This window comes from Lacticaseibacillus brantae DSM 23927, assembly GCF_001436115.1.
GTDB classification, from domain to species: domain Bacteria; phylum Bacillota; class Bacilli; order Lactobacillales; family Lactobacillaceae; genus Lacticaseibacillus; species Lacticaseibacillus brantae.
On sequence record NZ_AYZQ01000005.1, the window covers coordinates 57672 to 115342 of the forward strand.

51 protein-coding genes and 1 tRNA gene (2 of these 52 cut by a window edge) are annotated in these 57671 nt (G+C 48.4%); 17 read left to right on the forward strand and 35 right to left on the reverse strand.

All coding sequences use genetic code 11. The features are described 5' to 3' along the window. A protein-coding gene (gene purR, locus FC34_RS08680; RefSeq protein WP_057895039.1) for a pur operon repressor crosses the window boundary here: on the reverse strand, positions 1–110 show its start. It extends 742 nt beyond the left edge of the window; 110 of the gene's 852 nt are visible here — the first part of the coding sequence; the start codon lies at positions 108–110; the stop codon falls past the left edge of the window. A gap of 213 nt (positions 111–323) precedes the next feature. Here purR and FC34_RS08685 point away from each other — a divergent pair, with 213 nt between their 5' ends. Then, entirely contained in the window at positions 324–974 is a 651-nt protein-coding gene (locus FC34_RS08685; RefSeq protein WP_057895040.1) for an ABC transporter ATP-binding protein, read from the forward strand. Beyond that, entirely contained in the window at positions 971–1732 is a 762-nt protein-coding gene (locus FC34_RS08690; protein ID WP_057895041.1) for an ABC transporter permease, read from the forward strand. The genes FC34_RS08685 and FC34_RS08690 overlap by 4 nt, the downstream gene beginning before the upstream one ends. A gap of 64 nt (positions 1733–1796) precedes the next feature. Here the strand turns inward: FC34_RS08690 and FC34_RS08695 are convergent, their stop codons facing one another. Continuing rightward, a complete protein-coding gene (locus FC34_RS08695; protein ID WP_057895042.1) occupies positions 1797–2675 on the reverse strand; it encodes a cation diffusion facilitator family transporter in 879 nt (292 codons plus the stop codon). 109 nt (positions 2676–2784) lie between these two features. On the opposite strand from FC34_RS08695, the gene FC34_RS08700 reads away from it, so the two are divergent. Further along, positions 2785–4323 carry a multicopper oxidase family protein gene (locus tag FC34_RS08700; RefSeq protein WP_057895043.1) on the forward strand — a complete coding sequence of 513 codons (1539 nt, stop codon included), beginning with the start codon at positions 2785–2787 and terminating at the stop codon, positions 4321–4323. Between the two features lie 465 nt (positions 4324–4788). Here the strand turns inward: FC34_RS08700 and FC34_RS08705 are convergent, their stop codons facing one another. Next, positions 4789–6522: an ABC transporter ATP-binding protein gene (locus tag FC34_RS08705; RefSeq protein WP_057895044.1), complete on the reverse strand. Its 1734-nt coding sequence runs from the start codon at positions 6520–6522 to the stop codon at positions 4789–4791. 96 nt (positions 6523–6618) lie between these two features. Beyond that, positions 6619–7497 (reverse strand): 4-(cytidine 5'-diphospho)-2-C-methyl-D-erythritol kinase, encoded by an 879-nt coding sequence (ispE, locus tag FC34_RS08710; RefSeq protein WP_057895045.1) that lies wholly within the window; start codon positions 7495–7497, stop codon positions 6619–6621. Positions 7498–7676: 179 nt separating this feature from the next. Between ispE and FC34_RS08715 the strand changes: the two genes are divergently transcribed. Together FC34_RS08715 and FC34_RS08720 are read left to right on the forward strand one after the other, a co-directional pair. Beyond that, entirely contained in the window at positions 7677–8492 is an 816-nt protein-coding gene (locus FC34_RS08715) for an SDR family NAD(P)-dependent oxidoreductase (RefSeq protein WP_057895046.1), read from the forward strand. Between the two features lie 76 nt (positions 8493–8568). After that, positions 8569–9372, forward strand: coding sequence for a class I SAM-dependent methyltransferase (locus tag FC34_RS08720; RefSeq protein WP_057895047.1), 804 nt, complete (start codon positions 8569–8571; stop codon positions 9370–9372). Positions 9373–9412: 40 nt separating this feature from the next. Here FC34_RS08720 and FC34_RS08725 read toward each other — a convergent pair whose 3' ends face one another. From FC34_RS08725 to FC34_RS08760, 8 genes are all read right to left on the reverse strand, one after another. Beyond that, the gene (locus tag FC34_RS08725) at positions 9413–11524 is read right to left on the reverse strand and encodes a cation:proton antiporter (protein ID WP_057895048.1); all 2112 of its coding nucleotides are present in this window, start codon (positions 11522–11524) and stop codon (positions 9413–9415) included. A 148-nt stretch (positions 11525–11672) separates the two neighbouring features. Beyond that, the gene (locus FC34_RS08730) at positions 11673–11924 is read right to left on the reverse strand and encodes a Veg family protein (protein WP_057895049.1); all 252 of its coding nucleotides are present in this window, start codon (positions 11922–11924) and stop codon (positions 11673–11675) included. Positions 11925–12058: 134 nt separating this feature from the next. After that, positions 12059–12940 carry a 16S rRNA (adenine(1518)-N(6)/adenine(1519)-N(6))-dimethyltransferase RsmA gene (gene rsmA / locus FC34_RS08735; protein WP_057895050.1) on the reverse strand — a complete coding sequence of 294 codons (882 nt, stop codon included), beginning with the start codon at positions 12938–12940 and terminating at the stop codon, positions 12059–12061. After that, positions 12933–13499 (reverse strand): ribonuclease M5, encoded by a 567-nt coding sequence (gene rnmV, locus FC34_RS08740; protein ID WP_057895124.1) that lies wholly within the window; start codon positions 13497–13499, stop codon positions 12933–12935. The genes rsmA and rnmV overlap by 8 nt, the downstream gene beginning before the upstream one ends. Further along, on the reverse strand, positions 13486–14271 hold the full coding sequence (locus FC34_RS08745) for a TatD family hydrolase (RefSeq protein WP_057895051.1): 786 nt from the start codon (positions 14269–14271) through the stop codon (positions 13486–13488). Before FC34_RS08745 ends, rnmV begins: the two co-directional genes overlap by 14 nt. Before the next feature lie 100 nt (positions 14272–14371). After that, positions 14372–16381, reverse strand: a complete 2010-nt coding sequence (metG, locus tag FC34_RS08750) for a methionine--tRNA ligase (RefSeq protein WP_268872382.1) — start codon at positions 16379–16381, stop codon at positions 14372–14374. 82 nt (positions 16382–16463) lie between these two features. Next, complete coding sequence (locus tag FC34_RS08755) at positions 16464–17288, reverse strand: DUF72 domain-containing protein (protein ID WP_057895053.1); 825 nt, start codon at positions 17286–17288, stop codon at positions 16464–16466. Further along, positions 17281–17751 carry an NUDIX domain-containing protein gene (locus tag FC34_RS08760; protein ID WP_057895054.1) on the reverse strand — a complete coding sequence of 157 codons (471 nt, stop codon included), beginning with the start codon at positions 17749–17751 and terminating at the stop codon, positions 17281–17283. The genes FC34_RS08755 and FC34_RS08760 overlap by 8 nt, the downstream gene beginning before the upstream one ends. A 165-nt stretch (positions 17752–17916) precedes the next feature. On the opposite strand from FC34_RS08760, the gene FC34_RS08765 reads away from it, so the two are divergent. Continuing rightward, positions 17917–19065 carry an ABC transporter ATP-binding protein gene (locus FC34_RS08765; protein WP_057895055.1) on the forward strand — a complete coding sequence of 383 codons (1149 nt, stop codon included), beginning with the start codon at positions 17917–17919 and terminating at the stop codon, positions 19063–19065. A 156-nt stretch (positions 19066–19221) separates the two neighbouring features. On the opposite strand, the gene FC34_RS08770 is transcribed toward FC34_RS08765, so the two are convergent. Together FC34_RS08770 and FC34_RS08775 are read right to left on the reverse strand one after the other, a co-directional pair. Then, a complete protein-coding gene (locus tag FC34_RS08770; protein ID WP_057895056.1) occupies positions 19222–19809 on the reverse strand; it encodes a TMEM175 family protein in 588 nt (195 codons plus the stop codon). Then, positions 19806–20504: an NAD-dependent protein deacylase gene (locus FC34_RS08775; RefSeq protein ID WP_057895057.1), complete on the reverse strand. Its 699-nt coding sequence runs from the start codon at positions 20502–20504 to the stop codon at positions 19806–19808. The genes FC34_RS08770 and FC34_RS08775 overlap by 4 nt, the downstream gene beginning before the upstream one ends. An 81-nt stretch (positions 20505–20585) precedes the next feature. Here FC34_RS08775 and FC34_RS09715 point away from each other — a divergent pair, with 81 nt between their 5' ends. Continuing rightward, the gene (locus tag FC34_RS09715; protein WP_157052281.1) at positions 20586–20732 is read left to right on the forward strand and encodes a hypothetical protein; all 147 of its coding nucleotides are present in this window, start codon (positions 20586–20588) and stop codon (positions 20730–20732) included. Between the two features lie 86 nt (positions 20733–20818). Here the strand turns inward: FC34_RS09715 and FC34_RS08780 are convergent, their stop codons facing one another. After that, positions 20819–21769 (reverse strand): hypothetical protein, encoded by a 951-nt coding sequence (locus FC34_RS08780; protein ID WP_057895058.1) that lies wholly within the window; start codon positions 21767–21769, stop codon positions 20819–20821. A gap of 12 nt (positions 21770–21781) precedes the next feature. Further along, complete coding sequence (locus tag FC34_RS08785) at positions 21782–22561, reverse strand: PHP domain-containing protein (RefSeq protein WP_057895059.1); 780 nt, start codon at positions 22559–22561, stop codon at positions 21782–21784. 66 nt (positions 22562–22627) lie between these two features. Between FC34_RS08785 and FC34_RS08790 the strand changes: the two genes are divergently transcribed. The 3 genes from FC34_RS08790 to FC34_RS08800 all read left to right on the forward strand — a co-directional run bounded on the left by FC34_RS08790 (position 22628) and on the right by FC34_RS08800 (position 25458). Then, positions 22628–23134 (forward strand): YbhB/YbcL family Raf kinase inhibitor-like protein, encoded by a 507-nt coding sequence (locus FC34_RS08790; protein ID WP_057895060.1) that lies wholly within the window; start codon positions 22628–22630, stop codon positions 23132–23134. A 60-nt stretch (positions 23135–23194) separates the two neighbouring features. Beyond that, positions 23195–23722 (forward strand): dihydrofolate reductase family protein, encoded by a 528-nt coding sequence (locus FC34_RS08795; RefSeq protein ID WP_057895061.1) that lies wholly within the window; start codon positions 23195–23197, stop codon positions 23720–23722. Positions 23723–23856: 134 nt separating this feature from the next. Beyond that, positions 23857–25458 carry an ATP-binding cassette domain-containing protein gene (locus tag FC34_RS08800; protein ID WP_057895062.1) on the forward strand — a complete coding sequence of 534 codons (1602 nt, stop codon included), beginning with the start codon at positions 23857–23859 and terminating at the stop codon, positions 25456–25458. 40 nt (positions 25459–25498) lie between these two features. Here the strand turns inward: FC34_RS08800 and FC34_RS08805 are convergent, their stop codons facing one another. The 5 genes from FC34_RS08805 to FC34_RS08825 all read right to left on the reverse strand — a co-directional run bounded on the left by FC34_RS08805 (position 25499) and on the right by FC34_RS08825 (position 34148). Then, the gene (locus tag FC34_RS08805) at positions 25499–28165 is read right to left on the reverse strand and encodes an HAD-IC family P-type ATPase (protein WP_057895125.1); all 2667 of its coding nucleotides are present in this window, start codon (positions 28163–28165) and stop codon (positions 25499–25501) included. A 246-nt stretch (positions 28166–28411) separates the two neighbouring features. Continuing rightward, entirely contained in the window at positions 28412–29392 is a 981-nt protein-coding gene (locus FC34_RS08810; RefSeq protein WP_057895063.1) for a DUF1002 domain-containing protein, read from the reverse strand. 103 nt (positions 29393–29495) lie between these two features. Continuing rightward, positions 29496–30431 (reverse strand): exopolyphosphatase, encoded by a 936-nt coding sequence (gene ppx / locus FC34_RS08815; RefSeq protein WP_057895064.1) that lies wholly within the window; start codon positions 30429–30431, stop codon positions 29496–29498. A 28-nt stretch (positions 30432–30459) separates the two neighbouring features. Beyond that, on the reverse strand, positions 30460–32622 hold the full coding sequence (locus FC34_RS08820) for an RNA degradosome polyphosphate kinase (protein ID WP_057895065.1): 2163 nt from the start codon (positions 32620–32622) through the stop codon (positions 30460–30462). Positions 32623–32624: 2 nt separating this feature from the next. After that, positions 32625–34148, reverse strand: coding sequence for a Ppx/GppA phosphatase family protein (locus tag FC34_RS08825; RefSeq protein WP_057895126.1), 1524 nt, complete (start codon positions 34146–34148; stop codon positions 32625–32627). A gap of 178 nt (positions 34149–34326) precedes the next feature. Here FC34_RS08825 and FC34_RS08830 point away from each other — a divergent pair, with 178 nt between their 5' ends. Continuing rightward, on the forward strand, positions 34327–35244 hold the full coding sequence (locus FC34_RS08830) for an aldo/keto reductase (RefSeq protein WP_057895066.1): 918 nt from the start codon (positions 34327–34329) through the stop codon (positions 35242–35244). Between the two features lie 160 nt (positions 35245–35404). Beyond that, positions 35405–36589 carry an SAM-dependent methyltransferase gene (locus FC34_RS08835; protein WP_057895067.1) on the forward strand — a complete coding sequence of 395 codons (1185 nt, stop codon included), beginning with the start codon at positions 35405–35407 and terminating at the stop codon, positions 36587–36589. Between the two features lie 83 nt (positions 36590–36672). Here FC34_RS08835 and FC34_RS08840 read toward each other — a convergent pair whose 3' ends face one another. The 8 genes from FC34_RS08840 to FC34_RS08875 form a co-directional block, all read right to left on the reverse strand. Beyond that, positions 36673–37206 carry a GNAT family N-acetyltransferase gene (locus tag FC34_RS08840; RefSeq protein ID WP_057895068.1) on the reverse strand — a complete coding sequence of 178 codons (534 nt, stop codon included), beginning with the start codon at positions 37204–37206 and terminating at the stop codon, positions 36673–36675. An 11-nt stretch (positions 37207–37217) separates the two neighbouring features. Beyond that, the gene (locus FC34_RS08845; protein ID WP_157052284.1) at positions 37218–38573 is read right to left on the reverse strand and encodes an MATE family efflux transporter; all 1356 of its coding nucleotides are present in this window, start codon (positions 38571–38573) and stop codon (positions 37218–37220) included. Positions 38574–38729: 156 nt separating this feature from the next. Then, positions 38730–39599, reverse strand: a complete 870-nt coding sequence (locus FC34_RS09885; RefSeq protein ID WP_057895069.1) for a TPM domain-containing protein — start codon at positions 39597–39599, stop codon at positions 38730–38732. 26 nt (positions 39600–39625) lie between these two features. Continuing rightward, positions 39626–40210, reverse strand: a complete 585-nt coding sequence (locus FC34_RS08855; protein ID WP_057895070.1) for a LemA family protein — start codon at positions 40208–40210, stop codon at positions 39626–39628. A gap of 79 nt (positions 40211–40289) precedes the next feature. Beyond that, positions 40290–41303 carry a tryptophan--tRNA ligase gene (gene trpS, locus FC34_RS08860; protein WP_057895071.1) on the reverse strand — a complete coding sequence of 338 codons (1014 nt, stop codon included), beginning with the start codon at positions 41301–41303 and terminating at the stop codon, positions 40290–40292. A gap of 318 nt (positions 41304–41621) precedes the next feature. Further along, on the reverse strand, positions 41622–42950 hold the full coding sequence (locus tag FC34_RS08865) for a dihydrolipoyl dehydrogenase family protein (RefSeq protein ID WP_057895072.1): 1329 nt from the start codon (positions 42948–42950) through the stop codon (positions 41622–41624). 3 nt (positions 42951–42953) lie between these two features. Then, positions 42954–43892, reverse strand: a complete 939-nt coding sequence (locus FC34_RS08870; RefSeq protein WP_057895073.1) for an ABC transporter ATP-binding protein — start codon at positions 43890–43892, stop codon at positions 42954–42956. Beyond that, positions 43889–45418, reverse strand: a complete 1530-nt coding sequence (locus FC34_RS08875) for an ABC transporter permease/substrate-binding protein (RefSeq protein ID WP_057895074.1) — start codon at positions 45416–45418, stop codon at positions 43889–43891. The genes FC34_RS08870 and FC34_RS08875 overlap by 4 nt, the downstream gene beginning before the upstream one ends. Positions 45419–45611: 193 nt before the next feature. Between FC34_RS08875 and helD the strand changes: the two genes are divergently transcribed. Beyond that, positions 45612–47900 carry an RNA polymerase recycling motor HelD gene (gene helD / locus FC34_RS08880; RefSeq protein ID WP_057895075.1) on the forward strand — a complete coding sequence of 763 codons (2289 nt, stop codon included), beginning with the start codon at positions 45612–45614 and terminating at the stop codon, positions 47898–47900. 64 nt (positions 47901–47964) lie between these two features. On the opposite strand, the gene FC34_RS08885 is transcribed toward helD, so the two are convergent. The 4 genes from FC34_RS08885 to FC34_RS08900 all read right to left on the reverse strand — a co-directional run bounded on the left by FC34_RS08885 (position 47965) and on the right by FC34_RS08900 (position 50464). Beyond that, positions 47965–48627 carry a CPBP family intramembrane glutamic endopeptidase gene (locus FC34_RS08885; RefSeq protein ID WP_057895076.1) on the reverse strand — a complete coding sequence of 221 codons (663 nt, stop codon included), beginning with the start codon at positions 48625–48627 and terminating at the stop codon, positions 47965–47967. A 111-nt stretch (positions 48628–48738) separates the two neighbouring features. Next, positions 48739–48811: transfer RNA gene (locus tag FC34_RS08890), tRNA-Thr, on the reverse strand. A gap of 91 nt (positions 48812–48902) precedes the next feature. Beyond that, positions 48903–49553, reverse strand: a complete 651-nt coding sequence (locus FC34_RS08895; protein WP_057895077.1) for an HD domain-containing protein — start codon at positions 49551–49553, stop codon at positions 48903–48905. Continuing rightward, on the reverse strand, positions 49553–50464 hold the full coding sequence (locus FC34_RS08900) for an aldo/keto reductase (RefSeq protein ID WP_057895078.1): 912 nt from the start codon (positions 50462–50464) through the stop codon (positions 49553–49555). The genes FC34_RS08895 and FC34_RS08900 overlap by 1 nt, the downstream gene beginning before the upstream one ends. Before the next feature lie 129 nt (positions 50465–50593). Here FC34_RS08900 and FC34_RS08905 point away from each other — a divergent pair, with 129 nt between their 5' ends. The 4 genes from FC34_RS08905 to FC34_RS08920 all read left to right on the forward strand — a co-directional run bounded on the left by FC34_RS08905 (position 50594) and on the right by FC34_RS08920 (position 56322). After that, on the forward strand, positions 50594–53119 hold the full coding sequence (locus FC34_RS08905) for an excinuclease ABC subunit UvrA (protein WP_057895079.1): 2526 nt from the start codon (positions 50594–50596) through the stop codon (positions 53117–53119). A gap of 144 nt (positions 53120–53263) precedes the next feature. Next, complete coding sequence (locus FC34_RS08910) at positions 53264–54052, forward strand: ABC transporter ATP-binding protein (RefSeq protein ID WP_057895080.1); 789 nt, start codon at positions 53264–53266, stop codon at positions 54050–54052. Continuing rightward, on the forward strand, positions 54039–55715 hold the full coding sequence (locus tag FC34_RS08915) for a hypothetical protein (RefSeq protein ID WP_057895081.1): 1677 nt from the start codon (positions 54039–54041) through the stop codon (positions 55713–55715). The genes FC34_RS08910 and FC34_RS08915 overlap by 14 nt, the downstream gene beginning before the upstream one ends. A gap of 67 nt (positions 55716–55782) precedes the next feature. Continuing rightward, on the forward strand, positions 55783–56322 hold the full coding sequence (locus FC34_RS08920) for a hypothetical protein (protein ID WP_057895082.1): 540 nt from the start codon (positions 55783–55785) through the stop codon (positions 56320–56322). Between the two features lie 42 nt (positions 56323–56364). On the opposite strand, the gene FC34_RS08925 is transcribed toward FC34_RS08920, so the two are convergent. Together FC34_RS08925 and FC34_RS08930 are read right to left on the reverse strand one after the other, a co-directional pair. Then, a complete protein-coding gene (locus FC34_RS08925) occupies positions 56365–57354 on the reverse strand; it encodes an aldo/keto reductase (RefSeq protein WP_057895083.1) in 990 nt (329 codons plus the stop codon). Between the two features lie 40 nt (positions 57355–57394). Then, a protein-coding gene (locus FC34_RS08930; protein WP_057895084.1) for a Cof-type HAD-IIB family hydrolase crosses the window boundary here: on the reverse strand, positions 57395–57671 show its 3' end. 533 nt of this gene lie beyond the right edge of the window; only the last 277 of its 810 coding nucleotides appear in the window; its start codon lies off the right edge, out of view — the gene reads right to left on this strand; it ends in the stop codon at positions 57395–57397.

Consider the following 57671-nt stretch of genomic DNA (forward strand, 5'->3'; position numbering starts at 1 on the left):
GCAGATTCATAGCGTTTAGAGAAATAGGTCAGCGGCACCAAAGTGTGCGGGCGTTCCAATAAATAGCGCGTCATGTCAATCAGACGATCACTGCGTCGAACTTTTGTCATTAAAAAAACTCCTATCTCCGAATATTTGGATTGTCATCATCTTTGAGCTTCAATCTTCACAATTATAGAAGAAAGACCCGCAAAAACATAGGAAAAGTTTCTTCTGCATGGCAAACGTTCGCATTCTCTCAATATTCGATAAAAATAATTAAAAAAGTCGCATTCCCAGCGGTGTTAGTTTAGAATAGTTCTAAACAAAAAAGGAGGGTCACCATGACTGCTTTGTTCACATTAACTGACATTGACTTCGCTACCACCGAACGTCAAATACTTCATCACATTAACCTGACCGTCGACGCTGGCGACTCACTAACCATCACCGGCCCGTCCGGAAGCGGGAAAAGCACTTTGCTGCGCATTATGGCGACGCTGCTGACTGCCACCAATGGTCAAATTGCGTACAACGGACGGCCACTCAGCGAGTATGATCCATTCGCCTACCGCAAGGAGGTTTCATACTGTTTTCAACAAGCAAGCCTTTTTGGAGACACAGTGTATGACAATTTAAGTTTCCCATATGTGATTCGCAACCAAGCCTTTGACGAAACTCATGCGCTCGAGGCACTAAGCCAAGTCGAGCTCGGTCCTGACAACTTACATAAACCGATTACTGAGTTATCCGGTGGCGAGAAGCAACGGGTCGCCTTAGTCCGCAATGTCCTCTTCACCCCGAAAGTTTTGCTACTCGATGAAGTGACCACGGGGTTGGACGCTGACACCAAGACCATTGTCCATCATTTTATCGACCACTTGAATCAGCATCATGATGTGACACTGATTGCAGTGACTCACGATGAAACAGAAATCAATACGGCTAACCATCTCATCACATTAGCCGATGGCCAATTGGAGGTAACAGCATGACTCAGAATTTAATTGTCACTCCGTCTGCATTGTTTTTTGCGGTTGCCTTAGTCGCTATCGCCTTGCTGCTGAATTTCAAAGAAAAAATCGGCCTTGAAAAGGACATGATTGTTGGGGTCGTTCGCGCCGTGATTCAGCTAACCGTGGTCGGCTACGTGCTCACCTATATCATTAAAGTTAATTCCATCTTCCTGACCTTATTGATGGTCCTGATTATTATTTTCAATGCCGCCTGGAACGCTAAGAAGCGCGCTGCGGGAATGAATAACGCTTTCTGGATTAGTCTACTGGCCGTGACTGTTAGCACTGGGACGACGCTTGTCTTATTAGTGCTGGCCCGTGCGATTAAGTTCACCCCGTCGCAAGTCGTGCCTGTCTCCGGGATGATTGCCAGCAATGCCATGGTGGCCATTGGCCTGTGCTATCGAAATATGAACACCAGTTTCCATGATTTACGGCAACCCATTCTCGAACGGTTGGCTCTAGGCGCTAACTTGAAGCAAGCCTCAAGTGGCATTGTTCGTGATGCGATTAAAACCGGGATGGCACCAACCATTGATTCCGCTAAAACTGTCGGTTTAGTCAGTCTGCCGGGGATGATGTCTGGCTTGATTTTTGCTGGCGTTGATCCGACCAAGGCAATCATGTATCAGATTATGGTCACCTTCATGCTGATGGCAGCAACTAGTATCGCTTCAGTCATTGCCTGCTACCTGGCTTACCCTAATTTCTATAATGCTGACGACCAACTGATTTAAAGTTCAGCGCCCAACAAAAAGGGATTGTTGCTCACTTGATGTGAGGAACAATCCCTTTTTGGTTTTAGTAAGTATTGTCAGTCGCCTGCAGGGCCTGATAATCACCATATTCAACTTGAATCGTGACGTGCGTGACGCCAAACTCTTGGCGCAATTTCTGACTTAATTCTTCTAAGAATCGGTCGTTGTTGGCTGAGGTGGCTCGGGTTAAATGTACGGTCAAGGCAACGTCCGTCGTACTCAATGCCCAAATATGTAAGTCATGGCACTTCTCAACCGTCGGATAATGTTCGATCACTTCTTCGACCGCCGATGTACTAATACCATTTGGAACGGCAGCCATTGCGAGGTTCAACGCATCCCGCAACAAGCTCCAAGTCGAAATCACCACAATTAACGCCACGAGAATTGACACCAGTGGATCGAGCCATTCCCAGTGGGTTAACGTAATCAGCCCACCAGCAATGACCACACCCAGTGAAACGCCGGCATCGGCAGCCATGTGGAGGAAAGCCCCACGAATGTTGAGGTCTTTTTGCTGGCCACGATGGAACAACCACGCCGTGACGCCATTGACGACAATCCCAACGCCCGCCACAATCATGACCGTTACGCCTTGGACTGGCTGTTCGTTACCAAACCTGGTAATCGCCTCAACGATGATAGCGCCCATGGCAATCAGTAGAAAGACGGCATTAATCAATGCCGCAAGGATGGAACTACTTTTAAATCCGTATGTCCGCTTCAGAGTTGGCCGTAATTTGCCCAACCAATCGGCGCCCCAAGCAATCCCCAGACCGAGGACATCACTTAAATTATGTAAGGCGTCAGCGACCAGCGCCATTGACCCAATCAACAGCCCGAAGCCGACTTCTGCGATGATATAGACGATATTAAGACAAATGCCCCATTTGAATGCTTGATTCGGTTGAATTTTTTCCACAAAAACCACCTCTTCCTCTGCATTCATACTGCCGAATTCATAAACAAATGTCAATAATAACATATAAGGCAGTGGTATACTGAGTTTAGATCGAAAAAGGGGGAGTTATATGAATAAGAACGTGTACACTGACTATTTCTTCGACGAACCTGCTTTCAACACACATGACGGTGGTTATGTTGCGTTGGAAACACCGACAACGCCACAACAGCCGCTGGCGATTCCGCCATTAGCTGTGCCAGATACTGAGACCTCACACGAAGTCTCGTATACCATTACCGCACAAGAAGGTGAAGCACAGCTGTTACCAGGTGAGAAGACCAAGACCTGGGGATATAACGCTGACATTCTAGGCCGAACGATTATTTTAAATGATGGTCAAGACGTACATATCACTCTGAAGAACAACCTACCAGAACTGACAACTTTTCACTGGCACGGGCTCAATGTGAGTGGCCCCATCATTGATGGTGGTTGTCACGCCCCCGTCTATCCTGGCAAAGCCAATAAAATCGACTTTACTCTGCATCAAGAAGCCGCAACCACATGGCTGCACCCGCATCCATGTCCATCAACAGCTGAACAAGTGTGGCACGGTCTTGCCGCAGCTGTGATCGTGAAGGATAAACACGAAGCCTCTTTACACTTACCTCGTAACTATGGTGTTGATGATATCCCGGTGGTGCTTCAAGATCGGCGGTTCCATGACCATAATCAATTTGATTACCGCGCAGACTATGATCCCGACGGTGTTCAAGGCCCAACGGCTTTGATTAACGGCACCGTTAACCCCTACTTTGATGTAACTTCTCAACGGCTACGCTTGCGGCTGCTGGATGGCGCAAATCGTCGTGAGTGGCGCCTGCATTTCTCAGATGACTTGAAGTTCACCCAAATTGCCGGGGATGGCGGCTTGCTGCCAGATGCCGTTGATCTTACCCATCTGATGCTTACCTGTGCCGAACGAGCTGAAGTCGTGGTTGATTTCAGTGGCTATCATGCCGGAGACGAAGTAGTTTTGTACAGCGACGACACCCCAATCGTGCATTTCCGAATCCACGATTTCAATGCCGACCCTGAACCACTGCCAACCCATCTGCTCGATATCAAGCCACCTGTCGTCGATCCAGCCACTCCAATTCGTAAAGTCGTCATGTCTGGGATGGATGAAAGTGTCATGCTCGACGGTAAAAAGTTCAACATGCAACGCATTGATGCTGAGCAACCGGTTGGCCAAGCGCAATACTGGGACGTCACCAACACCAACGATATGACAGGTGGCATGGTCCACCCATTCCATATTCATGGCACGCAATTCCTGATTATCAGTCGCAATGGGCACGCGTCTTATCCAAATGAACATGGTTATAAAGACACCGTTGGGGTTAACCCTGGTGAGACCGTCCGGATCCTCGTTCGTTTCGATTTACCGGGCGTTTACATGTATCACTGCCACATCATCGAGCACGAAGATGGTGGCATGATGGCCCAGATTGAAAGTTATGAAGCAGGCAAGCCACGGCCAAAGTATAAACTCATGGATATGGAGACCCTAACGAAGGCCTTTGCTGCCGAACGCGGTATCCCTATCTCCGAAATGTGGATGGCCGGCATGGACTCCTACGAAAAAATGGGCATGAAAATGTAGAGCGTGAAAACTCACAGGTAACAACTGAGCACTAGCAGGCTTTCGATAATGGGAGCGTCATCCCCATTGAGAAAGCACGCTAGGCGGAAGTTGTTGTGAGTTTGAACGCGTTTAGAGCGTGAGCAATGCCGAATAAACGCCGGACGGCTAAGTAAACCTACGACGGTGGGTGCTTTTTGCCCAGTGGCGTAGGTGCTTAGACTGAGGCGTTTGGCATTGCGAGCGCGTTTAGAGCGTGAGGTCTCACGGGAATCATCGAGTACCAACACAGCTTCGACCAAACCAGTGGTCTGTGCTGGTGGCGAAGCAAGTTGGACGGAGATGATTGTGAGATCGAACGCGTTTAGAGTGCGAAACGCTCACGGTTAACAACTGACCGCGTTTCTGACATGAACGCGAATCCACACAAAAACGCGAGGCAACCTACAATTGGTTGCCCCGCGTTTTTTCTGTGCAGAAAAAGAACTAGCTCTCAAACTGAAGATTATAGAGTTCTGCGTACCGACCATTCTTAGCCAATAATTCCGCATGTGTACCCCGTTCCACAATTTCGCCATGTTCCACCACGAGAATCTCATCCGCATTTTGAATCGTAGACAGCCGGTGTGCAATCACAAGACTGGTCCGTGATTGCATGAGATCATCAAATGAGCGTTGAATGTGACGCTCAGATTCATTATCCAGCGCGGCGGTAGCTTCATCGAGAATCAGCAGTGGTGCATCCTTGAGGAAAACTCGGGCGATAGCAATCCGCTGCTTCTGGCCGCCTGACAAACGAATTCCGCGCTCACCAATTTGGGTTTCTAGGCCGTCAGGCAATCCGCGGATGAAGTCAGCAATGCTAGCACCTTCGGCAGCTTGCCAAATTTCGGCTTCTGATGCTGTCATCCCGTAGCTGATATTGTCCCGAATCGTGCCATCCAATAAGACCACATCTTGAGAGACAACCCCAATTTGGCTGCGCAAGTCGTGCAAGCGTACATCCCTAATATCAGTGCCATCAAACGTAATCGCCCCAGCAGTCACATCATAGAAACGATCAAGTAACTTGGTAATGGTTGTTTTACCTGCCCCTGACGAGCCGACTAAAGCTGTCACCTTGCCGTGTGGGATGTCGAAATTAATATCCTTGAGGACTGGCGCTTCCTCCCCGTAAGCAAAGCTAACCTGATCAAATTGTACCCGATCATGAAACGGTGCCAGTGGAACCGGGTTTTCAGGGTCAACAATCTGTGGCTTTGACGCCATCAGATTCTCAATTCGTTCATACGAAACCGAAGCTTGTTGCAGGCGCTGAATTAACCCGGTTAATTGCCGAATTGGCGCTTGCAGTATTGCCAAATACGAGAGGTATGCGACAATCATCCCGACTGTGAATGTGCCTTGAATAACTTGATAAGCCCCGACTCCCAGAATAATGACGGTACCTAGATAGTTAATATCATCAATGACAGGCGAGAAAATCGCGCTGAGTTTGGTCGCTTGAATTTGATTGTCACGATTATCTGCATTCATCTGTTGAAAACGATCGCCTGTCAGGGTCTCTGTGGCGAAACTTTTGATGAGATCAATACTGGTTAATGATTCTTGAATTTGGTTATTCATTTTCCCGGCACTGGTCCGCACTCGCCGATAAGCCGCACGAATCCGAGTGGTGTACAAGTAATTGGCCCAGAAAAGCAATGGGAAGGTGATCAGAATCAAGACCGTGAGCACCCAATCGTTCGCTAGCATGATGACTAAGACAACTACAAACGTCAGCATGCTGCCCAGTAACCCAAGTGAACTCGTAGAAATCAAGTTCTGGAGCATATTGATATCACTGGTAAGAACAACCATTAAATCTCCCGTCTTACTGGTTTCAAAATAAGCCATGTCCTGATCTAGGGTGTGTGCGAACAACTCATCGCGCAGATGTGAAATCGCTTGTTGACTCACTTGACCAATGAAATAGGTCGAAATGGTATTGAACAGCCCCATGACAATTGTCAGGACTAAAGCTGCCACGATGAGCTGTAATAATTGACCCACGTTTTTTTGTGGAATGGCGTGGTCAATGATGAACTGCGTGATCCGGGGCAAAACATATTGAATCCCTGAAACCCCGACCAGTGTGATAACGACAAGTAATAATTTGCCTTTTGCGACCGCCAATTGGCGCCCAAAAAATTTAAGCATTCGCCATAATGTTGACTGCATTTTTCTCACCTCGACTGTTAATTCAAACCTATCATTCAAGGCCGTAGCTGACAAACAAAGTGTTTCATTACCAACCAAATCAAAAAAAGAGCAGCCTTAGTGGCTGCTCTTCTCAATATGATAAGTGTGGCCAATGGCACGGAGTAAGTAGACTTCGTGACAAAAGCCTTTCATGCTGTTGTACACCCGTGTGGCCCGCGATTGCTTCTCACAAAGGCCAAAAACAGTCGGGCCACTGCCGGACATCTGCGCGACCTGGGCACCGTACTTCAGAAGCCGCGTTTTGATAGCGGTAATTTCAGGGTGCCGAGCTGCGGTGACTGATTCAAGGCTATTAGCCATACCGCTGGCCATCATCCCGAAATCTCGTTCTCGGATGCCATCAAGGACTGTCTGGGTATCCGGACGGTACTTGATTTCGCTGTAGTCGAGCCGATTCAGAATTGATGGTGTGGAAACAGAGACTTTGGGCTTGGCCAATACCACCCAAAAGTTGGGTAATTCGCCGAGCGGCTTAATTTGCTCACCGCGCCCAGTCACCAAAGCGGTCTCTGAATACACACAGTAAGGCACGTCTGAATCGACTTGCAAGCCAATCTTAGCCAGTTGCTCGCGAGAATAATTGAGTCCCCAAAGACGATTAAGGCCTCTCAAGACAGCGGCGGCATCTGAGGATCCCCCACCGAGGCCTGCTGCGACCGGAATGTGCTTCTCAATATGAATACGTGCGCCCAAACGTGTACCGCTCACTCGTTGTAAGGCTAGCGCGGCTTGATAGGCCAGATTGCGCGGGTCTTCGGGTAAGAACCCACTATCGGTGGTGACATGGAGCGTCTTGCTTGGCTGAATATGCACGTAATCTGCCAAATCAACCGAAGTCATCACCATTTCCCACTCATGCTCACCATCAGGATGTCGAAATCGAGCATCCAAACTGAGATTAATCTTGGCCGGGGCTTTCTGGATGATTTCCATACCTACCACCAGTCTGCTTTCTCTAGAATTATTACAATAAGTATACTGTTTTTCCTTGAATAATACATTAAGAAGTCTGCAAAAAGTCTCAGACCAATCACGGGCACTTAAAGGTGCGTACTATCGTCATCAGCTAATATGGCCTATAGTATGACCAGCAACTTCAAGGAGGAAAACACATGGACTTACATCTCAACCATAAACGCGCCCTCGTGACTGGCTCAACCAAGGGCATCGGCAAAGCAATCGCACTGGAATTGGCCCGGGAAGGCGCAGATGTGATTGTTAATGGTCGCAAGCAAGACGTCGTCAATGCTACTGTGGCCGAAATTGCCGGTCAGTTGTCGCAAACCAAGCCACAAACTGCTGTGGGTGATATTCAAGCAGCCGTGGGTGATATTAACGACGAAGCGGTCCGAGAACAAATTTTCACCCAATTTCCAACGGTTGATATTCTCATCAACAATGTCGGCATCTTTGAGCCCATGGCATACGACGCGATTGATGATGCGACCTGGCGGCACTTCTTTGACGTTAACGTCCTAGCCGGCAATGCGCTGGCTCGCCACTATCTGCCACGAATGTTAGCGCAAGATTTCGGGCGCATTATTTTTATTGCCAGCGAAGAAGCCATTATGCCCTCAGGTGAAATGCCCCAGTATAGTATGACCAAAACGATGAACCTATCGCTGGCCAAAAGCCTTTCCAAGCTGACGGTTGCCAGCCACGTGACCGTGAATACGATTATGCCTGGCTCCACCTTAACTGAAGGTGTCCAGACCATGCTCAATCGAATGTATGCCGGCAGTGGTCTGCCTGAAAGTGAATGGGAAGCGGATTTCATGCGCAACCATCGGCCTAATTCCCAAATTCAACGCCTGATTCGCCCCGAAGAAGTCGGCCGCTTTGCCGCGTTTGTCGCCAGCCCTGATGCGTCTTCATTTTCCGGTGAGGCTCTGCGCGTCGATGGCGGTTTAGTGCCAACCATCTTCTAACATAGGTTTTGCTTGTTCACGGCCGAGGCACCTTGATACAATCAAAAGTAGCCTAAAGACTGAGTGAGGAAATGCCATGGACTATATGACTGAGAACAAAGCTGCTTGGGAAGAAGCCTTTGCCCATCGACAACCACACTGGGGCGAAAACGTTGCTGAACGCCTGTCACATGAACGTTTACCTTTTCTGGACGCCGCCGTGGTCAACCAGATCCAAACGCTCGATTTCAAAGGTAAAGTCATTGCCCAATTTTGTTGTAATAATGGTCGCGAGCTGCTTTCGCTGATGCAACTTGGCCCCGCCAAGGGTATTGGCTTTGATATTGCAACCAACATCATCGACCAAGCTCGGCAACAGGCACAAACCGCAAAGATGACGAACTGTGAATTCGTTGCCGTGAACATCTTGGACATTCCTGATAGCTATCACCAACAATTTGACTTCATTATTTTCACGATTGGGGCCATCACTTGGTTTAAAGACTTAGAACCGCTGTTTGCTAAAGTCGCAGCCTGCCTCAAACCTGGCGGCCAGCTCTTACTGCATGACTTTCATCCTTTTATGAATATGCTGCCACTGCCTGATGAACCGGACTTTAACGCCCAAGACTTACAACACCTTAGCTACCCTTATTTCAACCCCGATCCGTTCATCGAAGGCAATGGGATGAGCTATCTGTCTGAGCCTTACCAAGCCAAGAATCGGTTTATCAGCTTCGCCCACCCGACTGCTGCCATCATTAATCATGTGTTAGACGCCGGATTGGCTTTGACGCGCTTTGATGAATACGATTATGACGTCGGTCTCAGTGACGTCTATGATGGCCGTGGGTACCCGCTGTCTTTCTTGCTCATGGCCCAAAAAACACTGCCAACCTAAAAACGTATGCCACCTTTCAAAACTGGTGGCATACGTTTTTTTAGTTATTGCTCTGCTCAATCGCCAATGCTGCTGGTTCTGGCTCAAGCTCTTCAAGTTGCTCCAGTTGTTGCAGCTGCAAGGTCTGGGCTTGATTGATTTCGGTATAGAGTGTGCTGACCAGACTATGTGGCACGCGGCCGGTGGCACTGGCCTGTTGGACAAAGTTATATTCCAACTGAAAGGCCTGAATATACCACTCACTATCCACTTTAACGGTGATCCGCCGATATTCGTGGTCGATCCGCTGCAGATATTCATTCACATCTTGACGGACGGCATAAACGAAAGAATTCTCGCTATGATAGGTCGACAACCGATTCTTTAAGACTTCATCTAAGTACCCATCAACATGATCCATCACTTCTCGATTCAGCATCGTAATTGACGTCCGGGTGTCTTTCCACTGGGCCCATTCCGCGGCGGATTTACTGGCCTTAAATTCTTCTCGGGAACGTTGCCGCTGACGTGGCGTAATGACGCCGTGTGTGAAATGCCATTTGGCGTGTTTATACTGCTTCTTCATTTCATGCAATTCGTGTTGAACCGTGTGCCGGTTCTTCAGCTGCGCCTTCCACCGATCAAGAATCTTGTCGTAAATATCGATTGTCACTGTGCCATAGCGATCGGTCATTTCATTTTCATGGACGTAAGCCCGAATGTAGTCTTTGGTGTCATCCATCAGTAATTGGAAATTATTATCCATCACCTTGCGATCCACCCAACCCTTTTGTGTCTGCAATTGGGTGGTGATAGCTTCACGTACATCATGATCGTCAATGCGGGCCCGCACTTGAACTGTCGCATAATCGACCATCTTGTTGCGCAGATGGGCTAAGTCTTCTTGGGTAAAACCATCCGTTTTTTCAGGCATCAACAGTGGCAGAATAATCGCACTGACGACCATGCTAATCACAATCACCATCGTGGCCACAATAATCAGCTCTTCTCGATGGGGGAAGGCCTTACCGCCGATGACCCGCGGCAGTGAGAAGGCCATCGCTAACGTCATCGTCCCATGAATCCCACCGAAGGCAAAAATCAGCGCATGTTGGCGATGGACCATGGTATCGTTTGAACCCAGTAAGGTTTTGACAGTCGGATTCTCTTCCCGTAAAGCCCAAATAAAACGCACAGCTAACATCGCGGCATAAATGAGACCCGCTAAGCCGATAAGTTGCAAGGATTCCAGGCCGCCCATATCGAGAAAGTCACGCCAGACAGTTGGCAAGGTGAGGCCTAACGTTAAGAAAACCACACTGTTTAGGATATTAGAAATCGTATTCCAAATCGTCGTCGAGGTCAGCTGGACCGACGTCGAGCTCAGGCGTAACCGTACCGACTCCCAGTTGTGGACGATGCCCGTCGCGACCACAGCTAAAATCCCAGAAACCCCGAAGTATTCTGCGATTAAATACACCAGAAATGGCGTCAATAAACTAATCGGGATTACGGTCGTTTCAGCATTTGTCGCATGTAAATTCAGCCAAACACGCAAAGCCACCACGGCTAATCCCAACCCAATCCCAGCGACGACACCACCCACGGCGACGAATAAGAAGTGGCCTAACCCGGCGGCAAAGGAGAAACTCCCCTTTTCCATCACGGACAAGGCCAAGTCAAGCATAACCAAGCCAGTCGCATCATTAAATAAGGACTCCAGTTCCAGTGCGTCTCCCACCCCTGTTGGCATGGCGCCGGTGGAACCGCCCGTTATCGACTTCACCGCCACTGCATCAGTCGGCGTAACAATCGCGACTAAGGCAATCGCTAGCGGCAGGGTCCATTCGACCTCAACAAAGTTGGTCAATAAGCCCACAATCAGGACAGTCGCCACGATCAAGCCGACAGATAATTGAAAAATGGCTGAAAACTTTTGCCTGATTTTGTTGAATGATTGCCGCTGGCCATCAACGAACATCAATGGGGCAATGATGACTAGCATGAAGAACTCTGGCTCCAACTCAAAGTCCTTGAAAGCCGGGGTGAACGAAAGAAGCAAGCCGACTGCGACAAAAATAAACGCATCCGGAATTTTGGGAATGAACTGTTTTAAGATATTGGCCGCGATCACACCCAAAAGCATGAGCCCGACTAGAAATAATGTTTGCATAACTGTACCTTCCTGACTGACGAAACTGAAACAGAACAACGATTTGATTGCTGGTGTTATATTATAACACTAGAATTTAGACAGCATCCGTCGCTGGGCCTGTTTTGGCCACAAAAAAACGTCCAGCGGATTAGGCTAGACGTTGATTTTATGAAGCGACTTCTTCGTCATCAAATGTAATTTCAATGGATTTGGTGAGGAGATCTGCGTAACTGTAAGAAACTCGTTCGAAGGCATTCTCGTCTTGATCAAGATCAACCACGAAAATAGCTGGATAGGTTTCTTTCAAAGTTCCCTTGCGGCGGGTAACTTTCTTTCTGCCCGCTTGTGCGACAACCGTCAAATTCTCGCCGATTTTACCGTCGAGTTGTTGCTTGATGCTTGCTAAAGTAATTGGCATGCACTTCACCCCTTGTGAAAACAATTATAGCATGTTTCACAAGAATTTGCAATTATACCACGAGGCTTTTATTTGTGCAAGCAAAGAAAGTTGATAATGACGCGGTTTTAACGGACTTTTTAATTTAGGCAGCCTTAACTTAGGCCTTGATGAGAAAGGTTAGTCGTCAAAGTAGCAAAATCACTGATACTCAGCTGCTCCGCCCGGGAACTGGCGGGAATTTCACTGGCATCAAGGGCGGCTTGAATCAATGGTTTTTGGTCTTTGCCATAGAGGTTGACCAAATTGTTCCACAAGGTCTTGCGCCGAGACACAAAACTGCCTCGGACCAGCCTATCAAAGGCAGCCTGATCCGTCACCTCAGCGCGTGGCGTCTGCCGCCGGGACAACTTGATAATGGCGGAATCAACATTGGGCGCCGGGACGAAGGCGTTGCGATTCACTTCAAACGCAATTTCAACGTCCATGGTTTGTTGAATCGCAATACTCAAGCTACCGTAATCTTTTGAGTTTGGCTGGGCCACTAACCGAGCAGCCACTTCCTTTTGCATCATAACCACGAGCCGTTCAAAGGCCACACCAGTCTGCATGAGATGCATCAAAATTGGCGTCGTAATGTAATATGGCAAATTAGCCACCACTTTAAGTTGATGGTGACCATCAAAATGATCCGCAATCAATGTCGGCAAATCAGCTTTCAAGACATCTGCCTCAACCACTGTAGTATTCGGGTACCCAGCTAAGGTATCTGCCAAAACAGGAATCAATCGGGGGTCAATTTCAAGGGCCAATACCTGATGTGCTGCCTCGGCCAGGTATTGGGTCAAGGCGCCAATCCCCGGTCCAATTTCAATTACATCATCGTCTGGACCCACATCGCCAGCCGCAACAATTCGGGTCAGGATTTGGGGATTAGTCAGAAAGTTCTGACCCAGACTCTTCTTAAAGCGAAAACCATGGCGCTTTAAAATGGCACTTGTTTCTGATGGGGTGGCAATTCTAGGTTGTTCAGCCATTGGCTTCCTCCGCATTCATTCGTAATATTGCTTCACCAAACATGGCGCGTGAAATTTGAAACTGCGCCAGGCGCTTGTACAGTTGTTTCCCATTCGCATAGCCAATATGGAGTAATTCACCCAAGCGTTCACGGCGTTGCCGGGCATGGGGGCCGCCGATTAAACCCGCCGCTAATAAGTCTTCCTGACTGATGAGTGGCTGAGCATTTGGCACTTCAGTGAATAGATGCTGGAGCGCGGCTTTGAGGGCTGCCGGGCTGGCATGTTCAACTCCCAGTGAGCCTTGATGGTCTGGCACAGCTTCGTCTCGAGGTAGAAACGCATGAGTCACACCAGGCACCGCCCGCGAGATCGTTTTGCGAATTTTCTCCCCAGGAAAATCAGGGTCAGTCAAAACGATGACACCGCGAGTGGCCTGTGCAAGTTTGATCTTGTCCAAGGTGGCCACGTCAATGGCACTGCCGTTGGTTTCAATGGTATCGATCTCCCCAAACGCCTCTTGTAGCCGTTTGGTATCATCGCGCCCCTCGACCACGAGCATTTGCTTAATTGTCATGATTTGCTCCCAGGCCAAAAATTCGATGCGCATTGTCATGGGTAATTTGGGCGATATGTTCAGCGTTACTCTCACGGTACTTAGCAACAGCGTCCACCACATAACGGGTGTACCCTGGTTGATTTGGCTTGCCGCGATAAGGTTCAGGCGTCAGATAAGGGGCATCGGTTTCAACTAACAGCCGGTCTTCTGGAATGACGACCACCGACTCATGTTCTTCAGGGGCATTCTTGAAGCTAACAATCCCGGAGTAGGAAATATACATACCCAGGTCTAAAAACTTTTTTGCCCATTCGGCATCCCCGGTGAAGCTGTGCATAATCCCACCAAAGTCTTCTAAGTGCGCGGCTTTTAACAAATTATATGAATCTTCGAAGGCTTCACGACTGTGGATCGACACAGGAATGTGTTGTTCGCGGGCGATGGCAAGTTGGCGTTCAAACACGCGCTTTTGCACATCGCGCGGTGACGAATCCCAGTGATAGTCCAGGCCAATTTCGCCTAAAGCCACCACCTTGTCATCTTGTAATTGTTGCTCCAAAATCGCTTCTGTGGCTGGTGTATAATCCTTTGCTGATTCCGGATGCCAGCCGACGATGGCATACAAGTTATCAAACTCGTGGGCTAAAGTAAGTGCCCCATCATTTAAGCCGGTATCTGAACCGACAATTGCCATCTCAGTGACGCCAAGTTGCTTTGCGTCAGCAACATATTCCGCTTCATGTCCAGCGTATGGCGTGTCGTTCAAGTGCGTATGTGAATCAAAAATTTCCATGATATCCTCCCTCATTTGGGGACTGACTCAAAACAGGAACCGAAACAAAACACATTGTTTTGTCCCAGTTCCCCGTTTGATTTGCATTCAATTAAGCAGCTTAGCCAATCAAGCTGCCATTTTCCAAATCGGTTGATACTTCTAATAGCGTAATGTCGCCTGCTTGGCTTTCGGCGCTCAGCAACATGCCTTCACTGAGTTCACCGCGTAATGTCCGCGGCTTCAGGTTGACGACAGCCATGACTTTCTTCCCAATCAGTTGTTCAAATTCTGGGTAATAAGCCGCAATCCCCGACAGGATTTGGCGGGTTCCTTGATCGCCGGCATCCAAGGTAAACTTCAACAGTTTGTCGGCATTCTTCACCTTTTCAACGTTCAAGATTTCAGCGACCCGAATTTCGCTCTGATCAAAGGTGCCAAAATCAATCTCTGGTTTGCGGGTCTCTTCGTCTACCGTGATCTTGTCAGGCAGCTTCGGCGTCATCTGTTCCCGGATATACGCAATTTCTTCTTCCATGTCTAACCGAGGGAAGATTGGCGTCCCCTTCTCAACGACGACCGCATCACTTGGTAAGTGACCATATTCGAGTTTCATTTGCGCTTCGTTATCTTGATCTAACCCTAATTGGGCAAAAATCTGTAATGGGGCATGGGTCATGATTGGCTGAAGTAAGAGCGCAATCAAACGTAAGCTTTCAGCTAAGTGAGCCATCACGCTGGCTAATTCGTCAGCTTTAGCGGGATCCTTTGCCAAAATCCACGGTTCAGTTTCATCAATATATTTATTGGCCCGAGAAACCAAACGCCAAACCTGATCTAAGGCGTCTGAGAACTGTAAATTGTTCATTAAATCGTGATAAGCACTGACAGAGGTTTCGGCAACATTCTGTAGATCAGCATCAAATGCCGTATTGCCGACGCTCAACGATGGCACCTTGCCACCTTCATACTTATTAATCATGGCAATTGTGCGATTAAGCAGATTACCCAAGTCGTTAGCCAAGTCATAATTAATCCGGCTGACGAAATCTTCAGGCGTGAAAATCCCGTCATTCCCGAATGGAATGGCGCGCATAAGATAGTACCGCAGGGCATCCAACCCATACCGTTCAACGATCATTTCGGGATAGATAGCATTGCCTTTAGACTTACTCATCTTACCGTCTTTCATCACGAGCCAGCCATGACCATAAATCTTCTCTGGAAGAGGTAAATCGAGTGCCATCAACATAATTGGCCAGTAAATCGTATGGAAGCGGACGATTTCTTTACCAACTAACTGGACGTCAGCAGGCCAGAACTTGTCAAACAAATGATGATCAGAGCTGGTATAACCCAAGGCCGTGATATAGTTCAGCAAGGCATCAACCCAGACATAGACCACGTGCTTATCGTTACTTGGAATTGGCACACCCCAATTGAAGGTGGTCCGGCTCATGGCCAAGTCTTCTAAACCAGGCTTGATGAAATTGTTAATCATTTCATTCTTGCGTGATTCTGGTTGAATAAAGTCAGGATGCGTATCGTAATAAGCCAAAAGCCGATCAGCATACTTGCTCATCTTGAAGAAGTAGCTTTCTTCCTTAACCAATTCGACTTCGTGGCCGGATGGCGCTTTCCCACCAATGACATTACCTGCTTCATCGCGATACACTTCAGCTAATTGAGTTTCGGTGAAGTATTCTTCATCGTCAACGGAATACCAACCGGTGTATTCACCGAGATAAACATCACCTTGCGCAATGAGTCGTTCAACGACTTTTTGCACAGCGGCAACGTGTTCGGCATCTGTCGTCCGAATAAACTTATCATTGGTAATCTCAAGCATTTTCCACAACTGCTTGATTTGCGTCGCCATGCCATCAACATAGGCTTGTGGCGTGATATTGAGTTCTTCGGCTTTTTGTTCAATCTTCAAGCCGTGTTCGTCAGTTCCCGTCAGGAAAAAGACATCGTAACCCATCAACCGCTTATAACGAGCGAGCACATCCGCTGCAATGGTTGTATAGGCGTTACCGATATGTAATTTACCTGATGGATAATAAATTGGTGTGGTTACGTAGAAGGTTGATTTTTCTGCCATAATTGCGTCCTCCGCTGTGAAGTTCAGATTGCCACTAGTATAGCATAATTGCACCCTACCATGCGGCCACTCGCCAAAAATGTCCCTGCCGGTCAGATAATGGCCCGCTTTAGAACAAATCCAATTGGGCTGGGCCAAGGCCTGGAAAGTCTAGCCCAAGTAAATCAATAAATGCTTTCGCGTCACCTGCAGCAGCGCCACCACCATTGTTATTAAAAATGACCACGACCCGTTTGGAGTCGAGTTGTCGGGCCACGGTGCCCAACTGGGCCAGTTCTGGCTCGCTGTATTGATAATCGGTCCGCTCAGGCCGTTGTTGAGTCGCCCACCCCAGCGTGTTGCGCCCATGTAGCCGCATCATTGTTAATTCCGAATTCGTCGCGACTGGCACCATTGGGACTGAGCCACCAGGTGTCTGGGGTTCATCCACGACAACGTGAATTAACTCTAATTGCCGCAATAAGTCTAAGGTGGATGCCCGATACTGTGGGGCATACCAACTACTGTGCCGGAATTCAACCGCCAGTGGTAAGTGTGGGTATTGTTGACGTAGGCTTCGCAGATAGTGAACATGCGCACCACTAACCCCGAAATACGGTGGGAATTGGAACAGGACTGCCGTTAGTTGATTCGTCGCAATCAGTGGGGTGAGACTTTGGACGAATTCAGCAAACATCGTTGGCTGGTTCAACGCCTGGTTAGTCTTTTGTCGATGTTGGGTCAAGGCTCCTGGTGCTTTGACGATGAATTGGAACTGCGCAGGGACCTGCTGTTGCCATTGCGCAACCACGCTTTCGGATTTGACGCCATAGAACATCGTATCGATTTCCACAACAGGAAAATGGGACGCATAGTCGCTGAAAGTACTGACCTTTTTACCTGTCGCCGACAATTCTGGATGGTCGGCGACACTCGTTAAGCCCACCTCAATCATCGGCAATGACCAAGGACTCAAATTTGGTTCCTGTAAAGTCAGACCGATACGCATGCTGTTCACCGGCTAACCAACGCGGTAACAGCGCTTTTAAATCTGCCACTATGCCGAGATTATCAGGTGCTGTCAGCCACTCACGGTCGACTGCTGCTAACAGCCCCTCACGTGTCATCAGCGGCCAGGCCCCAGTCTGGGTGGTCGTGCCACTGAAAAGATACAAATCGGCGCGAAATTGGCCATCAACATACCAATGCACCACCCCATTGGCTTGCAGCTTGGCTGCAGTCAGGGTCAGCCCCGATTCTTCTACCAATTCTCGTTGCGCCCCTGCTTTCGGGGTTTCATCTGGTTCAATTTTGCCCCCTAAGGCATTCCATAGTCCCCGATAGGGCGGTTTCTTTCGGTTAATGAGCAGTATACCTGCCGGCGTTTCAACCAAAATCAATGTGTATGCTTGTGCCAATTCACTCACCTCATTTTGAATTTAGTGTAGCATAATCGTTCCGAATGATAACGTTTTCGTCAATGTGCCGAAAAAATCAGGGCAGTTTTTGGGCAACTTCAAGTTTTCTTGTAAACCGCTTACATCTATAATGAAGTTATTAAGACAAGAAGGAATGGTGACATCATGGTTGAAATCGATTTGGATCACATCTACAAGAAGTATCCTAACGCTGAGAACTATTCAGTGATGGACTTTAATTTACACATTAAGGATAAGGAATTCATCGTCTTCGTTGGCCCTTCTGGTTGCGGGAAGACCACAACCTTGCGGATGATTGCCGGGCTTGAGGACATCACTAAGGGTGAACTCAAGATGGGCGGCCAAGTCATGAACGATGTGGCCCCTAAAGATCGGGACATCGCCATGGTGTTCCAGAACTACGCGTTGTATCCACATATGACCGTGTTTGATAACATGGCCTTTGGTTTGAAATTACGTAAGTATGGCAAAGATGATATTAAGAAACGGGTTGACTATGCGGCTGATATCTTGGGGCTGACCGATTTCCTTGATCGTAAGCCTGCCGCATTATCTGGTGGTCAACGGCAACGTGTTGCGTTAGGCCGGGCGATTGTCCGTGACGCACCCATCTTCTTGATGGATGAACCTCTGTCTAACTTGGATGCCAAACTCCGGGTGTCCATGCGGGCCGAAATTGCCAAGTTACATCAACGTTTGAACACCACAACGATTTACGTTACCCATGACCAAACTGAAGCGATGACCATGGCTGATCGCGTGGTGGTAATGTCTGTTGGTAAGATTCAACAAATCGGGACCCCAGCCGAAGTATATGACAACCCTCGCAATGAATTCGTGGCCGGGTTTATCGGCAGCCCATCAATGAACTTCTTCAATGTCACCTACAAAGATGGCGTGATTACTGACGGTCAAGGCTTAACCTTGAGCCTGCCAGAAGGCCGGGCGAAGATTCTGAATGATCGTGGCTACAATGGTAAGGAAGTCGTCTTTGGGATTCGGCCTGAAGACATCCACACTGAACAAGCCTTCCTGGACACCTGGCCAGGGGCCAAAATCACTGCTGAAGTGGTTGTTTCTGAATTGCTTGGCGCAACGTCTCAGCTTTACAGTCGGGTTGACGGCACTGAATTCGTCGCTACCGTTGATGCACGTGATTTCCACAACCCTGGGGATAAATTAGAAATGGGCTTTGATATTAACAAGGCTCACTTCTTCGACAAAGACACCACCGATGCCATTGTCACCCAAGAATCACAAGATGCGATGACACAAGAACAATCCATCGCCTAAAGAAATAAAGTTGTGACAAAAGGGGCTATGAGAATGAGGATTGACCGGGATTCTCAACCTTTTGGAACACGATTAATCAATAATGTACGTAAAAATAAGAGGCTGTGACACTCCCCGAAGGGTTATGTCACAGCTTCATTTTTGTAGCCATCGATTTTAGATTTTCTTTTGGATGTGAATTTCAATGCGACGCTCGGGGACCACCCACAGTAACAAGAGGAAGGTATCAACGATGATGGTCAGTGGTGGCCAGATGAAGGCTAAGCCAATGGCCACGATGTTCACCGCGATGGAAATGAGTGGTTTGTTATAGTTTTGGCCCAACAACTTGCGGATCTCTGAGTTGGTCCCTGACGCCTTAATCAGGCATTGGATTAACACATAGAACATAATATTAGTGAAGAGCACGACCAAGCCATATAACATTTCAGGCGCATAACTGTCGATATGATGCGCCCCCACCCATGAGGTCGCGAACGGAAACATCGAAATGGCCAATAGAAACAGCAGGTTGGACCAGAGCACCGCCCCATTAATTCGCTGGACGATTTGGAATAAATGGTGATGGTTGTTCCAGTACACAGCCAAAGTCAAAAAAGAAACCAAGTACGCCATAAAAGTGTAACGCAAGTCCCATAGCGCCGCGGGGTTGCCAGATTCTGGTGGCCGTAAATCTAAGACCATGATGGTAATAATGATGGCGACCACGCCATCAGTAAATGCTTCAAGACGATTTTTAGTCACAATTGTTCTCCTAATTGCGTAAAGATTTCACCGGCCTCCCCAAGGACAAGCTGGGCCTTGGGTGGCAACGGAATTTGCTCGCGGTTGACTGCCACTAAAGTCGCGGCAGGATTGGCATATTCAATCAGGCCCGCAAATGGATAGACTTGGAAACTGGTGCCCACAACTACAATTAAGTCGGCGTTAGCTACCGCAGCCACGGACCGATTAAGGGTGTCCGGATTAATTTGTTCACCATACAACACGATGTCTGGGCGTAAAATGCCACCATCTTCAGCGTGCACGTCGGATTGCCGATACTTCGCATAGTCAAACTGATGATGACACGCTTGGCAATAAATCCGATACAAATTACCGTGGAACTCCAAGACATTGTTGGCACCAGCCTGGCGATCAAGCCCATCCACATTCTGGGTGATGATTGTCCCTTTGTGGTTCGAGATACGGGCCATGACCTCATGAACGATATTTGGCTTAGCTTCTGGATGATACATATTGGCCAAAACCCACTGGTGGAAGCCTTGATGATCTTCAACTAAATAATCATGGGACAGGGCATATTCCGGCCGAATTTTATTCGCGTAAAGCCCGTCTTTTGAGCGATAATCTGGAATGCCAGATAACGTAGAAACCCCCGCCCCAGTCAGAAAAACAACCTGTGTGGCTTGTTGAATTGCTTTTGTCAGATCAAACATATTTATCGTCCTCTCCATGCGTCAAGGGTGTACACTTAAATTAGTAAACGAATCAGGAACGATTAAAAAGGAGGCAAGCGTATGGCTAATCACAGATTTGCCCATTTTCTCAGTTACGTGTTTATTGCGATTGTGCTCGCCATTGGCCTGCTCGTTCTCTACCACGGGATTGAGTTCGCCATCTATAACGTGCCATTCATCTTTGGACATCGCTTTGGCGGCCACTAAGAAGTTCAATGATTAGGGTTATGACAATGGTCATGACCCTTTTTTAGTGGCCTGGCAGATCAGCTGTTGTCACTGCTTAGTGGGAGTTACTCCCGGACAGTATAGTCGATGTGGTATTGGTCAAAAATTTCATGCAGTGGCTGTTGATAAAGTACTTGAAAGGCCTCTGGTGTGGCGGCCTTGCCTTGTAGGGGCAAGACAAAAGCGTTTTGCTGATCGCTGATGCCCAATGCCACGTAAGCGCGGTCCTTCGTGCTGCGGTCCCGATAATCGCTGTGCTTCAATTCAAAGACTTGATTCAGCGTGAGCCGCAATTGCCGGTTCGACAACACCGGTGGGATAGTCGCGAATTCTGGGTTCGTCGTTGGTTGATAGCCAAGCTGATTCAAGAGATCATCAAAGCGATTAAACAGTTGAACGACTGCGCGGCGGAAGGTGAATGGGGTGTCAATTGGCTTGTCGAGTAATTCGGTATAAAGTCCTTGGGCGTACTGGAAAGCCCGCGGGAAATCATGTCCCCACTGTGTGCGGTGTGCGTCTGTGCCCCCATTAAAGAACGTTAAGAAATCAACCAGCGTCAGAATGCGGAAAATGATTAAGTCGCTGGTCTCTGGGGTTTCTACTGGCACTGTGGCCGTGAAGGCAGCCTGCACCTGTTCTTCCACAGTGGCGTCAATGATGCCATTTTCTCGTTGCCAGGCGGCAATCAAGGCGTGAGCGGCGACATTATACAATGATGTTGATGTGGCATAGAGTTGATCATCTAGATTCGGTGTTCCCGTCAACAAGTGATACTGCAATTGGGGATAACCCTTCATTTGTAACAACAAATGCAGCAGCTCATGACTCAAAGTGTACTCAACGTTTGTCGTATCGGTCACCCGAATCTGGAGTGTGCCATCGGGCAAAAGCTCTTGTTGGCTTTGTTCATGTGAAAGCTGACCACTGGCTGGCCCTTCCACAACAATTTTGACTGGCGCCGAATAATGGGCTTGAATATCGTCAATCATGGCTTGTAATGCAGGTGAATAACTCATAATTTTCCTCCGTTAGAATGTTACTGGCGATGGTTGGTGCTGTTGATAAGTCACTAATTGGTGCACACCGAGCTGATGCAGCAAATGCTTTGCTTCATCAAACCCGTTGGCATACTTATCGACCGTGTGGGCGTCACTCCCCAAAGTAAATAATGTGCCCCCGAGTGCTTGATACCAAGGAATCACAGTTGCATACAGGGCCTCATTCTCCCAGCGGTACATCGATTTCGTGTTCAGTTCGAATGCTATGTGCTTGGCGATCATCGTCTTAAAAATCTCGGTTAATAATGGTTTGGCCCAGGCGGTCAATTGTTCTGGAGTCACGTCCAGGACCCGCAGACCATAATCAAAGTGTGCTAAGACATCAGCGTAACCCACCTCACGGACACCCGCTAACATCGTTTCATAATAGGCTTGCACATGGGCCTTTTGGTCGACTGTTCGAAAGTATGGATTTTGATAATCATAATCCCCATCTTGATGGAAGCTTAGAAGGGTCAGATCGTAATCATTGGCAGCTAGGTAAGTGGCGATTTGGTCTGCCAGTGGTGCTCGATAACCAACTTCCACACCCAAAAGAATGCGATTAGGAAAGACCGTCCGCAACTTTTTGGCTTCGGCGACGTAGGCGGAATAATCCGGGGCATCATCATGCCCACCATCATCTGGATTCTGAAACTCAAGGTGTTCAGTTGTCACCACTGGTAACGTGGTCTGTGCCAAATACGCCGCCCATTCTGCTGACGAGTCAAATGAGAAGTAGGTGTGGACGTGCTGATCGTAGTAAGTCATTGCCAGTCACCTCACTTTGTAAAATCGTGTTATCTTTAAAGTAACCTTAATAAGGAGGGATTTCAAATGCGAGTTACTGTACCGCTCAATGCCGGCTATTTACCAGATGAATTCGGTAAATACGCCCCAACAAAATATCTATCTCAAGACTTCCCCATTCGCAGCTTCCCCATCTCAATTGATCAGGTTCCGGATGGGACGGCAAGCTTCGCCCTGTCCGTCATCGATTGGGATTCCATTCCCGTCGCTGGCTTTGCTTGGATTCACTGGGTTGCCGTTAATATCCCTGGCGATACCCGCCTCATCCCTGAAAATGCCAGTCAAAGTGGCTTCCCAATGATCCAGGGCACGAATTCAAATGGCGGGTCGTTGATTGGCTTTCCTGACCCGGCGATTACGCAACACTACGTTGGCCCACAACCACCGAATCAAGACCACAATTACACGCTGACCGTCTCAGCGTTGGATACGATGCTCGATGTCAAACCGGGATTCTGGTTAAATGAAGCCCGAGCTGCAATGGCCGGCCACGTTCTGGCGCAAGCGACCTTGTCAATTCTCTCGCGGGTTTAACGGGACAATGTAAGCGCTTTTGTGATATGATTAACGTATTCAAACAAGGGAGTTGGTCATATGAGTGAACGCAAGGTAATCCTGTACTTGGCTGAAAGTTTAGACGGTTTTATCGCCGAAACCGATGGTGGGGTCGATTGGCTCCAGAATAATTCCAGCGCCGCTGATTTGGCTTATCAACAATTCTACCGGAGCATCGACACGGTGCTTATGGGCCGCAAAACGTACCAACGGGCCTTGCAATTAGCGGGCAGTTATCCGTACCAAGATAAGGAAAGTTACGTTTTCTCCACCACTTTGCACAATACTGACGACCCCAGCACGGTCGTGGCCGGCAACATTCCAGAATTTGTTCGCAAACTCAAAAACCAACCTGGTAAAGATATTTGGCTGGTTGGTGGGGCCGATATTTTCACCGATCTGCTTAAAGAGGACTTGATTGATCGCTTGATGATTACGATTGCCCCGGTTTTATTGGGAGAAGGGATTTCTCTTGTCGCGTCGCAACTGACCGACGTGCCGTTGAATCTGATTGAAAGCCAGCAATTTGACCAATTCGTGCAACTCACTTACGACGTCAAAAAATAAGTACCAGACAAACAGCCATTCCGGTTTGGGAAGGGCTGTTTTTTTGGCCAAAATTCAGTTTTTAAGATTGACATGAGAAAACAATAAGTGCATTCTCATTTAAAACATCACCCTAACTCTTGGAGGAGATTCGTATGAAAACAGTGATTAGACCTTATCGATTGCGTTTTGCCGGTTTGGGCTTCATTGCTTTGATTAATATTGTGGCCGCAACTGGGAGCGCGGTCGTCTTAACTATCGCGATTAATGCCATCCTTGCGCGCAACATGGCGCAATTCTTCTTATGGATGCTGGCTTCATTTGGGTGTTTTGTCATCGCCAAAATCTGCGATTACATCAGCGGCGTTGGCTTTGAACGGACGGTCCAGGCCATCAATCATGATGTTCGCCAAGCGGTCTTGCAAGATACCACCTCGTCGTACGCCAAGATTCTGACCTACGACCAGAACGCCGGTTTAAACCTGTTGACCAATGATATTGTCATCTTAACGAACAAATACTTCTATGGTCGCTTTAGGGCATTCCAGTCGGCAGCGAGCGTGATTATGGCGGGGATTGCGCTTCTCGCCTACCATTGGTCGCTCATTTTGACAGCCTTGGTGCTGGCCGCCTTACTGTTGGTGGCGCCGCAATTGGCCCAAGCCCGCTTAGAAGGGATTACCGCCGTCATCTCCAAGGCCAATGAGAACCTAACTGCCCAAGTCAAAGATTGGACGGCCGGACTGACCGAACTCTACTGGAACGGAGCGCTGCATCGGCTGTGGCCGATTTTGCAAAAACCGGCTCACGATGTTGAACAGGCCAACGTCCGAGAACAACAAATTGGCAAGTCGCTTTCTGCCGCCCTCGAATTACTCGATTTATTTTCGCAGGTAGTGCTATTGGCCTTGTGTGGCTTCTTGGCCATTATTGGGACAGTGTCTTTCGGCGTGGTTGTCAGCACCGGCAATCTGGCCGGCCAAATTTTTGGTGCCAGTGCCCAATTTGCCCTCAATCTCGGGTCAATCGCCCAGGGCAAGGCCATCGCGGCCAAGCTTGATCCCATTTTGACGGCTACCGCCCAGCCAGAAGCCGCGGGCACCGCCCATCTCGACTTGCAAGCACCTGTCGCCATCAGTGCCCAAGGCTTGAGCTATGAATTTGCCACCCACCAAACCGTCAGTTTCCCCGACTTCACGATTCATCCTGGCCAAAAAGTCGCCATCCTCGGTGAAAGTGGCCGCGGGAAAACAACGCTCACCAATATCATCACCGGGACCTACCCCAACTATTCAGGCTCCCTCGTCTTACAGGACACAGAAGTCAGTCAATTGGATCCCCAGGATCTGAATGCCCTCATCGGTGTGATGAACCAGACCCCGACATTGTTCCCGACAAGCTTGAAAGAAAACGTCTTACTCTTTGACAATCAATTGGCGCCGGCACTGGCCACCACGCTTGGCAGTGTCAATTTAGCAACCAAGGTTTCAGAGTTACCTGAGCAAGAAGAGACTCAGGTCAATCCAGACGGGTCTGAACTGTCCGGTGGGGAGCGCCAACGACTGGCATTGGCACGCGCGCTGATTCGGGACAAGAAGGTACTCGTGATTGATGAAGGCACCTCAGCACTGGATTCAGCCAACGAAACTGCGATTGTGAACTACTTACTGGCTCTACCTGATATCACCGTCATTTTAATTACCCACTCAACAAATCAAGCTTTGTTAGATCGATTCGATCAGCAAATTGCGCTGTAGACGCGAAAACAGCTTCCCAAGCTGGGAAGCTGTTTTTTTGTTAGGCTTGTTGCTTGGTTGCCCATCGTGTATGCCAATGGCGAATGACTTTATCCAATTCAGCTAACAAGAATGGCACTGTTGCCACCACAATGGCTACCAACCACTCCATACCAGTCAATGGTTCAGTGTAGAACCATTGCTGCATGAAAGGGACATAGGTCAAGACGAGTTGCAAGCCAATCATTGCTGCGATAATCGCAAAAGCCTTCTGATTGGTGAAGAATGCCTTCGAGAAGGCCAACGCGTTTGTTCGGATGTTAAACAGATAGAAGATTTTACTGATGACGATGATATTGACCATCATTGTGCTGGCTGTCGCTTGGTCGGCGCCGACACTCAGCAACCAATCGTAGGCCAGCAAGGAAACGGCGGCCATGGATAACGACACGTACGCCATCTGGAAAACATCGTGGCGATTCATTAGGTGGGCATGGTTACTACGGGGCGGCCGCAGCATGAGGCCAGCTTCCGCCGGTTCAAAAATGAAGGCAAACTGAATCGTAATTGCAGAGACCATGTTAATCCACAACAGTTGTGCTGCCTGCAGCGGCATTTCGCGTTGCAATAGAATAGTCAAAGCCACAATCAGACCCTCAGCAAAAGAAGTCGGCAACAGGAACAGAATACTTTTGCGGATATTGTCATAAATCCGCCGACCTTCACGAATTGCTGCACTCATGGTGGAGAAATTATCATCGGTCAGAATCATATCAGCCGCATCTTTGGCGACGTCTGTCCCTTTGATGCCCATGGCGACCCCAATATCCGCTTGACGAAGCGCCGGCGCATCGTTGACGCCATCCCCAGTCATCGCCGTCACTTGGCCATCCGCTTGCAAAGCGGCGACAATTTCTAATTTGTTCTGCGGGGTGGTACGGGCAAACACTTGATGGGTACGCGCGGCCACTTGTTGCTGGTCGGCGTCAAGGGCTTCCCATTCTTGGCCGGTCATGACTTGAATATTATCAGCCAGTCCGAGTTGTTCGCCAATGGTCTTAGCCGTCAACGGATGGTCACCGGTGATCATTTTGACCGCGACACCAGCTCGGCGCATCTCTTGCAGCGCTTTAACCACTGACGCTTGGGGTGGATCCATAATGCCTGCCACCCCTAAGAAATGAATCCCTTGGGCAATCAGCTCATGTGTCACTTCCATGACATCGCTGGCCACATCTTGATAACCAACAGCCACAACCCGCTTACCCTCTAATGATAAAGCTTGGACCACCTGATTCCAGTGGGCCTCATCAAAGTCACCTTGGGCCAGAGGCAACAGCTTATCTGGTGAGCCCTTGATGAACAGACGCTTTTGTCCGGAATCGAGTTGGACGAGTTTAGCCATATACCGATAGTCCGAGTCAAATGGCAGCATGTCGATTTCGGTTTCAGGCTGCGCCGTTTCGTAATTGAATTGTTTGTAATACAGGGTCAAAAAGGCCCCGTCAGTCGGTTCACCGTTGATTTCAAAGCCTTGTTCACCAGAAACAAGCACTGTATCGTTGGCTTCATAACCCGCCTGCAAGAACAGACTTAATTGTTCCGTAAGTGGTGCTGGCTGATCGTCCAACATAATCTGGCCACTTGGGGTGTAGCCATCACCAGTCACCGTTAAATGCTCAGATTCCAGATAGATATCTTTCACGGTCATTTGGTTCTCAGTCAGCGTCCCCGTTTTATCGGTCGTAATGACGTCCACTGAGCCTAAAGTTTCAACGGCTGGCAGTGTTTTGACAATTGCATGCTGATTCTTGGCCATGTCGCTAACGCCCATCGCAAGAATCACTGAGGTTGTCGCAGGTAACCCTTCTGGCATTGATCCAACAATCATTGTCACGACGGCCAAGGCCAAGGCCGAGACCGCATAAATTTGTAGCCACAAACCTAGCCCAAACAGGACCACCGCCACGGCTAACACGACGTAGGAGACACTAGAACCTAAGTGATCAATTTCTCGCATCAACGGTGTCTTGCGCGGCTTAACGGCCTGAACTGCTGTTGAAATTTGCCCAATTTGCGTTGCTTGGGCAATCGCAGTGACCACACCCAGACCACTCCCATTGGTCACAGCGGTGGTGGCAAAGGCCATATTATGCTGATCTGCCAACGGAATTTCACCGCTTAAGGCAGTGATTGTCTTCTCAACTGAGTCAGCTTCACCTGTTAAGGCTGATTCTTGAATCCGCAAGTTATCAGACTCAACAATTCGCAAGTCAGCCGGGACATTATCACCAGCTTCCAAGAAGACCACATCTCCAACAACCAAGTCACTGGCTGGAATATCAATCCGCATCCCGTCTCGATACACCGAAGCCTGGGTGGCCATCATTGCCTTGATCTTAGCTAGGGCATTGGCCGCACTAACCTCTTGGTAATAACCAATGAACGCATTAATAATCACGACAATGGCAATGACGATAGCATCAGAATAGTGCCGCATCAAAATGGTTAACAAAGCGGCAAAGAGCAAAATGTAAATAATCAGGTTGTTAAATTGGCGCAAGAATATCCGCCACTTGGGGGTGGTCGGACTGGTTAATTCATTGTGACCATCTCTGGCCAGACGCGATTGAGCCTCAGTAGCATCGAGTCCTTGTTCAAAATTGCCTTCAGGAAAGTCCTGGGCAAAATCAGCGACAGCGCGCTGATACGCATGGGTTTTTGTCATCATTCAAAATTCTCCTTATTCTCAGGGATCAATTCAGCATCAAGGATAGTGCTACTCCCGTCGAAAATAAGGCCAGTTCAATTGCCTATGTGCACCGTCGTCGTCTTCGGACACAGATTGCCACCTCCAGTTATATTTGTATTCAAGATATCAAATAATTTTATTCATTGTCAATCAGTCCAAAGCCGGACATCAAAAAAGCCAGCCCTCTCGCGTGTTGCGACTTGGCTGACTTCTGACTATCTGTTAATTAAATAAGCTTTGAACCCATGAGACGATACTGTTGAAGAAACTAACGATACTGTCCCAAATTTTTTGCAAGAAGTTACGATTCTCTTGCGTATTCAAGCTGGTGGACAACTTATCAAAGATGTTCTTAGCGCTGTTTTGAATACTGTTGGCCAACTTATTGGCTTGGTCTTTAAAGCTGTTGCTGTCCAACGCTCCGGACTTCTGAATCGTGGTTAAAAGATTAATAATCTGCGTCCGTTGGTTATTGTTAATAATGGTGTTGATGTTGTTTTGGGTCAAGTTACTATCCACAATCTTCCCAATCTGAGCCGAATCCAGCATCTTGTTCCCGTTGTTGGACTGAGACGCCATGTCGGACTTCATGCCTGCGACCGCATTGTTCAATTGCTTATCGGTGTAACCATCTTTACCCTGATTTGCTTGAGTGATTCCAGACAAGGTATTCACTTCTTGTTGGGCCGCATTGATTTGTGAAGCATTCAAGGTCTGGCCGTTATTAGCAAAGGCGGCATAGACCCCAGCTAAGGCACCGGAACCATCAATCCGAACGGCACTGGTAATATACAAATTCGCATTGCTAACCCCTGCAGTGAGGGCAGCATTGCGGTACTGATCGGCGGTGATGGTGGTGATATTATTCTGGCCATTGTATGGGACGATTTTGACGTTAATCCCACCGTTGCTGGTCTTTTGGACTAACGCGCTTGACCAAACCCCAGATGAACTCGTAAAGCTGCTGCCAGATGGATTCAAATACTTCACCAGCGTATCGCCGTTAACCGTCAATTCGGTCGCATTTGATGTCCCTGCGGCATCGTTCAAGGTACTCAATGTCCCTGATTTCTGATCCGCGGTTAGTGAACTGCCCAAAGTGGCCACTGGAGCTGACCAACTATCATCGGCATGGACGGTTTGTTGACCCAAACCAATCAAACCCAATGCCAAAACCCCAAAACTAATGAGTAATTTTTTCATGCTCAAACTCCATTCTGAATTTAAGATAATTGCTACTCTTACGTTATACCAAAAAAGTGGTGTCGCTGTCTCGACACCACTTTAATCTTAACGCTTTTGCAAATTATTTCCGCTCTGCCTCAGTCGCCGTCAAATATTCAAACAACGCGCCTTCACGCAGGCCATGCTGCGAGAAAGTAATCCGGTCTGAGTCCAAAAAGGCGAGCATTGTGACCACTGGAACTAAGCCGCCAACAATAATATCGGCTCGATATTTGGATAGGCCGGGGATAGCTTTTCGGCCCTCAAGATTTTGATTTAAGACATCGGTAAAAATCGCATTGGCCTCTTTAGCATGCATCCGATAGCCATGAATATCTTCAAAATTGGCAAAGTTCTCGCGCCGGCGTTCAATCTTGGCCAGGGTCCGATTACTGCCACCCAAGGCGATAATCGGCAAATTCTGGGCTTGGCGGAGCCACCAGATTCCATTGAAAATATTCTCAATTGCGACAATCAAGTTGAAGACTTCCGATGCGGAAATGACGTCCGCACTCAAATATTGTTCGGATAAATTGACGGACCCAAAGGGAATGGAGATTAAGTGCTGGAGCTTGCGATTTTGCACCAAAATCAATTCAGTCGAAGCCCCACCCGTATCCATAATCAGCGCATTTTGAATGGGTAGTGTATTAACCACGCCCAAGTAGTCATACTCAGCCTCTTTGGTCCCGGCGATAACTTCAATGTCCAAATCAACTTCGCGTTTGACCCGTTTTAAGAATTCTTTTTGGTTCTTGGCTTGGCGCGTCGCTGCAGTGGCCACGGCCTTCACGGTCAGGTTATCTAGTTCAGCATAGTCTTGTTTAAAGCCCTGCAGTGCGGCAATGGTTCGTGCCATTGCTGGCTCCTGCAAGACTTTATCAGCGCCCATCCCTTCGGATAAACGCACCATTTCCTTTAACCGACTAATCACATGATAGCTGCCATCCTCATCAATGCGCCACACGGTCAGGCGCGCCGAATTACTGCCTAAATCAATCACTGCAAAATGTTGCATATTAGCCTCCTAAACTTCTTCTGACGTTCTACGACTGATCTTCAGGTGCTTGCAACGGAATGAAATGTCGATCTTGTTGGGCATCAGGGGCTGCAGGTGTCTCTGGTGTGGCATTTAACTCATCACCCAAAGTCTTATTATGGGCAATCAGATATTCTTGGACGTCCAGTTGGGCGACCCCACGCAAGTCAGGCCGTTCCCAAGAATCATCAGCCATTAGAATTCGGGTTTTAACATTGTCCGACCACATCAGTTGATAGAGATTCAAGATGCGTTCACGAATGTCATCTTGCATGATTGGAAACAGCAATTCGACTCGGCGACTGAGGTTACGGTTCATCAAGTCAGCACTGGACAAGAAGACTTTCTCTTCGCCATCCGCATAGAAGCAATAAATCCGGCTATGTTCCAGGAGCCGGCCGACAATGGAGTGGACAGTAATATTGTCCGAAACACCAGGAATCCCAACTTTCAAATTACAGATTCCCCGCACAATTAGATGAATCTCCACTCCTGCGGCTGACGCCTCGTATAATTTCTGAATCATCGTAGTGTCAGAGAGTGAATTCATTTTCATTTGAATGAACCCCTTGCGACCGGCCTTCACTGCGGCAATTTCGTCATCCACCCGATCCATAAGGAAGTCACGCAAGGCAAGCGGTGCAATCGCTAATTGGTGGAAATACGGTGGTTCGGAGAAGCCAGACAACATATTGAAGATGTTGCTGGCATCAATGCCCATTTCAGTATCGGCGGTAAAGAGGCCCATATCTGTATAAAAGTGTGCTGTGACATCATTGTAATTCCCTGTGGCCATGTGCATGTACCGACGAATACCGTCTTCTTCTCGCCGGACAACCAGGGCTAATTTGGCATGGGTCTTTAAACCGACCAAGCCGTAAATGACATGACAGCCTGCCCGCTCAAGTTCTTTAGCCCAGTGAACATTGTTCTCTTCATCAAAACGGGCTTTCAACTCAACCAAAACGGTCACTTGCTTGCCGTTCTCGGCGGCTTGCTTCAGCGAAGCAATGATTGGCGAACGACTCGAAACCCGATAAAGCGTCATTTTGACCGCCAGCACTTGAGGATCAACCGCCGCTTGTTGAATAAAGTTTGTCACGGGATTGAAACTGTCATAGGGATGATGCATGAAGACATCCCGTTGGCGAATAACATCAAAAATTGACCCCTCGGCTAACTCTGGTGCGATATAAGGCGTATAGCTTGGATAGAGCCACTCAGCCTTGGCTTTGACCTGCTTCACGAGACTGTTGATGAACGTTAAATCAATTGGGCCTTTGATGGCATAGACATCATCTTCGCCAACCTCCAGCCACTTAATCAAGCGTTTGCGCAAATGCTTGCTCATTGTACTTTCAATTTCAAGGCGCATCACTTTACCGCGTTGACGCTTCTTGAGTTGTGACTGAATTTCTTTCAACAGATCAGACGCATCTTCTTCCGCCACGTCTAAGTCCATGTCCCGCGTAACTCGGAATAGTGCCGTATCTTTAATCTCGGCCCCAATAAAGAGTTCACCCACGAACTGGCGAATGACTTCTTCAAGCAGCATGAAGTGATTGGCCTCGTCTGGCAACCGCAAGACACGCGGGAAAACATCCGGAATTTGGACCATCGCAAACGACCGCGCTTTTTGGCCTTTGCCTTTATCCTCAGGCCGGACTAACCAAATCGCCAGGTTAAGCGTGTTATTGGCCAAAAACGGAAATGGCCGCGTTGGGTCCACGCCCATCGGGGTCAACACGGGATAGAGTTCTTGATGAAAATAGTCCGTCACAAATTGTTGCTGATGGCTGGACAATTCCGCAAAATCACGAATCATCACGCCCTCAGTTGCCAACCGCGGCACTAAGGAACGCTGCCACGTATTATATTGCTTATCCACCAGGCTGTGGGTCCGCTTGGCAATCGCCAACAATTGGGCTTGTGGGGTTAAACCAGACGCATCGGGTTGATGGTAATCAACCGCCACCATTTTGCGCAGTGAGGCCACCCGAATATTAAAGAATTCATCCAAGTTACTTTGGGTGATGGCCAGAAACCGGGCTCGTTCTAATAAGGGATTATTCTTGTCGCGGGCTTCTTCCAGCACGCGGTCATTGAAGGCCAGCCACGACAATTCACGGTTGGTGAAATATTCAGGTTTTGTAAAATCAGTTATCGCCATGACTATCGCCCTCCTTTCAATTCAACTGGCAGGCCAAAGACTTCAGTGAAGAAGCCCGACTTCCGCGCTAAGGTCCAGCGTTCTAGTTCGACATCATCGTTGGCTTTGACTGTCAGGACAATTTTGTTTGGTTTCAATGACACACTCAATTGTTGAATCTTTTGTTGGCGCGATGCATCAAGGCTGTCAGACACCCGTAGCAAGGCGGAGAGTTTAGCAATCCGCAGTCGGATATCAGTCTCAGTTGCTGGAAAGTCTTCCAAGTCTGTTTGTGGGGTATCACTACTGTGAAAATGCGCAATCGTTGCCACCATCTGCTGTTCCAGTTTGGTTAACCCAATAATATCTGACGCCAAAATAATATAATCTGAATGCGCATAATGCCGATGTGTATCAATATAACTCCCAATATCATTAACCGTCGCCGCCACTTGCAGCAACAGCCGATCTCGTTTAGTTAACCCATGCAACTTCTTCAATCGATCAAACAACTGCAGGGCGAACTTCACTGTTGTCTCACGATGGACGGGGTCAACCTGATACCGATTGGCAAGATTAACCGCACTGGTAATAATTTCTGCACTGGGGTCAAACTTGACCGGTTTAAAGCCGTCTTCAATCGCTTGATTAACCTCAACGCCATCCAATAACTTCAAGCTCGAAATCCAAATCGTTTGACTATTGAGCATTTTGACCAACTGGTTCATCAACAACACGGTTGGGAGGACTTGCGCAACTAGACTCAGGGGGAGATCGTAGTGATCCACTAAGTATTGGTCATTGGCGGAAACAATCCGCTGATACAACTCATCAAATTTATCGCGCGTTGTGGAAACACTACTCTCCCCGGCTGGAATCAGGGTTTCAAACACTGATAAGCTACTTCCCATCAGAATCATGTTCGGATAACTGACGTTGGGTGGTAATAACCGCATAAAGTCCAAAAGCCGGGAGTCAATAAAGTCCCGCAAAACTTCAACAAAGTTCGGCACATCGCGTTGGACATCGCGCATCACTTCATAAACTCGTAATGGGCCCAAATTAAAATTACGCGAAAACCCGAACTCACCATCAGCAAATGCAGTGAGTTCCACTGACCCTGAACTGATGTCAATCAGCATCGTCCCTGACTGGGTCACTGTTTCAAAGTTCGGGAACCGCGCCATCACCGCTTCATTCCGGAAGAAGGCCTCCTGGGAAATGGAAAGGTGCGAAATGGGCCAGCCAATTCGATTAAAAATTTGATCCCGGACAAACTCAGCATTGGGTGCTTCAAATAAACTGTGACTTCCGACCACATGGACGCTCTGAATACCATAGTCTTGAAAAATCTGTTTAATGGCGCGCAGAGCCGTTACAATTGTGTTAACGGTCTCTGGTGAAATACTTTGATCAGCAAAAACGTCTTCACCCAAGCCAATCGGATACTTGCCCCGCTCCACTTCGACCAAGGTACGTAAGTTTGTAATACTGAAGAAAATGTTCTGTGCGCCAATGACGACAAAACCTTGCGTTGTATTTGCCACCATATTCCCTGCTTTCTACTTGCTTTACTCCATGATAGCACTGGAGCCAGAAACTTCGCACTTTCAAACCTTGTCAGATTCTGCTTTGAAATGGTCGCCCCTAAGTAAGCGTTTTTATCTCATGCGTGGTTGTGCTAGACTGAAACTGTACCTACAGAATGATGAAGGAGTGGACTCGATGAAAATGCTTGATTTAGGCGGTTCAGGACTCGTAGCTTCTGAAATTGCCTTAGGTGTCATGCGCATCACGAAGTTAGACCAGGCTGGTGCCACGGATTTGCTGGAACATGCCTATGAAGCGGGCGTGAATTTCTTTGATAATGCCGATATTTATGATGGCGGCAAGGCGGAAACCCTGTTTGGGGAGGCCTTGAAGGCAGCAAGTTTCAAACGCGAAGACGTTTTGGTGCAAACCAAAGTCGGAATTGTGAACCATCGCTATGATTTCTCCAAGGCCCATATCCTTGAAGCTGTCGACGCCAGTTTAAACCGCCTGGGCTTAGATTACGTGGATAGCTTGTTGCTTCATCGGCCAGATCCTTTGATGGAACCAGATGACATCGCTGAAGCCTTCCTCGAATTGCAAAATAGTGGTAAGGTCCGGCAATTTGGTGTGTCTAATTTCAACCCTATGCAAGTAGAACTCCTTCAACAGGCAGTTCCGCAACGCTTGATTGCCAACCAATTACAACTGTCCATCATGCACACCGGGATGATTGATTTTGGCCTGCATACCAATATGACCGATGACCGGTCCATCAATCATGATGGCGGCATCCTTGAATACAGTCGCATGACTGGCATGGCCATCCAAGCATGGAGTCCCTATCAATACGGATTCTTTGACGGTGTCTTCATCGACAATCCTAAATTCCCTGAACTCAACAAGTTGCTCCACGAATTAGCCGACAAGTACAATACCAATGTCAACGCCATCGCCTCTGCCTGGATTCTGCGGATTCCTGGCGATATTCAAGTGATTGCTGGGACCACTAATGCTAAGCGCATTGCTGAAATCGCTGAGGCTGATCAAGCCCCTCTGACCGCCCAAGAATGGTATGACGTCTACTTCGCGGCCGGCAACGATTTGCCATAGAACTCTAATCAACTAATAAGCCAGTCAACAGGCCGGATTTTCGCAGTTTCGCGAACTCCCGGTCTTTTTTTTGCGATTTTTATGGGCAATCTGATTCAAGCCTACTGACTAATGGTGTTATACTTTCAAAGTACTTCATTTTAGAAAGTAGGACGGTTCAATGTTAACTAAGAAGTTTTACCAGACGTTACTCGGCCACTCGTTCAATATTCCTGTGACCGTCAATTATTGGGATGGCACCAGCGAGACGTATGGCGATGGCGACGCGCAAGCCACCATCACTTTCAAAAAAGAAATTCCCATGTCCGCTGTGACCAAAAACGCCTCTTTAGCGCTTGGCGAAGCCTATATGGCTGGTGATATCGAAATCGAAGGCCCAGGCAAGTTCCCAATCCAAACAGTCTTGAATGCGGCCTACGCCAGCGCTGAAAGCTTCATGCGCGATTCCAAATGGCGGAAGTTCATCCCAAAGCAATCACATAGTGAAAAGGCTAGTAAGCATGATATTCAAGCCCACTATGATTTAGGCAATGACTTCTACAAATTGTGGCTCGATCCAACCATGACGTATTCCTGCGCTTACTTTAATAGCTGGGATGATGATTTGGAAACGGCGCAAAAGAACAAAGTGATGCACATTTTGCGCAAGCTGAACCCACAACCAGGTCGGACTTTACTAGACATCGGTTGTGGCTGGGGCACATTGATGCTCACTGCCGCCAAGGTCTTCAAGCTGAAGGTTGTTGGGATTACTTTGAGCCAAGAACAATTCGACTATGTCAACCAGCAGATTAAGGACCAAGGCCTTGAGGACGTCGCCACAGTCATCTTGACTGACTATCGCGAACTCAAGACTGATCCATTCGACTATGTCACTTCTGTCGGCATGTTCGAACACGTTGGCCAAGAAAACTTGGGCTTATATTTCCAAGATGTGGCACGTTTCTTGAAGCCTAACGCTGTCGCTTTAATCCATGGGATTACTCGGATGCAAGGTGGCGCCAATAATGCTTGGCTCAACAAGTACATTTTCCCAGGTGGTTATGTTCCCGGCTTAGCCGAAAACATTCAACATATCGCGGATGCCCAATTACAAGTGAGCGACGTCGAATCTTTACGCCGCCACTACCAACGGACGACCGAAATTTGGGATGAAAACTTCAACGCCCATCGCGATGAAATTCAACAAATGCAAGGCGAAAGCTTCACCCGCATGTGGGACTTATACCTGCAAGCAGCTGCTGCTTCCTTTGAATCTGGTAATATTGATGTCATTCAATATCTCATGTCCAAGGGGCCTTCAGGTGCTGAATTACCTGCGACTCGCGATTACATGTACTTATAAGCTGTGGCAAAAGATTAGTTAACCGATTTGGTATTAAAAAAGGTGATGACAAAACGAAGTTTTGTCATCACCTTTTTTGTGTGTCAATCACTAACTAATTTGCTATATAACACGGCATCGCTAACGCCTTCAGGCAACACCAGCGCCTGGCGCAAGATACCCTCTTGTTGAAACCCACGACGCTGGGCCACCGCTTGGCTAGCCGTATTGGTGTTGGCCGCCACCAGCACTAATCGCGTTAATGCCAATTCACGAAAGGCAACACGTTCAACCGCTGCCAAAGCTGCAGTCACCACACCGCGGCCTCGATAAGTTTTGCCCAGCCAGTAACCAATTTCACCGGTGCGATTCTCAGCATCAAGCTGATGGATATCAATCATCCCAGCTGCTTGGCCTTCCACAAGGATAACTGCGGCCCAAAGCTGGTCCTGACTCACTTGTTCTCGCACAAAATGAAGAAACCGCGCTTCATCTTCAACTGTCTTGGTTTTCTCGACCCAAGGTAAGAACCGTCCCAATCCAGGTCGGTCAGCATCTACCAGGGTAAACAACGCAGTCGCGTCATGAATTTCTGGAAACTTTAACTGAACGTGTGCATTGACTGGAATGGTAAACATTGTGTGGCCCCCTATTCAAGTTCGTGTACCTGCTCATCTTCTTGCTGGCGGAGTTTCTTCATGGTCCGGAAATAAGCACTGACGAGCACTAAGACGGATCCAAACCATGCCAACGGATTAGCAAGTGACGCCCCAGCAAAGCCAAAGTTGGCCACAAGGACGACGCCTGCAAACGCCCGCATAAAGAGTTCAAAGAACCCAGCAATCGTGGGGACAACACTTTGCCCCAAGCCTTGGAGCAAGTTACGAATCGTAAACAGAATCGCCAGCAGCCAGTACATGCTGGCATTAAAGTGGAAATACGTTTGCGCTAACGCAGTCACAGCTGGCTCATTTGGGCCCAGGAACAAATTGACCAAGGGTTTCCCGAAGACAATAATGAGAAAGCCCAAAATTGCCGAAATCGAAACATTCAACAGTAACGTTTGATGCACCCCACGGCGAATTCGACCATATTCTTTGGCCCCCAGATTTTGGGCGGCATAGGTTGCCATAGTCACCCCAAAGGAGGAGGCAGGTAAAGTCGCTAATTGATCGATTCGGCCTGCTGCCGTGTATGCAGCCACCGCATCAGTCCCCAAGGTATTCAGCATAATTTGTAAAATCACAGAGCCAATAGCAATGATGGACATTTGAAATCCCATCGGTAAACCCACTTTGAGATGATCTTTAATGAGCTTGAAGTCGATGGCCATATCTTTACGGCGTAACACCAATAATGGAATCCGATGCTTAATGTATATCCAACATAACAACGCTGAAATAAATTCCGCACTCACCGTCGCGACGCCGGCACCAGCCACACCCATTTTGAATTCAAGGATGAACAAAAAGTCCAAGGCAATGTTAATAATCGTCGCAATAATTAAGAACAGCAGCGGCGTGCGACTATCGCCTAATGCCCGAATCATATTGCTTAATAAGTTAAAGCCCATTGAGGCGATTGTGCCGGCAAACATAATCCGTAGAAAAGCGATTGCTCCCGGCAGGATAGCTTTAGGCGTTTGCATAAATATCAGTAGCGGTTCAGTCAGGGTCACCGAGACGGCCGTCAAAACGACCGCAATGGCTAAACTAATCCAGATGCTGGTCGCAAAACTGCGGCGAACCGCACGTCCATCCCCCGCTCCGTACGCTTGCGCGGTCAGGATGGATAACCCAGCCGTGGTGCCCTGAGCAAAACCAATCACAAGAAAGGTCAGACTACCTGTCGCACCAACCGCTGCCAGTGCCGTTTCCCCAATTATTCGGCCGACAATCAAAGCATCCATGAAACTGTACAATTGCTGGAAGATATTCCCAATCAACAGCGGAATCGTAAACATGATCACCAATTTGATGGGGTTCCCTTTTGTTAAGGTATGCACGTGTTCGCCTCCCTATTTCATCATCTTTAAGCATTTTACCGCAGTTAATCCTGGGTAAATAGGGGTAAGCTCAAAATATCCAACAATCATGATATTATCTCAATGCCAAAAAAAAGAGCCCCCCACTCATGTGAGGGCTCTGGAAACGAGATTCAATTAAATATCGGCGCCACCGCCGCCGCTGGAACCACCGCCCCAGTTGCCGCCATCGCCACCGCCGAAACCACCGCCACCACCAAAGCCACTTCCGCCGCCGCCCCAAGGGCCGCGCCGATTACCGGATGATAGTAATGATCCTAACAAGAACCACAGCCATGAATTGCCACCGCCACCGCGGCCGCCTCGGCCACGGCCTGAACCGCCAAAGAGAAGCAGTAACACGACAACCACGGCAATTACAATGCCTAAACCGCGGGCCAACAGGTTACCGCCAGAATTGTTACGCTGTTTCGTCTTAAGTTGATCCAATTCATCGTCAGAGACTGTGTTAGCGTCTTTAGCGAAATGGTATTTCTGATCAATGACCGTCGCCACCGTGTTGAAAACCTGGCGAATCCCTTTATCATTGTCAGCCTGATTTTTAGACTTCAAATCACTTTTTGACGCCACTAAGATTTTGTTGGCCAAGAGGTCCGGCAAATCCGGCTCGAGGCCGTACCCGACTTCAATTCGGACATTATGGGCGCCGTCGTTGTCAGCAAAGACAATCAAAACCCCATTATCTTCACCTTTTTGACTAATCCCCCATTTTTGAAATAAATCTGGGGCATAACTACTGATTGCATCGCCGTCAGTCGATTTCACCACGGCAACGGCGATCTTGGGCTTTTGCTTCGACTCAGAATAGGTCCGGTTCTTGTCGGTAATAATCGTCTTAGTTTCTTGAGATAAAATACCAAGCTGATCAACATAACTCACATTGCCGGGGCGGTCAGGCAGCGTCTCGGCATGCACTGTTTGACTCGCAAAGAAGAAACTCAGCAATGGTAATAATAAGATTGCCCACAGAGCATGGCGTTTACGCATGCGCTCACCTACCTTCTGCTTTGACATTAGTCAGTCAGGTTCACTTGCGGTGCCTTGTCAGCGCCGGGGTTCGCCTTAAAGGTAGCTTTTTGGCCTAAGCCCATCATGCCGGCGAAAAGATTCTTTGGGAACGAAACGACACTCTGATTATAGTCACGGACTTCATCGATATACCGTTTACGTTCGACAGAGATACGGTTCTCGCTACCTTCTAATTGCGCCATCAAGGACTCAACTTGGTTGTTACTCTTCAAATCGGGATAATTCTCGTTAATGACATTGATTAATGTGCCGACGGATTGACCCAAAGCTGCATCAGCGTTGGCCTTATCGGTTGTTGACTTCGCAGCAGAATAGTTTTCCCGGGCCTTGGAAATATCACCAAAAACCTTCTGTTCCTGCTTCATAGAACCCTTAACGGAATTAACCAGATTAGGAATGAGATCGGCACGGCGTTGCATCACGTTCTCAACTTGACTCCATTGTGCCTCGACAGTTTGGTTTTGGCGGGCCAGTGAGTTATATGTTGAAATACCGAAAATTCCTAACACAACAACAATCACGCCAATAACAATCCCAGTGATTGCTAAGGGGCTTAATTTCTTATTCATGAGTTTGCTCCTCCATCTTTGTCTGATGGTTTAATTGTAGCATGCCGGCCCACGCAAACATCAGTCTTAAGACGCAGCCCTAGAAATAATTTACGCCAATGGCATCGCGGACTTCTTGAAGCGTTTGGTTGGCAACAATGTTGGCTTTCTCACTGCCAGTCTTCAAAATATTGATCACGCCACCCATGTCTTTGGCATATTCTGCTCGCCGTTCACGAATCGGCGCCAGAACGCTATCCATGACTTCCATCAAATAGCGTTTGAGCTTCACATCCCCAAGACCACCGGCTTGATATTGGGCTTTGAGGTCAGCAATCTTCTGCTTGTCATCGCCAAAAACATCGAGATAGGTGAAGACCACGTTGCCTTCGACCTGGCCTGGATCTTCGACATGAATATGGTTGGGATCGGTATACATCGCCATGATTTTCTTTTGCACAGTGTCTGCGTCATCGGCTAAGTAAATCCCGTTGCCCAATGACTTGCTCATCTTGGCATTGCCATCAATCCCCGGTAAACGGCCAGAACCCTTTGGTGGGAAGTAGCCCGTCGGTTCAACTAACACATCACGATTGTAAGTGTGATTAAAAGTCCGCACAATTTCCCGGGTCTGTTCGAGCATGGGTTCTTGATCATCCCCCACTGGCACGGTATCAGCTTTAAAAGCGGTGATATCAGCCGCTTGGCTCACTGGATAGGTAAAGAAGCCAGCTGGCACACTCTGGCCAAAGGCTTTCTGTTTAATTTCGGCCTTCACGGTTGGGTTGCGTTCAAGTCGAGCCACGGTAACCAAATCCAAGTAATACATCGTTAATTCATTCAAGGCCGGAATTTGTGATTGAACGAGAATCGTTGACTTGGCGGGGTCAATCCCAACAGCCAAATAATCCAATGCCACTTCCAGCAGTGAATTCTTGATTTTCTCGGGATCGCGGGCATTATCAGTCAATGCCTGCATATCGGCAATCATGATATAGGGCGTATAGTCCCCAGAATTTTGTAACATCACGCGGTTGCGTAGTGAACCAATGTAGTGGCCAATATGCAGCCGGCCGGTTGGTCGGTCACCAGTTAGAATTACTTTTTTTGCCATGTGTTTTCCTCCTCAAACTAAAAAAAGTCGCCCTATGTTATTCACATAGGACGGCTGTGCGCGGTACCACCTAGTTTATCTGCCTAAAGGCAAATCACTCTATGGCTTAAGGCGCACCCACCGATTTCCCCCATGTAAGCCAATTCGCAATCATCACACGGCTAACGTTCCAGTCCAGTTAGCTTCCTGAACGTGTTAATGACGCTACTCATTACATGCATAGGTTTCAATCAAAATCATAACCAAGCCACCCGCTAAAGTCAATTCACGTCTCAACACAACAAGCCACTCGCAAAGCACCGCGAGTGGCTTGTTTGTCTAATAGAAATAACCCAAATCACTGGCTGGGCTTGGATAGGCGAGAATCTGGCGTTGCAAATCATCACGCGTGAGATGTTGATTAATAATCATGGTGAAATAATTCAACAATTCGTCCGCAATTGTTGATAACACGACGGCTCCCACCAGTTGATCAGACTGCTTATCGACAATCGTCGTCACTTGGGCCAGAGGATCCTTAATCCGATTGTAGGTGTACCAGTGTGTGGTGTTCTGACTGGTGACCGTATATTGGTCTGGATTGGCTTGGGCTTCTTTCAAGGAAACCCCGACTTGTCCCAACATGGCGGAACTATAGACGACTGATGGAATCTTCGGATACACAATCGGATCAGCGACGCCCAATAAATGCAAGGCAACATAACGTCCTTCAAAACTTGAAACCGGCGTCAATTTAGGTTGATCTTTATCGATGACATCCCCGATGGCATACACGCCAGGAATACTGGTTTGAAGGTGGTTGTCCACCACAATCCCCTTTTTCGTGAGGGCCATGCCAATGTCTTCAAGGCCTAAGCCATCGATGGCAGGTTTGCGGCCCATCGCAGAAAAAGCTCGGTGGACTCGCAAGTCGAGACCATTGCCGGTGAGGCGCACCCCTTCGGCCGTAGGATGCACGGCTTCAATCTCAACATTATCATGGAAGATGATCCGCTTTTGCTTCATCAACTGGCGCAATTGCTTCGTCGCACTTTCAGGAAAGGCCCGCAAAATCTGATCTGAGTGATTGACAATATGCACTTCTGCACCCGCCGTGGCTGCGATATTAGCTAACTCTAACGCCACATAGCCCCCACCAATGAAAGCCATCGTGCGGGGTAATTGATCCAAGTCCAAAAAGTCGGTACTGGTCCCCAGGTTTTCGGCGCCAGGGATACTTGGAATCACCGGTTGCTGGCCAGTCGCAATAATAATATTAGTTGCCGTAAAAATTTCGTCATCTACCTGAACTGTTTGCCCATCAAGCAGTTGCGCTTGGCCATCAATGGTCGTAATCCCAGCCTGGTTGAGTCCGCCCTTGGTGCCAGCAGGCACCGTCTCGGTATAGCTGCGTTTGAATGCCATCAAGCGTGGCCAGTTAACATCAGGAATGCCATTCAACCCGTTGCCAGTCATGCGGGCACTCCAGTCTTTGGCTTCCACAGCAGAATACAACATTTTCTTAGGGTCGCAGCCAAAGTTAGGACAAGTTCCCCCCCAGAGGTTGCGTTCAATGATTAGGACCCGTTGCTCTTCTGCCAAAGGATAGGCTGCGGCTAAGCCACCAGGACCGCCACCAATAATAATTGTGTCATACTCATTCATCATCGCTTACTCCTTTACTTCAGACTTTTGGGCAAGGAAGTCCACAACGCTTTGGGCGGTCACGACGAACGCATCCGTCCCCGCTTGGACTGTCACCGCTTGATTGACCTTCAACAATTGAATCACCTGTTCGACCACCGCAATGGCCTGAATTGACGCAGTGGCTTGCACTTGCGTTTTGGCAAATGGTGCTAACTCTGCTGCAGGCGCTTGCAGCGGAGAGGTGCCGATGTCGGCAAATAATTCGGCGACAAAGGGGTTGTCTGGGCGGTCAGCGACAACATCTGGAGTGCCAACTTGTTGTAAATGCCCAGTTTTCATCACGGCAATCCGGTCACCTAATTTCAATGCTTCCCGCATGTCGTGCGTGACAAAGATAATGGTGGTCTTCATATCTTGATGCAGTCGTAGCACCAGGTCTTGAAGCTGCGTCCGAGCAATTGGATCTAAGGCCGAAAATGGTTCATCCATCAAGACCACGTCAGGCTGTGACGCTAAGGCACGGAGAATCCCGACGCGCTGCTGCTCCCCACCGGAAAGCTCGGCCGGTAGACGCTGACCATAATCGGCATGCGGTAAATCGACCCGATCGAGCATATCGTTGACCGTCTGAGTAATCTTGGCCTTGGGCCAATGCTTCAACTCCGGAATGAGGGCAATGTTCTGAGCGACCGTCATCGTTGGAAATAAGGCAATTTGTTGCAAAACATAGCCAATATTGAAACGCAATTCCCGGATGGGATAATCGCTAGCAGGTTTACCGTCAAACAGCACTTCCCCACTGGTAGGCGTAATCAGGCGATTAATCATTTTGAGGGTTGTGGTCTTACCACTACCAGAGGCCCCGACGAGAACAAATAATTCACCAGTTTCAATGGTTAAGTTGAGGTCATCAACGACAGCCCCATCTTCATATTCTTTGGTTAAATGGCGTAATTCAATCATGATCGCGCCTCCTTCAATAACCCATGTTTAGTCAAATAAGCTCTGGCGACACTAGCGGGTGCCTTCTTTTGGACATTCACTTCATAATTCATTTCTTGCATATCCGTTTCGCTGATTTTACCGGCCAACCGGTTTAATTGCTTCACAATTGCCGGATGTTCATCGGCAAACTCCGTCTTCATCAACGGCGCCCCCTGATAGGTGGGAAACAGGTGCTGGTCGTCTTTTAAAGCGACCAGATTATACTGACGAATTTGAGAATCAGTTGAATAACCATCGGTGATATTAATCGTGCCTTGATGTAGGGCGGTATAACGCAGCGAAGCATCCAAAGACTTAACCGCAAAGCTCAGCCCATAAGTCGATTGCAACCCTTTGTAACCGTCTTGGCGATCAATAAATTCCAAATCAAACCCAGCCTTGAGTTTGTTGGCCACCTTCGCCAAATCAGAAATCGTTGTGATGTGATTGGCTTGGGCAAATTTCTTGGTCACGACCACGGCATACGTATTGTTGTAAGCCATAGGTGGCGTCATCGTCAGGCCTTGACTCGCTAACAACCGTTTGGCTACTGGATAACTATTGGTTTGCGCGGCCTTCTTGTCGGCAGCTGTCGGTTTCGTTAAGGATTCCAGCACCGTACCGGTGAATTCCGGGTAAAGATCAATCTGATTAGATTTCAAGGCATTAAACAAAAAGCTTGTTTGGCCGAAATTTGGTTTCAACACCACTTCAGCTTTCGGATTATCAGCCTTAATCAATTGGGCATACATGTTAATCAAGATATCTGGTTCTGAGCCCAATTTCCCGGCAATCGTGACTGTCATTGGTGGTTTGACCACGGCTTGATAGCCGTACACCCCTAGGACACCGAGCAGTAACACACCTAAGGTCACAAGGGTCGTTTTGAGTTTCACCCGCTGGAGCCATAACAGCCCCCAAGAGAAAATCATGGCCAACAGGGCAGCAGCAATTGCACCTAATAAAGTCAGGGCAGGATCATTACGATCAATCCCCAACAAGATCAACGTTCCTAACCCACCAGCGCCGATCAACGCGGCGAGTGTAGCAGTCCCAATAATCAGGACCATCGCCGTGCGCACACCAGAGATAATGACAGGCATGGCAATCGGTAATTCGACCCGCAACAATTTTTGCAGTCGAGACATCCCAAACGCGTTGGCGGCCTCCTCATATGAAGGGTCGATTTCGCTCAGGCCGACATAAGTATTTTGAAAAATAGGTAAAAGGGCGTAAATAACCAGTGCGATAATGGCTGGAGCATTCCCAATCCCGACAAACGGGATCAGCAAGCCCAACAAAGCTAACGACGGAATCGTTTGAAAGATGCCCGTCAGCTGTAATAAAAAGTTCGCAAATCGATGGTGACTTGTCGCCCAAATCGCTAACGGAATTGCAATAATGAGGGCGATCAGGAGAGACAACAATGACAGTTGAATATGCTGACCCATTGCCGCCCATAGTTGATCATGCCTGGCGTTAAAAGCCGAAATTAACTCTGACATTGGTGGCTCCTTTCCAAAAACGGCAATATGTAACTTATAGTCTACGCTTCCTATAAAAATAGTGTAAAGCAATCCAGTTCAAGGACAGCATTTTTTTGCCAATTGGCCTAGGACGCAATACCTTTACTTTTTGGTCTAAAAAGCCTAGACTATTGTGAACATTTTCCAGTTGCCCACAGAAAGTAGGTGCACAATGCAAGCAGATTCAAAACAAGCGGAACAAGCCCGCATTACCGACGTGGTTCATAAAGTGAACGCACGCCTCGATGATATTGATACCCAAATCGATGCCGCCCACAAAGAAACTGGCCGCATTGAACAGGCCTATGGCGAAAGTACCCGGGTCAACGTGTTTGAAGTCGATGACCGGATGGAAACCAATGCTGCCGTCCAACAACAAAAACAAATGGTGGCGCGTGCGGTTGAAAATGAAACCATCCTTAAACATGAAGAAAGCCAACTCAAATTATTACGGCATCAACCCTATTTTGGCCGGATTGATATTGACGAAGCTGGCGACAAAGACACGCTTTATATCGGCACCGCTACCTTTATGAACGATGGCGACTTCCTCGTCTACGACTGGCGCGCCCCGATTGCCTCCATCTATTATAATGGGACGCTCGGTCCTGTTCATTATGAGTCACCGATGGGCGACCAAGAAGCCACGCTACTCAAGAAACGCCAGTTCCAAATTGAAAACGGTGTGCTGAAATCAATGTTTGATACCAACGAAACTGTTGGCGATGAGATTCTCCAATCCGTGCTTGGTGACCAAAGCGATACCTATATGCAAAATATCGTGGCCACCATTCAACAAGAACAAAACGATATCATTCGTGACACCAGTGCTGACCTCCTCGTGGTTCAGGGGGTCGCTGGCTCTGGTAAGACCAGTGCGGTCCTCCAGCGGGTCGCTTACCTCTTGTATCATAGTCGCAGCGATCTGGATGCCGACCAAATGGTGCTATTCTCCCCGAATCGATTGTTTGCCAATTACATCTCAGAAGTCTTACCTAGCCTGGGCGAAAAGAACATGCGCCAAGCAACATTGTTTGAATTCTTCACCAAACGCTTCTCCGGCCTGCATGTTGAAACGCTCTTTGAACGCTTTGAAAGTGATCAACACAGTCTGCCCGAAAGCACGAAGGTCATGCGTCGATTCAAAGAAGATGCGCATTTTCTCGACCTGATTGATGCTTACTTGAAGACACCAGACCAAATTCCTTTCTTTGTTGATATTGATTTAAATGGCGAGGTTTTCTTCAGTGCTGAAACCATTGCCAAGATTTACCAAAAGCAACCAGCTTTGATGCTCGCGCGAGACAAATTCCTCGCGACCAAGAACACACTCATCAAACGCCTCAATCAACGGATTAGTTTGGAGACCCGCCAAGACTGGGTTCAAGACGCGATGACTATTTTATCTAATGACGAAATTCGTGAAATCGTTGGCGACCGGCATTTTGAAACTGGGGATGACGAACAAACCTTTATTGCCAAGGCTGTCGTAGCCAAGGCTTTTGCCCCAGTCTACGATGCCTTATACAACGACTACTTCTTGGATAGTTATCAAGAATATGCGCGCTTCTTGAGTACCGTTAACGTCCCGGAAATTGACGATGCGGTATGGGCCACCATGGCCGAAAGTGTCGCTCAAGCCATTGAGCAACATCACTTGCGCCTCGAAGACGCCGCCCCAATTCTTTATCTGCGCGATCAACTCAGCGGCAGTGGCCAAAACAGCTTGATCCAATATGTTTTTGTCGACGAGATGCAAGATTACAGCATGGTCCAGCTCCGGTATTTACGCCACGCATTCCCCAAAGCTAAGTTGACCTTGCTGGGGGATGCCAAGCAAGACGTCTTTACAGCTGATTATCAGCCCAGTGATTTCATCCACGAAATCAGTGATGTCTTCGCTGCACAGCGGGTCAGACTGATTGAATTGAATAAAAGTTACCGTTCCACTGCGCCAATTACCAACTTTGGCAAAGCGCTCTTACCCAATCACGACCACATTCAAGCCTTTAATCGCGATGGCGATAAACCAGTGATTGCGACGTGGGATAAACACAATTATTTAGGCCATTTAGCACAGTTGGTCCAAACACAACTGCAAACCAATCCCACGGTGGCGATTCTAACTAAAGATCAGCCGAGCGCAGACGCATTGTATGCTAGCTTGCACATCGATGCGCCCACAACCTTGCTGACTGCTAACGATCACAGTCTCAAAACCGGTTGTCTAATCCTGCCAGTTTACTTGGCGAAAGGACTAGAGTTTGATGCTGTCATTGGCTTTGATATTTCGGCTGACACTTATGCCCAATCAGGTGACCGCGATATTCTCTACACCTTGTGTTCCCGCGCTCTGCATCAATTGACTCTCATTGGTTTTGATGAACTCAGTCCTTTCTTAACAGACTTGCCAACTGAGTTGTATCAAACCACGGCCGATACCGTTAATAATCTCGCCTAATGCAAGCAAAAAAGGCCGCTGTCACATCACCCAGATGGGTGATGTGACAGCGGCCTTTTTGAGGTCAAATAAAAAGCGCAAAGAAATTATTTAAGAAATGTAAGCCGATACTATAGCGAATATCGCCGGTACGCTCAAAGGTATAGGCAAAAACCAAACCCATCCCAGCATAAATCAAGAAATTCAATGGTTCAGTTGGGGCGTGCACCAATCCGAACACAATCGCACTGACAGCCACCCGAACAATCCGCCAAGTGCGGCTCGTATCAGGGAAACTATTCATCAATAATGCCCGGAAAATAAATTCTTCCACTGGGGGTGCCCCCACGACCGCAATCAGGGCCAGCGCAACTGGAAATTGTTTTGACAATTCCAATAGGGCTTTCTGATTCGTCGCTTCTTGGGTAATTCCTGTTGAAGTCATGAGCCCGCCGATAAACTGGATAGCAATCAAGGCCACAATCATCAGTAAGAACAGCCGGACGCGATTGGTGGTCAAATTGGTTGGGGATAGCTCACCATCATGGCGCCGCCAATTAGCAGCAATGGAATAGAGCAAATAAATGAGCCCACCAAAGACGATAATAAACACAATCGCCGTTGGTACGGTCGTATCAGTATTCTTGGCCGCAACCATCCCTGGTAGAAAGACCAACGTTTGGGCAAATAGTGAATACACGCCAAACATCAACAGGGTCACAATTAAACGTACAATAGACTTTTTCATAGGGTCACCTCGTCGTCATTATAGCAAACTCAGTCCGTGTTCAGGGTGCTGGTGCCTGCGGAAAAAAGGTAAACAAAAACCCGTCAGCAATCACTGACGGGTTCATTAGGCAGCCGTCTATCGGGCTTGAACCGACGACCTCATCCTTACCATGGATGCGCTCTACCGACTGAGCTAAGACGGCATGTTGTCGCTAAACAACTGCCTAATTAATATACAATATTTTCAAATGGCTGACAACCATTTTTGCGAAAAAAACCAGTCAGCGCGTGTTTTTACCGTTTACCTTGCCATTCTGCCTTGAATTCATCCAAGAACGTCAGCATTACTTGTTGGCGATGCTGTGCAAGTTGTTTAGCAGCCGGCGTATTCATCTGCTCTGCTAGCAGTAGCAATTTCTCGTAGAAGTGATTGATGACGGTACTCTCGGCATTGCGGTAGGCATCACCTGAAAGTTCAGTGCGTGGGGCAATCGTTGGATCATACATCACGCCATCATGCGCCCCACCATAGAAGAACGTTCGGCCAATCCCGATGGCCCCAATTGCGTCCAGTCGATCGGCATCTTGAACCAGCTGACCTTCCAAGGATAAGGACTCATGATAGTCCAAGTTGTGTCGGTACGACATGCGATCGATAATCGCCACAATTTGATCCTGCTCCTGGATTGTCACACCCATCTTCGTCATCGCGGCGATGGTATTGGCTTTGGCAGCTACGGGATCTTCGAACAACTTATCATCGTAGGTATCATGAAGCCACGCGGCGGCTTCGACAATGAATCGATTAGCGGCCGGGGTCAACTCCGCCAGCCTTGATGCCAGCGCCGCGACCCGTTTGATGTGGTCAAAACCGTGGCCGGAGTGATCCGTTGCTAAGACTTGGCGCGCATACTCTTGAATGGCTTTAAGTCGCTGATTAGCCATTAGTCCGCATAGTCAGCTGGTGAGTCATCCCAGTGCTCAACTTGATCGTGATAGGCATTCGCATCCCCATGCCAATCAAAGTCGTCTAGCCAGAGGCTGCGCTTTTCTTGGTTCAAGCCTTGGATGAGTTGCATTTCTTCTTTGGTCAATTTGAAGTCAAAGATATCAATGTTTTCCGCCATCCGATTCTCGTGGACAGTCTTAGGAATGGTGATGATGTCACTTTGCAGGTCAAAGCGCAGGATGACTTGAGCCACAGACTTACCATGCTTTTGGGCAATTTCTTGAATGACTGGGTTGTTCAAACTTTCCCCGCCACCAAGTGGTGACCAGGCTTCGATGGCAATATTATTCTCAGCGGCGACTTCGCGAATCGCGGCATCTTGGACAATCGGATTAAATTCAATTTGATCCAATGCTGGCACAATTTCGCCAGCATCAAGCACTTCTTGTAAATGGCCTTCGTCAAAGTTTGAGACCCCAATTGCTCGTACCCGGCCGGCCTTGTATAAGGTTTCTAGTGCCCGCCATGTGTCCAAATACTTGCCATCCACTGGCCAGTGAATCAGATACAAGTCAACATATTCTAAGCCTAAGCGCTTCAACGTCCCTTCAAAGTTCTGTAAGGTGGAATCAAACCCTTGATCACCGTTGAAAACTTTGGTGGTAACGAACAGGTCTTCCCGCTTCTTGCCAGTCGCTTCAAGACCGGCCGCAATCCCCTGGCCAACACCAGTTTCATTACCATATTGCTTGGCGGTATCAATCAAGGTGTAGCCGTGTTTAATAGCAGTTTCCACGCTATCGGCAGCGGTCTTGTTATCAGTCTTCCACACCCCTAAACCAATCCGCGGAATCTTAACGCCATTGTTGAGCGTGTAGGTGCTATCTAGTGAGTAGTTATCAAACATTCATTGTCATCCTTTCCTGTTCCCCATCCATTCTAATTGATTCTGGCCCAAATGAGTAGGGTCAGCCATTTCTTCACGAAAAATGAACCTGCGTTATACTGAAAGAAAGTCTTGAAAGGAAGTCATCTCATGTCCGATTATGCCCACCAACCGACTCAAATTGAAGTGCGTGGGGCCCACGTGAACAATCTCAAGAACCTGAATGTCGATATTCCGCTGAATCGACTCGTTGCCGTTACCGGCCGCAGTGGTTCTGGTAAATCATCACTTGCCATGGGCGTCTTGTATGCCGAAGGAATGCGTCGATATGTCAGTGCGCTTTCAACCTATACCCGCCGGCGCTTGACCCAAGCTGGCCATGCGGCCGTCGACAGTGTCAATCATGTTCCTAGTGCAATCGCCCTGCGCCAGCGTCCCAGTGTGCCTGGCGTCCGCTCGACTGTCGGCACGACGACTGAAGCTCTCAACGTCTTGCGCTTAGCTTTCTCACGCTTAGGATCGCCTCGTTGCCCTAATGGCCATCAAATTCCGCCAACCTTGGCCATTGCCCAAGCGATGGATCGTGTTGATGATGCCATGGGCGAATTAATCTGCCCTGTCTGCGGCGTGCATTTCCAGGCTTTTAGTGCTGAAGACTTTGCGTTTAACTCTGCTGGCGCTTGTCCTACTTGTGGCGGGACTGGTGAAGCGCGGCAACTCGATGCCAGTCGCCTCATCCCGGATAAAAGCTTGACCATCCGCGACGGGGCTGTTGCGTCATGGCGTCTGCCAGGCCGTAATTTCATGCAGTTTGTTGCCCAACAAATTGGCATCGACATCGACACCCCATTTGAGGATTTGCCTGCTGACCAACAAGAGATGGTCCTCCACGGGCCGCGCAAGAAATACGCCATCAACATTCCTTCCAAAACCGGCAAAATTTTCCACATGGATAACGCCCAATTTGAGAACGCGTATGCGGCCGTTGAAGATAGTTTAGCCACCACCACCAATGAACGCGCCATTAAACGGCTGAATCGCTTTTACATATTTGGTACCTGCCCAACCTGTCACGGTAGTCGCTTTAACCCCAAGCTGTTCACCCAGCTAGTTGTTGACAAGGATATTGCCCAGGTGAGTGCCTTGACGCTCGAAGAATTGAACGCCTTCATTCCTACAATCGAAGCATGGTTACCTGAAAATATGCAATCCCTCGCGCATGATATTCTCCGCGAACTCCGTGAGTTACTGCGGCCATTATTGGAATTGGGCCTCGGCTATCTCACCTTAGATCGGGCTGGCGGAACCCTCTCAACTGGTGAACTGCAGCGCATTCAGTTAAGTAAGACGCTCCGCACCCAAACAACAGGTGTGCTTTATGTCCTAGACGAACCTTCGATTGGGTTGCATGCTGCAAACGTTGACGGCTTAATTCACGTCATGCAAGCACTTGTTTCGCAAGGTAACTCAGTAGTGGTCGTTGATCACGACCCCACTATCATCGCCGCGGCCGATGATGTCATCGAAATTGGCCCCGAAGCCGGCAACGGTGGTGGCCATTTATTAGACGAAGGCACCCCTGAATTCATCAGCCACCAACCCCAGTCGCTAATTGCACCCTACCTCACTGGTCAAGCCGATTTGATCGTGCGGCCGCAAACCCCAGCAGCCTCAATGTTTGCCGAGGGACATTTTGGCGTCACCATTACCAATCGCTACAATCTGCATGACTTCGTTTTGGACCTGCCGCGCAAGCGATTCAGTGTCATCAGTGGGTTCTCTGGGGCCGGCAAGTCAACGGCCATTTTTGACGCGCTGATTCCAGCCATGACAGCGACCAAAGCCAATCCAGCCCCTGACTTTGTCACAGATATTCACCGTAGCCATATTCGCCATGTTGTGGCCATTGATGCCACCCCAATTGGCAAAAACATTCGATCAACCATTGCCACATACACACCGGTATTAGACCAACTTCGTAAGTTTTACGCCGCCTTGCCGGCCGCAAAAGCCGCTGGATTCACAGCCAGCAATTTCTCCTATAATGTCGCTGCTGGTGCTTGCCCAACGTGTGGCGGGACCGGTGAAATCAGTCTAGACATTCAATATCTCCCGGATATGCAACAACTGTGCCCAACTTGCCATGGACGTCGATATAACCCCGAAACCCTGGCGATTAAGTGGCACGATTACTCAATCGCCGATATTCTCGACATGGACATTACGACTGCTCAAACCGCACTAGCGGAAATCCCCGGTATTGCCACGACGCTCAACACCTTGAGCGATATGGGGCTGGAATACTTACACTTAGGCGAAAGTACGCTCAGTTTATCTGGTGGTGAAGCCCAACGGTTGCGGTTAGTTGCCCACATGGGTAAGCCTCAGGCCAATACCCTCTTCGTCTTTGATGAACCATCCGTTGGCTTACACCCGCTTGATATCAATGTTTTGTTACACGTTTTTCAGCAATTGATTGATCAAGGCGGCACAGTGATTGCCATCGAACATGACCTCGCAATGATTGCTAACGCTGATTACATTGTTGACCTCGGGCCCGGCGGTGGGCGCGACGGTGGCCATTTGGTGGCCTCTGGCACGCCGACTGAAGTGGCAGCGGCAAGCGGCCCCACAGCCCAATTCCTCGCTGCGGAATTCAAACATTATCGGCACTAAAACGTTCGCCAACCTTATTAAAAAGACTGTGACGCGCCTCTGTCACAGTCTTTTTTGTGTCCAATAGTGAATTGTTTAATGGGGTTTAGTCGATTTTTACCTTAAGTTGCAGGATAATACGCTTAACAAGAAGGAGGAGTGGGTATGGCAGTTATTGAACTGAATCATGTCGCCAAAAGCTTTGGGGATAAAAAGGTACTAACCGATGTCACATTTTCCATTAATCCCGGCACCATTGTCGGTTACATTGGCCAGAATGGGGCTGGTAAATCGACGACCGTTAAGATGATTCTCGGTTTGATGGCCCCGGATTCGGGCACAATTAAAGTTTTTGACGAGGCAATCACGCCACAGAGCACGACTTATAAACAACGAATTGGCTATGTGCCCGAATTAGCTGATGTCTTCGATGCTTTAACCGCGCACGAGTACTTGGCCCTCATTGGTCAGCTGTATGGCATGACTGAAGCTGATGCTGTGGCTAAAAGTGAAGCGCTGATGGACATTTTAGGCCTCAGCTATGCCTTTGATCAGCGTATCGTCTCCTATTCCAAGGGGATGCGCCAGCAGGTTCTCATCATTGCCAGCCTGCTGCATAATCCGGATATTCTCTTCTGGGATGAGCCGCTAAATGGGCTCGATGCCAATGCCGTGCTCATCATTGAAGAAATTCTGCGAGAACTGCGGAATCGGGGCAAGACGATTTTTTACTCCAGCCATATCATGGACGTGGTGCAGAAGCTCTCTGACCGCATTATCTTATTAAATCAAGGCCAAGTCATTGCCGATGGCGACTTTGCCACGATCAGCCAGAATTCTGACACATCGCTTCAGCAATTGTTCAACGACCTCACCGGCTTCTCAGAACATGGCCAAAAAGCCAGTGCCTTCGTTGATGTGATTGCAGGAGGTGCAGCCCATGGCAGCGATTAAAGCCTTGGCACTGCCAAGTGCGCTCACTTGGCTCACCAAACTCAATCCGTGGCTCAGCCATCAAGTGGTCAATCCTAACCAATATCAGCTTTTGGTGGCCAGTAAATTGACATTGGCCGGTCGCAGTCAATCTAGTCTGGGCGGAATGCGCAAGAAAGAAAGCCCCCATCCCCTACGAAATCTATTCATCGGCTACCTGATTGTCGGCGCTTTGCTGGGTTTCTTCATGCTCATCCCCATGAACGCGCCACTGAGCGCGGGACTCTTGATGAATAGTCTGTTCATCATGTTCTTCTTAACGATGCTGACCTCATTTTCAACCCTCATTCTTGATCCTCGCGACCAGACCATCTTTTCCACCCATGCTGTCGATCGCAAAACGATTAACTACGCACGGCTGACGGTGGTAGGAATCTACTTTGCGGTGACAATTTTCGCGATGGGCCTTCCAGCTGTGGTGGTGTTGGGAATCCGGCTAGGGCTGCTCACTGGCTTGATGACAGCCCTAGGGATTTTGCTTCTCGGACTGACCACCTTGTCGCTATCGTTATTCTTGTACCTATTGGTCTTGCGATTCTTTGACGGTGAGCGGCTCAAGAACATTCTCAACATCCTACAGATTGTCATCATCATCGCGATGTATGTCGTTGGCCAGTTGCCAAATCTCCTCCCAAAAACTGACTACAGTTTCCTAACCACCGGTTTAGATGGCGCGTTTCACTGGTATTACTTGGTCTTCATGCCGTTTTGGTTTATGGGACCAACTATCATGCCAAGCGTTGGGTTGACTACTCTCACCCTGACGTTGACTGGCCTGGCCATCTTAGCGCCAGTGATTCTAATGTTGATTTATCTGCGATTCTCGACCAATTTTGAAACCTACCTCATCAAGCTCGACCAGAGTAGCGACAAGGCTCGCCATGAAGGGTGGTATTTCAAACTTACGCGCCGATTGTTCGCCCGCCAACAAAACGCCCCATTTTTCACTTTGGGTTGGCAACTCTTAGGGGTCGAACGGGATTTCAAACTCCGCGTCTATCCGCAAGTCGCCTATGCCTTGATTATCCCCGGGCTGTTGTTATTCAGTTTTATGCGGGAAGCCCCTTGGACAATGGTCAGTGCTTTTGTCGCGTACATTCCTTATTTTCTGATTATGGCTGTGCCAATTGCAGTGCTCAACTTGCAATTCTCTCATCAACCGTTAGCAATGCGAATCTTCACCTATGTCCCGTTTGCCGCGCCCGGCATTTTGGCGCGGGGTGTTGTTTCCGCCTTATTCTTCCGACTGCTAGCCCCATTGACTTTAGTATTGGGCGTCTTCGCCAGCGTCATAACGCGCGGCCAAGCCATCATTCCTACAATTGGGGGCTTAGCGATGACATACGCGGGTACTTTGCTCATCGGCTTGTTTGTCTTTAACCATCGGCTCCCGTTCGCCCAGGCTTTCTCACCTGACAATGCTAAAGGCGGGGCGGTGAATCTGGTTGGCGGGATTGGCGCCTTGATTATCGTGGCCATTATCGTTGTCGCTGGCGGCCTCATCCACAATCTCTTTTTTGACTTAGGCATCACAGTCTTTTGGATCATCATTGCGGCAGTCATTGGGCGTTTATACACCCACCGGGCATTTCAACCTGCCACCAGTGAAATCAACAACGAGTAACGTGCTGGCGTTTGGCTTGACACCTGACAAGCGGCGCACTACGCTGAATTCAAATGGAGGGGTTATCATGAAAAAATTATCAGCATTAATCGTTGGCGCAGCTATTCTGGGTGGATTAGCCATTGCCCCAACGACAGTATCTGCGGCCAATACCGGCTACAACCAGATTCAAGGATCCTTATCTGCATTTAATGTCGACCTGAAGGTGGTTGCAGCAACGCCTGCCAAGAAAGCGGTCCAAACCTACACCGCTCAAGGTAAAGTTTCCAAGGTCTTACCTGCTAATACGCGTTGGAAGGTACTGGGCGAACAATTAGTGGGCAAGAATGATGTCCGTTATGATTTAGGCGGTAACTTCTGGGTGAAGGCTAATACAGTTGTGCCAACACTCACTCCGGCTTTTCTTTATCAGAACTTCAAGACTGGGGTCTTTGTGACCGGGGCCAATGGGTCCGTGCTGACTGATGAAATTGGCGGTACCAAAACCCTGCGGATTCTCAAGGCTGGTTCCCACTGGAAATACTTCCAGAAGGTCTACCACAACCATGCCCTCTGGTATAACTTAGGCGGCAATCAATGGACCACAAGCTTCAGCGCCTTTGAATAAAAAAAGCAGCAACGAAAGGATACTTTCGTTGCTGCTTTTTTATTAAGCCAAAATTTTCTCGATGGCACTGAGTTCATCATCGCTAAAGCTCAAGTTAGCCACAGCATCAAGGTTATCCACCAAATGATCCACCGACGTCGTCCCAATAATGACACTAGTCACTACTGGATCCCGCAGTAGCCAAGCTAAGGCCATTTGGGCCAAGGATTGGTTGCGTTTCTTTGCAATCTCATTCAATTGATTCAACTTCTGCACCACCACGTCTGGGCCTTGCGCCAGGGTGCCAGTGTTGGTCGGATGAATCTTGAAGGTATCGGGAATCCCATTCAAGTAGCGATCAGACAGTAAGCCTTCAGATAATGGGCCATAGGCAATCAGGCCGTCGCCATCGGCTTTCAAACTGTCGAGTAAACCAGTCGTTTCGACATCGCGGTTAAACATATTGTAGCTCGACTGATTGACGACAAAAGGCGTCTTCAAATCTTTAAATAAGTCGATTGCTGCTTGTGTTTGTGCTGTATCGAAATTAGAGATTCCGATGTACAACGCCTTCCCTTGTTTAACAACTTGGTCAAGGGCAAGGACGGTTTCTTCCAGATCTACCGTTTCATCAAAGCGATGGGCATAATACAAATCAACATAGTCCAGATTAAGCCGGCGCAACGACCCTTCCAAGCCTTGAATAATCGACTTGCGCGAAGTGCCATCCCCATAAGGACCAGGGTGAATTTCATAGCCTACTTTAGTACTGATGACCAATTCATCGCGATAAGCTTTCAGTTCAGACTTGAGAACTTCGCCGAGTAATTGTTCACTCGAGCCAAAGTCGGTGCCACCATAGTGATTGGCCACATCAAAGTGAAAAATCCCGTGGTCGAAGGCACTCAAAATCACATCGCGGCGATCGGCCAACGGGTCGCTGCTACTATAATGCTGCCATAGGCCTAATGAGACGACTGGTAACATGAGTCCAGAGTTGCCGGCGTGACGTACGGGCACTTGGTTATAACGATCAGCTGCTGCTTGATACATAAACAACCTCCTGGTAAACGTTTTCTCTACTATAACAGACTTACAGGTTGAAGTAATCTGTCAGAAACTTTGCGACCCCATCGTCTAGGTTTGAGGTTGTTTGGTAGCGCGCGACATCCTTAACTGCATCGACGGCATTGCCCATGGCAACACTCACACCTGCTTCTTGCAGCATCCCCATATCGTTCATCCCATCACCAAAAACAATCGTGTGGGCAGCCGAAATGCCTGTTTTGGCTTGCAGCTCTTTCACTGCAGTTGCCTTATCGACTTGCTTAGGAATCAGTTCGATATTATCGTGGTTTGACGCCGACAAG

What these genes read in the sequence shown, in the direction of transcription:
- FC34_RS08685 (WP_057895040.1), top strand. Translation starts at nt 324, where the DNA reads ATGACTGCTTTGTTCACATTAACTGACATTGACTTCGCTACCACCGAA.
- FC34_RS08690 (WP_057895041.1), top strand. Translation starts at nt 971, where the DNA reads ATGACTCAGAATTTAATTGTCACTCCGTCTGCATTGTTTTTTGCGGTT.
- FC34_RS08700 (WP_057895043.1), top strand. Translation starts at nt 2,785, where the DNA reads ATGAATAAGAACGTGTACACTGACTATTTCTTCGACGAACCTGCTTTC.
- FC34_RS08705 (WP_057895044.1), bottom strand. Translation starts at nt 6,522, where the DNA reads ATGCAGTCAACATTATGGCGAATGCTTAAATTTTTTGGGCGCCAATTG.
- ispE (WP_057895045.1), bottom strand. Translation starts at nt 7,497, where the DNA reads ATGGAAATCATCCAGAAAGCCCCGGCCAAGATTAATCTCAGTTTGGAT.
- FC34_RS08715 (WP_057895046.1), top strand. Translation starts at nt 7,677, where the DNA reads ATGGACTTACATCTCAACCATAAACGCGCCCTCGTGACTGGCTCAACC.
- FC34_RS08720 (WP_057895047.1), top strand. Translation starts at nt 8,569, where the DNA reads ATGGACTATATGACTGAGAACAAAGCTGCTTGGGAAGAAGCCTTTGCC.
- FC34_RS08725 (WP_057895048.1), bottom strand. Translation starts at nt 11,524, where the DNA reads ATGCAAACATTATTTCTAGTCGGGCTCATGCTTTTGGGTGTGATCGCG.
- FC34_RS08730 (WP_057895049.1), bottom strand. Translation starts at nt 11,924, where the DNA reads ATGCCAATTACTTTAGCAAGCATCAAGCAACAACTCGACGGTAAAATC.
- rsmA (WP_057895050.1), bottom strand. Translation starts at nt 12,940, where the DNA reads ATGGCTGAACAACCTAGAATTGCCACCCCATCAGAAACAAGTGCCATT.
- FC34_RS08745 (WP_057895051.1), bottom strand. Translation starts at nt 14,271, where the DNA reads ATGGAAATTTTTGATTCACATACGCACTTGAACGACACGCCATACGCT.
- FC34_RS08755 (WP_057895053.1), bottom strand. Translation starts at nt 17,288, where the DNA reads ATGATTGAGGTGGGCTTAACGAGTGTCGCCGACCATCCAGAATTGTCG.
- FC34_RS08765 (WP_057895055.1), top strand. Translation starts at nt 17,917, where the DNA reads ATGGTTGAAATCGATTTGGATCACATCTACAAGAAGTATCCTAACGCT.
- FC34_RS08775 (WP_057895057.1), bottom strand. Translation starts at nt 20,504, where the DNA reads ATGTTTGATCTGACAAAAGCAATTCAACAAGCCACACAGGTTGTTTTT.
- FC34_RS09715 (WP_157052281.1), top strand. Translation starts at nt 20,586, where the DNA reads ATGGCTAATCACAGATTTGCCCATTTTCTCAGTTACGTGTTTATTGCG.
- FC34_RS08780 (WP_057895058.1), bottom strand. Translation starts at nt 21,769, where the DNA reads ATGAGTTATTCACCTGCATTACAAGCCATGATTGACGATATTCAAGCC.
- FC34_RS08785 (WP_057895059.1), bottom strand. Translation starts at nt 22,561, where the DNA reads ATGACTTACTACGATCAGCACGTCCACACCTACTTCTCATTTGACTCG.
- FC34_RS08790 (WP_057895060.1), top strand. Translation starts at nt 22,628, where the DNA reads ATGCGAGTTACTGTACCGCTCAATGCCGGCTATTTACCAGATGAATTC.
- FC34_RS08795 (WP_057895061.1), top strand. Translation starts at nt 23,195, where the DNA reads ATGAGTGAACGCAAGGTAATCCTGTACTTGGCTGAAAGTTTAGACGGT.
- FC34_RS08800 (WP_057895062.1), top strand. Translation starts at nt 23,857, where the DNA reads ATGAAAACAGTGATTAGACCTTATCGATTGCGTTTTGCCGGTTTGGGC.
- FC34_RS08805 (WP_057895125.1), bottom strand. Translation starts at nt 28,165, where the DNA reads ATGACAAAAACCCATGCGTATCAGCGCGCTGTCGCTGATTTTGCCCAG.
- FC34_RS08810 (WP_057895063.1), bottom strand. Translation starts at nt 29,392, where the DNA reads ATGAAAAAATTACTCATTAGTTTTGGGGTTTTGGCATTGGGTTTGATT.
- ppx (WP_057895064.1), bottom strand. Translation starts at nt 30,431, where the DNA reads ATGCAACATTTTGCAGTGATTGATTTAGGCAGTAATTCGGCGCGCCTG.
- FC34_RS08820 (WP_057895065.1), bottom strand. Translation starts at nt 32,622, where the DNA reads ATGGCGATAACTGATTTTACAAAACCTGAATATTTCACCAACCGTGAA.
- FC34_RS08830 (WP_057895066.1), top strand. Translation starts at nt 34,327, where the DNA reads ATGAAAATGCTTGATTTAGGCGGTTCAGGACTCGTAGCTTCTGAAATT.
- FC34_RS08835 (WP_057895067.1), top strand. Translation starts at nt 35,405, where the DNA reads ATGTTAACTAAGAAGTTTTACCAGACGTTACTCGGCCACTCGTTCAAT.
- FC34_RS08840 (WP_057895068.1), bottom strand. Translation starts at nt 37,206, where the DNA reads ATGTTTACCATTCCAGTCAATGCACACGTTCAGTTAAAGTTTCCAGAA.
- FC34_RS09885 (WP_057895069.1), bottom strand. Translation starts at nt 39,599, where the DNA reads ATGCGTAAACGCCATGCTCTGTGGGCAATCTTATTATTACCATTGCTG.
- FC34_RS08855 (WP_057895070.1), bottom strand. Translation starts at nt 40,210, where the DNA reads ATGAATAAGAAATTAAGCCCCTTAGCAATCACTGGGATTGTTATTGGC.
- trpS (WP_057895071.1), bottom strand. Translation starts at nt 41,303, where the DNA reads ATGGCAAAAAAAGTAATTCTAACTGGTGACCGACCAACCGGCCGGCTG.
- FC34_RS08865 (WP_057895072.1), bottom strand. Translation starts at nt 42,950, where the DNA reads ATGATGAATGAGTATGACACAATTATTATTGGTGGCGGTCCTGGTGGC.
- FC34_RS08870 (WP_057895073.1), bottom strand. Translation starts at nt 43,892, where the DNA reads ATGATTGAATTACGCCATTTAACCAAAGAATATGAAGATGGGGCTGTC.
- FC34_RS08875 (WP_057895074.1), bottom strand. Translation starts at nt 45,418, where the DNA reads ATGTCAGAGTTAATTTCGGCTTTTAACGCCAGGCATGATCAACTATGG.
- helD (WP_057895075.1), top strand. Translation starts at nt 45,612, where the DNA reads ATGCAAGCAGATTCAAAACAAGCGGAACAAGCCCGCATTACCGACGTG.
- FC34_RS08885 (WP_057895076.1), bottom strand. Translation starts at nt 48,627, where the DNA reads ATGAAAAAGTCTATTGTACGTTTAATTGTGACCCTGTTGATGTTTGGC.
- FC34_RS08895 (WP_057895077.1), bottom strand. Translation starts at nt 49,553, where the DNA reads ATGGCTAATCAGCGACTTAAAGCCATTCAAGAGTATGCGCGCCAAGTC.
- FC34_RS08900 (WP_057895078.1), bottom strand. Translation starts at nt 50,464, where the DNA reads ATGTTTGATAACTACTCACTAGATAGCACCTACACGCTCAACAATGGC.
- FC34_RS08905 (WP_057895079.1), top strand. Translation starts at nt 50,594, where the DNA reads ATGTCCGATTATGCCCACCAACCGACTCAAATTGAAGTGCGTGGGGCC.
- FC34_RS08910 (WP_057895080.1), top strand. Translation starts at nt 53,264, where the DNA reads ATGGCAGTTATTGAACTGAATCATGTCGCCAAAAGCTTTGGGGATAAA.
- FC34_RS08915 (WP_057895081.1), top strand. Translation starts at nt 54,039, where the DNA reads ATGGCAGCGATTAAAGCCTTGGCACTGCCAAGTGCGCTCACTTGGCTC.
- FC34_RS08920 (WP_057895082.1), top strand. Translation starts at nt 55,783, where the DNA reads ATGAAAAAATTATCAGCATTAATCGTTGGCGCAGCTATTCTGGGTGGA.
- FC34_RS08925 (WP_057895083.1), bottom strand. Translation starts at nt 57,354, where the DNA reads ATGTATCAAGCAGCAGCTGATCGTTATAACCAAGTGCCCGTACGTCAC.